Annotated in this window: 49 protein-coding genes and 6 pseudogenes (1 of these 55 running past the window's edge); 48 read left to right on the top strand and 7 right to left on the bottom strand. The window is 63.5% G+C overall.

What is annotated here, in order from left to right:
- The 4 genes from AC1Q7H_RS33310 to AC1Q7H_RS33295 all read left to right on the top strand — a co-directional run.
- Positions 1-5: the 3' end of an acyl-CoA dehydrogenase family protein gene (locus AC1Q7H_RS33310; RefSeq protein ID WP_153955164.1), read on the top strand. The gene continues 1,285 nt to the left of window position 1, outside the view; the window shows 5 of its 1,290 coding nt (coding positions 1,286-1,290); its start codon lies beyond the left edge, outside the window; the stop codon is at positions 3-5.
- A gap of 13 nt (positions 6-18) precedes the next feature.
- Positions 19-1,590: an AMP-binding protein gene (locus AC1Q7H_RS33305; RefSeq protein ID WP_492382189.1), complete on the top strand. Its 1,572-nt coding sequence runs from the start codon at positions 19-21 to the stop codon at positions 1,588-1,590.
- Positions 1,591-1,730: 140 nt separating this feature from the next.
- Positions 1,731-2,615, top strand: coding sequence for an SDR family NAD(P)-dependent oxidoreductase (locus tag AC1Q7H_RS33300; RefSeq protein ID WP_153955166.1), 885 nt, complete (start codon positions 1,731-1,733; stop codon positions 2,613-2,615).
- A gap of 244 nt (positions 2,616-2,859) precedes the next feature.
- A complete protein-coding gene (locus AC1Q7H_RS33295) occupies positions 2,860-3,597 on the top strand; it encodes an OmpW/AlkL family protein (RefSeq protein WP_492382188.1) in 738 nt (245 codons plus the stop codon).
- 85 nt (positions 3,598-3,682) lie between these two features.
- On the opposite strand, the gene AC1Q7H_RS33290 is transcribed toward AC1Q7H_RS33295, so the two are convergent.
- Positions 3,683-4,270: a TetR/AcrR family transcriptional regulator gene (locus AC1Q7H_RS33290; protein ID WP_153955168.1), complete on the bottom strand. Its 588-nt coding sequence runs from the start codon at positions 4,268-4,270 to the stop codon at positions 3,683-3,685.
- A gap of 174 nt (positions 4,271-4,444) precedes the next feature.
- Here AC1Q7H_RS33290 and AC1Q7H_RS33285 point away from each other — a divergent pair, with 174 nt between their 5' ends.
- From AC1Q7H_RS33285 to AC1Q7H_RS33215, 15 genes and pseudogenes are all read left to right on the top strand, one after another.
- Entirely contained in the window at positions 4,445-5,266 is an 822-nt protein-coding gene (locus AC1Q7H_RS33285; protein WP_492382187.1) for an alpha/beta fold hydrolase, read from the top strand.
- 4 nt (positions 5,267-5,270) lie between these two features.
- A complete protein-coding gene (locus AC1Q7H_RS33280) occupies positions 5,271-5,567 on the top strand; it encodes an extradiol ring-cleavage dioxygenase (protein WP_153955170.1) in 297 nt (98 codons plus the stop codon).
- Between the two features lie 17 nt (positions 5,568-5,584).
- The gene (locus AC1Q7H_RS33275; RefSeq protein ID WP_153955171.1) at positions 5,585-6,424 is read left to right on the top strand and encodes a DODA-type extradiol aromatic ring-opening family dioxygenase; all 840 of its coding nucleotides are present in this window, start codon (positions 5,585-5,587) and stop codon (positions 6,422-6,424) included.
- Between the two features lie 22 nt (positions 6,425-6,446).
- Positions 6,447-6,791, top strand: a complete 345-nt coding sequence (locus AC1Q7H_RS33270) for a non-heme iron oxygenase ferredoxin subunit (RefSeq protein WP_153955172.1) — start codon at positions 6,447-6,449, stop codon at positions 6,789-6,791.
- A 10-nt stretch (positions 6,792-6,801) separates the two neighbouring features.
- A complete protein-coding gene (locus AC1Q7H_RS33265; RefSeq protein ID WP_153955173.1) occupies positions 6,802-8,205 on the top strand; it encodes an aromatic ring-hydroxylating dioxygenase subunit alpha in 1,404 nt (467 codons plus the stop codon).
- Positions 8,202-8,753, top strand: a complete 552-nt coding sequence (locus tag AC1Q7H_RS33260; RefSeq protein WP_153955175.1) for a 3-phenylpropionate/cinnamic acid dioxygenase subunit beta — start codon at positions 8,202-8,204, stop codon at positions 8,751-8,753. The genes AC1Q7H_RS33265 and AC1Q7H_RS33260 overlap by 4 nt, the downstream gene beginning before the upstream one ends.
- Positions 8,754-8,755: 2 nt before the next feature.
- Positions 8,756-9,571 (top strand): 3-(cis-5,6-dihydroxycyclohexa-1,3-dien-1-yl)propanoate dehydrogenase, encoded by an 816-nt coding sequence (gene hcaB / locus AC1Q7H_RS33255; RefSeq protein ID WP_492382186.1) that lies wholly within the window; start codon positions 8,756-8,758, stop codon positions 9,569-9,571.
- A gap of 14 nt (positions 9,572-9,585) precedes the next feature.
- Positions 9,586-10,602, top strand: coding sequence for an NAD(P)H-dependent flavin oxidoreductase (locus AC1Q7H_RS33250; protein ID WP_153955177.1), 1,017 nt, complete (start codon positions 9,586-9,588; stop codon positions 10,600-10,602).
- 81 nt (positions 10,603-10,683) lie between these two features.
- Positions 10,684-11,463: a 2-keto-4-pentenoate hydratase gene (locus AC1Q7H_RS33245; RefSeq protein WP_492382185.1), complete on the top strand. Its 780-nt coding sequence runs from the start codon at positions 10,684-10,686 to the stop codon at positions 11,461-11,463.
- Between the two features lie 45 nt (positions 11,464-11,508).
- Positions 11,509-11,754, top strand: a complete 246-nt coding sequence (locus AC1Q7H_RS33240; protein WP_492382184.1) for a hypothetical protein — start codon at positions 11,509-11,511, stop codon at positions 11,752-11,754.
- On the top strand, positions 11,751-13,604 hold the full coding sequence (locus AC1Q7H_RS33235) for a feruloyl-CoA synthase (protein WP_492382183.1): 1,854 nt from the start codon (positions 11,751-11,753) through the stop codon (positions 13,602-13,604). The genes AC1Q7H_RS33240 and AC1Q7H_RS33235 overlap by 4 nt, the downstream gene beginning before the upstream one ends.
- Positions 13,605-13,637: 33 nt before the next feature.
- Positions 13,638-14,588 (top strand): acetaldehyde dehydrogenase (acetylating), encoded by a 951-nt coding sequence (locus AC1Q7H_RS33230; protein ID WP_492382182.1) that lies wholly within the window; start codon positions 13,638-13,640, stop codon positions 14,586-14,588.
- A 21-nt stretch (positions 14,589-14,609) separates the two neighbouring features.
- On the top strand, positions 14,610-15,632 hold the full coding sequence (gene dmpG / locus AC1Q7H_RS33225; protein ID WP_492382181.1) for a 4-hydroxy-2-oxovalerate aldolase: 1,023 nt from the start codon (positions 14,610-14,612) through the stop codon (positions 15,630-15,632).
- 4 nt (positions 15,633-15,636) lie between these two features.
- Positions 15,637-16,707 (top strand): FAD-binding oxidoreductase, encoded by a 1,071-nt coding sequence (locus AC1Q7H_RS33220; protein ID WP_492382180.1) that lies wholly within the window; start codon positions 15,637-15,639, stop codon positions 16,705-16,707.
- 102 nt (positions 16,708-16,809) lie between these two features.
- Positions 16,810-17,071, top strand: a pseudogene (locus AC1Q7H_RS33215) (hypothetical protein); the annotation flags it as partial.
- A 40-nt stretch (positions 17,072-17,111) separates the two neighbouring features.
- Here the strand turns inward: AC1Q7H_RS33215 and AC1Q7H_RS33210 are convergent.
- On the bottom strand, positions 17,112-18,908 hold the full coding sequence (locus tag AC1Q7H_RS33210; RefSeq protein ID WP_492382179.1) for an acyl-CoA dehydrogenase: 1,797 nt from the start codon (positions 18,906-18,908) through the stop codon (positions 17,112-17,114).
- A 320-nt stretch (positions 18,909-19,228) separates the two neighbouring features.
- Here AC1Q7H_RS33210 and AC1Q7H_RS33205 point away from each other — a divergent pair, with 320 nt between their 5' ends.
- The 4 genes from AC1Q7H_RS33205 (at position 19,229) to AC1Q7H_RS33190 (ending at position 24,276) form a co-directional block, all read left to right on the top strand.
- Positions 19,229-19,978, top strand: coding sequence for an electron transfer flavoprotein subunit beta/FixA family protein (locus tag AC1Q7H_RS33205; protein WP_492382178.1), 750 nt, complete (start codon positions 19,229-19,231; stop codon positions 19,976-19,978).
- A gap of 2 nt (positions 19,979-19,980) precedes the next feature.
- Positions 19,981-20,913, top strand: coding sequence for an electron transfer flavoprotein subunit alpha/FixB family protein (locus AC1Q7H_RS33200; protein WP_492382177.1), 933 nt, complete (start codon positions 19,981-19,983; stop codon positions 20,911-20,913).
- Positions 20,914-20,977: 64 nt separating this feature from the next.
- Positions 20,978-23,101, top strand: a complete 2,124-nt coding sequence (locus AC1Q7H_RS33195; protein WP_492382176.1) for an FAD-dependent oxidoreductase — start codon at positions 20,978-20,980, stop codon at positions 23,099-23,101.
- Complete coding sequence (locus tag AC1Q7H_RS33190; protein ID WP_492382175.1) at positions 23,098-24,276, top strand: acetyl-CoA C-acyltransferase; 1,179 nt, start codon at positions 23,098-23,100, stop codon at positions 24,274-24,276. Before AC1Q7H_RS33195 ends, AC1Q7H_RS33190 begins: the two co-directional genes overlap by 4 nt.
- Before the next feature lie 135 nt (positions 24,277-24,411).
- Here AC1Q7H_RS33190 and AC1Q7H_RS33185 read toward each other — a convergent pair whose 3' ends face one another.
- The 3 genes and pseudogenes from AC1Q7H_RS33185 to AC1Q7H_RS33175 all read right to left on the bottom strand — a co-directional run bounded on the left by AC1Q7H_RS33185 (position 24,412) and on the right by AC1Q7H_RS33175 (position 28,594).
- On the bottom strand, positions 24,412-25,023 hold the full coding sequence (locus AC1Q7H_RS33185) for a TetR/AcrR family transcriptional regulator (RefSeq protein WP_492382174.1): 612 nt from the start codon (positions 25,021-25,023) through the stop codon (positions 24,412-24,414).
- A 185-nt stretch (positions 25,024-25,208) separates the two neighbouring features.
- Positions 25,209-25,349 (bottom strand): annotated as a pseudogene (locus AC1Q7H_RS33180) (IS630 family transposase); the annotation flags it as partial.
- 599 nt (positions 25,350-25,948) lie between these two features.
- Positions 25,949-28,594, bottom strand: a complete 2,646-nt coding sequence (locus tag AC1Q7H_RS33175; RefSeq protein WP_492382173.1) for a LuxR C-terminal-related transcriptional regulator — start codon at positions 28,592-28,594, stop codon at positions 25,949-25,951.
- Positions 28,595-29,556: 962 nt separating this feature from the next.
- Here AC1Q7H_RS33175 and AC1Q7H_RS33170 point away from each other — a divergent pair.
- The 21 genes and pseudogenes from AC1Q7H_RS33170 (at position 29,557) to AC1Q7H_RS33070 (ending at position 52,642) form a co-directional block, all read left to right on the top strand.
- Complete coding sequence (locus AC1Q7H_RS33170) at positions 29,557-30,258, top strand: DUF1302 family protein (protein ID WP_492382172.1); 702 nt, start codon at positions 29,557-29,559, stop codon at positions 30,256-30,258.
- Between the two features lie 45 nt (positions 30,259-30,303).
- Positions 30,304-31,422, top strand: a complete 1,119-nt coding sequence (locus AC1Q7H_RS33165; RefSeq protein WP_492382171.1) for a saccharopine dehydrogenase family protein — start codon at positions 30,304-30,306, stop codon at positions 31,420-31,422.
- A gap of 34 nt (positions 31,423-31,456) precedes the next feature.
- On the top strand, positions 31,457-32,305 hold the full coding sequence (locus AC1Q7H_RS33160) for an enoyl-CoA hydratase/isomerase family protein (RefSeq protein WP_228772535.1): 849 nt from the start codon (positions 31,457-31,459) through the stop codon (positions 32,303-32,305).
- A gap of 151 nt (positions 32,306-32,456) precedes the next feature.
- Positions 32,457-33,740: an acyl-CoA dehydrogenase family protein gene (locus AC1Q7H_RS33155; RefSeq protein ID WP_492382170.1), complete on the top strand. Its 1,284-nt coding sequence runs from the start codon at positions 32,457-32,459 to the stop codon at positions 33,738-33,740.
- A 31-nt stretch (positions 33,741-33,771) separates the two neighbouring features.
- Positions 33,772-35,328, top strand: a complete 1,557-nt coding sequence (locus tag AC1Q7H_RS33150; protein WP_492382169.1) for an AMP-binding protein — start codon at positions 33,772-33,774, stop codon at positions 35,326-35,328.
- 19 nt (positions 35,329-35,347) lie between these two features.
- Positions 35,348-35,797: a GFA family protein gene (locus tag AC1Q7H_RS33145; protein ID WP_153955194.1), complete on the top strand. Its 450-nt coding sequence runs from the start codon at positions 35,348-35,350 to the stop codon at positions 35,795-35,797.
- Positions 35,798-35,811: 14 nt separating this feature from the next.
- Entirely contained in the window at positions 35,812-37,095 is a 1,284-nt protein-coding gene (locus AC1Q7H_RS33140) for an acyl-CoA dehydrogenase family protein (RefSeq protein WP_492382168.1), read from the top strand.
- A gap of 82 nt (positions 37,096-37,177) precedes the next feature.
- Positions 37,178-38,422, top strand: a complete 1,245-nt coding sequence (locus AC1Q7H_RS33135) for a thiolase family protein (protein WP_492382167.1) — start codon at positions 37,178-37,180, stop codon at positions 38,420-38,422.
- Between the two features lie 121 nt (positions 38,423-38,543).
- A complete protein-coding gene (locus tag AC1Q7H_RS33130; protein ID WP_249678763.1) occupies positions 38,544-39,329 on the top strand; it encodes an SDR family NAD(P)-dependent oxidoreductase in 786 nt (261 codons plus the stop codon).
- A 13-nt stretch (positions 39,330-39,342) separates the two neighbouring features.
- Positions 39,343-40,221, top strand: a complete 879-nt coding sequence (locus tag AC1Q7H_RS33125; protein ID WP_492382166.1) for an SDR family NAD(P)-dependent oxidoreductase — start codon at positions 39,343-39,345, stop codon at positions 40,219-40,221.
- A 37-nt stretch (positions 40,222-40,258) separates the two neighbouring features.
- On the top strand, positions 40,259-41,287 hold the full coding sequence (locus tag AC1Q7H_RS33120; RefSeq protein ID WP_492382165.1) for an NADP-dependent oxidoreductase: 1,029 nt from the start codon (positions 40,259-40,261) through the stop codon (positions 41,285-41,287).
- 580 nt (positions 41,288-41,867) lie between these two features.
- Positions 41,868-43,568 carry a DUF1302 domain-containing protein gene (locus tag AC1Q7H_RS33115; protein WP_492382164.1) on the top strand — a complete coding sequence of 567 codons (1,701 nt, stop codon included), beginning with the start codon at positions 41,868-41,870 and terminating at the stop codon, positions 43,566-43,568.
- Between the two features lie 35 nt (positions 43,569-43,603).
- Positions 43,604-44,971 carry a DUF1329 domain-containing protein gene (locus AC1Q7H_RS33110; protein ID WP_153955200.1) on the top strand — a complete coding sequence of 456 codons (1,368 nt, stop codon included), beginning with the start codon at positions 43,604-43,606 and terminating at the stop codon, positions 44,969-44,971.
- 149 nt (positions 44,972-45,120) lie between these two features.
- Positions 45,121-46,170, top strand: coding sequence for a WD40/YVTN/BNR-like repeat-containing protein (locus AC1Q7H_RS33105; protein WP_492382163.1), 1,050 nt, complete (start codon positions 45,121-45,123; stop codon positions 46,168-46,170).
- The gene (locus tag AC1Q7H_RS33100) at positions 46,167-48,599 is read left to right on the top strand and encodes an efflux RND transporter permease subunit (protein WP_492382162.1); all 2,433 of its coding nucleotides are present in this window, start codon (positions 46,167-46,169) and stop codon (positions 48,597-48,599) included. Before AC1Q7H_RS33105 ends, AC1Q7H_RS33100 begins: the two co-directional genes overlap by 4 nt.
- A 20-nt stretch (positions 48,600-48,619) precedes the next feature.
- Positions 48,620-48,720: pseudogene (locus AC1Q7H_RS33095) on the top strand (electron transfer flavoprotein subunit alpha/FixB family protein); the annotation flags it as partial.
- 54 nt (positions 48,721-48,774) lie between these two features.
- Positions 48,775-49,551, top strand: a complete 777-nt coding sequence (locus AC1Q7H_RS33090; RefSeq protein ID WP_492382161.1) for an SDR family NAD(P)-dependent oxidoreductase — start codon at positions 48,775-48,777, stop codon at positions 49,549-49,551.
- A gap of 219 nt (positions 49,552-49,770) precedes the next feature.
- On the top strand, positions 49,771-51,441 hold the full coding sequence (locus AC1Q7H_RS33085) for a methyl-accepting chemotaxis protein (RefSeq protein WP_492382160.1): 1,671 nt from the start codon (positions 49,771-49,773) through the stop codon (positions 51,439-51,441).
- A complete protein-coding gene (locus AC1Q7H_RS33080; RefSeq protein ID WP_492382159.1) occupies positions 51,438-51,734 on the top strand; it encodes a Clp protease/crotonase-like domain-containing protein in 297 nt (98 codons plus the stop codon). Before AC1Q7H_RS33085 ends, AC1Q7H_RS33080 begins: the two co-directional genes overlap by 4 nt.
- 7 nt (positions 51,735-51,741) lie before the next feature.
- Complete coding sequence (locus AC1Q7H_RS33075; RefSeq protein ID WP_492382158.1) at positions 51,742-52,164, top strand: PaaI family thioesterase; 423 nt, start codon at positions 51,742-51,744, stop codon at positions 52,162-52,164.
- Positions 52,165-52,201: 37 nt separating this feature from the next.
- A complete protein-coding gene (locus AC1Q7H_RS33070) occupies positions 52,202-52,642 on the top strand; it encodes a fumarylacetoacetate hydrolase family protein (RefSeq protein ID WP_492382157.1) in 441 nt (146 codons plus the stop codon).
- A 20-nt stretch (positions 52,643-52,662) separates the two neighbouring features.
- Here the strand turns inward: AC1Q7H_RS33070 and AC1Q7H_RS33065 are convergent.
- Together AC1Q7H_RS33065 and AC1Q7H_RS33060 are read right to left on the bottom strand one after the other, a co-directional pair.
- Positions 52,663-53,893, bottom strand: a pseudogene (locus tag AC1Q7H_RS33065) (aminotransferase class I/II-fold pyridoxal phosphate-dependent enzyme).
- Positions 53,890-54,006: pseudogene (locus tag AC1Q7H_RS33060) on the bottom strand (FAD-linked oxidase C-terminal domain-containing protein); the annotation flags it as partial. The pseudogenes AC1Q7H_RS33060 and AC1Q7H_RS33065, both read right to left, overlap by 4 nt.
- A 73-nt stretch (positions 54,007-54,079) precedes the next feature.
- Between AC1Q7H_RS33060 and AC1Q7H_RS33055 the strand changes: the two are divergent.
- The 4 genes and pseudogenes from AC1Q7H_RS33055 to AC1Q7H_RS33040 form a co-directional block, all read left to right on the top strand.
- Positions 54,080-54,688, top strand: coding sequence for a plasmid pRiA4b ORF-3 family protein (locus tag AC1Q7H_RS33055; RefSeq protein WP_492382156.1), 609 nt, complete (start codon positions 54,080-54,082; stop codon positions 54,686-54,688).
- Between the two features lie 36 nt (positions 54,689-54,724).
- Positions 54,725-56,122: an ISKra4 family transposase gene (locus tag AC1Q7H_RS33050; protein WP_492382155.1), complete on the top strand. Its 1,398-nt coding sequence runs from the start codon at positions 54,725-54,727 to the stop codon at positions 56,120-56,122.
- A gap of 102 nt (positions 56,123-56,224) precedes the next feature.
- Positions 56,225-56,827 carry a plasmid pRiA4b ORF-3 family protein gene (locus AC1Q7H_RS33045; RefSeq protein ID WP_153956406.1) on the top strand — a complete coding sequence of 201 codons (603 nt, stop codon included), beginning with the start codon at positions 56,225-56,227 and terminating at the stop codon, positions 56,825-56,827.
- 38 nt (positions 56,828-56,865) lie between these two features.
- Positions 56,866-57,317 (top strand): annotated as a pseudogene (locus tag AC1Q7H_RS33040) (ISKra4-like element ISBte1 family transposase); the annotation flags it as partial.

Genomic DNA, 57,317 nt, shown 5'->3' with positions numbered 1-57,317 from the left:
TGTAAGAGAGAAAGTTGTATGGCTATTACCGATTTTTTTGATCGCGGCTGGCGGGCTGCCCCTGACCGGGCAGCCTTTATCGCCGAAGAGCGGACCTTCACCTACAAGGAGATTGGCGAGCTGTCGTGCCGCGTCGGCAATGCGCTGCTGAGGCAAGGCATCGATCGCGAAGCCAAAGGCGCGGTACTCGCGAGTAACGACCCGACCGCATGGGCTTGTGTGCTCGGACTGTGGCGCGCAGGGTTGGTGTGGGTTCCGGTGAACCCTGTCAATCCGCCTGAGGAGATCAAGCGCCTATTGGACGGCTTCGACTGCGAAGTATTGTTCTGCCACGAGCACTACCTGCCGTTAGTGAAGTCGCTGCGCAGCCATCTGAAGAAGCTGCACACCTTGATTTCGCTTGGAGAGGATCGCGAAGCGGCATCGGCTGTTGGCGGGATCACGCTTGCGACGCTGTTGGATGGAGCGTCAAGCGCGGTCCCTGACCACATTCCGGAGCCGGACTCCCTGGCTGGGGTCATGCCGACCGGGGGCACGACTGGCGCACCGAAAGGTGCGATGAACACGCATCGGAGCTTGTCGGTTAGCGCGCTGCACCAGATGTTTGCCGCTCCGTACTCGTCCGACGAGCAGATCGTGAACCTGGTTGCGGCACCAATGACGCATGCCGCGGGTACCCTTACGCTACCGTGCACCGCTCGGGCAGGCACGATTGTCGTGATGAACCGGATGGATCTGAACCAACTGGTCGACCTGATCGAGAAGCATCGCGTCACCGAGTTATATCTGCCTCCCACGGTGATCTACCGACTGCTGGAGATGCCCGGCATCGAGAAGCGGGATTTCTCCTCGCTGAAGTACTTCATCTACGGTGCAGCGCCTATGTCCACAGAGAAGCTGCGGCGCGCGATTGAAGTCTTTGGGCCAGTGATGTTCCAGGGATACGGGCAGGCCGAGGCGCCTTCTGCGATCGCCTTTATGCGGCCTGAGGAGCATTTCCGCGATGGCAAGATCGCTGAGGACGCAAGGCTGTCGGCGGCGGGTCGGCCGGCGCCGCTGGTCCGCGTCGAGATCCTCGACGAGAACGGCAAGATCCTCCCTACTGGAGAAATCGGCGAAATCTGCGTGCGTGGCGACCTGTTGATGGCGGGGTATTACAAGGCTCCGGACAAGACCGCCGAGACGATCGTTGACGGATGGCTGCACACCGGCGACGTAGGCTACCTCGACGCAGAAGGCTTCCTGCACATCACCGACCGCAAGAAGGACATGATCATCACCGGCGGGTTCAACGTTTACCCGAGCGAGGTGGAGCAGGTCGTCTGGACCCATCCGGCAGTGCAGGACTGTGCCGTCATCGGTATCCCGCACGCGGACTGGGGTGAGGCGGTGACCGCGGTGATCGAGCTGAACCAGGGGGCTCAAGCGACAGAGGAGGAAATCCTTGCGTACTGTCGGCCCAAGCTCGGCGGAATCAAGACACCGAAGAAAGTCGTGTTCGTCGACGCGCTGCCTCGCAGTGCCAACGGAAAGGTATTGAAGAAAGACGTGCGCGAACCGTACTGGCGGGACCACGAGCGCAGGATTTGAATAGCAAGCGGCAGGCCACGATCCGACGTCTTCCAACGTGGATCGTGGCGCAGCGTGCCGAATTTCTGCGGAATGACCAAAGACAACAATGACTGCCGTCTCGGCCCTCTGGCTGAGTGCGGAAGGAGAGGAGGAGCAACATGACCAGACCGGTGGCAGTCATCACGGGGGCGGCCAGCGGAATCGGCCTCGCAGTGGCCGGGCGGCTTGCGAAGACGCATTGCCTCGCACTGCTGGACATCAATGGCGAAGCCGCTGAGAAGGCCGCGGCGGCTCTCGATCAACCAGCCATCGGCCTGCGCTGCGACATCACCGATTCCGCGTCGGTGGTTAACGCTGTGAACCGTGTGGTCGAGCACTTCGGGGCGATCGATGTCGCTGTATCCAACGCAGGAATAGGCACAGTCGGTGCAGCGCGGCACCTGGATCCGGACGTTCTTGCTGCAGTGCTGGATGTGAACGTGACGGGAAACTGGCGGTTCATGCACGCGTGCCTGCCACATTTGATCAGGAGTCGTGGCTACCTGCTTGGGATAGCCTCGGCTGCGGCGATTTTCGCACCGCCTGGCGAATCGATGTATGCGGCGAGCAAGGCGGGCCTGGAAGCACTGCTTAATGCAATCCGCGTGGAGGTCGCCCACCTCGGCGTTGACGTGGGTGTGGCTTATCTGATGTTCATCGACACGCCGATGGTGCGCGACGCCGATCGGGAACATGCTGAGTTCGCCCGGATGCGGGCAATGTTGCGCGGTCCGGCCGGCAAAACTTACCCGGTGTCACTGGCGGCCGACCGTCTGGTCCAAGGCATCCACAGGCGCAAGCGCCGCGTGTTCGTGCCGGCGTCGCTGCTGGTCCAGCACGTTCTGCGTGGCGCTATCTCGAGGCTTCTCGACTCTGAGTTCCGGCGCATGGCAATCGAAGTCGATCGGCTTACCGAGGATAAGGTGAATGAGCGCGGAAGGTTTGCGGCAGCACTGAGCGAGTCGGTGCTGACGGCACGCGACGGCCGATCCGGAATGGGCTGATCCCGGAACCTTCACGCCCAGCACGCGCTCACGAACGCGCGGCGCATCCCGGTGGACGGGCTTCCCGTTCAAGCGCTGCAAACTGAGCGGGCCCATGTGCCCCCTCAGGAGCGCATTGAATGCCCCTAATACCCAGCGTTTGAAATTCCTGGACGAACCCGCCGCCCGGCGGGTTCGCGCAAGCTGTTTTTTGCGTGCAGAAGACACGCGAGATCTTAATAACTAAATGGAGACGGAGACAACCATGGAGCGGTGGCGATATGCCGGGACAATGAGCCTGGTCAGCGCGGTACTTATTGCAGCAATGGGTAGCAGTGCGCACGCGCAGAGCGCAGGGGATAACGTCGTGAGTGTGGGATGGGCTCACATCGCCCCCCAGACAGGAAGCGACCCTGTCAAGGTGACCAGCATCGGAGGGGTTCCGATGAATAGCGAGGTGCCTGGCTCCTCAGTCGGTGCGCGCAGCCTCGAAACGGTGGGCATTCTCGCCGAGCATTACTTTACAGACCATATTGGTGTGGCGCTTCTTGGAGGGTTTCCAATGAGGACCCAGCTAGAGGGGCGCGGCACGTTCGGGGGGTATGGTGTGCTGGGAGATGCGCGCACGTGGTCACCTGAGCTGTTGCTCCGCTACCACTTCGGTCAGCCGGAAAGCCGTTTTCGCCCATTCGCTGGCGTTGGTGTCTCCTATACATGGTTCACCAATGCGCGGGTCACCAATGATGCGTTTATCACGCAGAAATTCGGGCCTGGCGGGTCGGCAACTGCCGAAGCCTCGAGTTCATGGAGTCCGGTCGTTCAAGTGGGACTCGACTATCGGATCAGCAAACATTGGTCGGTGGGCGCGCTGGTTGGCTACATGCCCAGCGACACTAACGTTACCCTGAAAGGACGTACAGCACAGGGCGTGGAGGTGGTCAGTCAGACGAAGGTGAGGCTGCGCCCCATCATCACGTTCCTCAGCGTCTCATACACGTTCTAGCGTGTCGTCGGAGTCTTATGCGGGCCATTTGAAGAAACGGCCTGCTCTGGCTTTCCATATCGAGAATATGGGTAGCCGGAGTTATTCAGGCTGGAGTTAACAAAAGCTTTTCCATAAAAGCCTTTCGCTCAGCCTTTTGCTCATCTGTTCCCTGATGCGACAGCAACGCCTCTGACAGTTCATAGCTGTATAGCATGAATGCTCGTGCACGCGCTTCCGAGATACCGAATCCCAGGGCGCTGAAACACTGAGCAACATAGGATAGCCGCTTGGCATCCACTTCATCCAGGATCTGGCGTGCGCGCTCGTCGCGACGTGCCCAGGCGCGTATGGCCAGTTCGGTGGACGCAGCTTCCTGTGCCGAAGCGCCGCGGAAGGGCAGCGAGAGCAGGTCCTTGATCAGTTCGCGCGGGGGAAGGTTGCGCCGCTCAAATCGATAGATGATCTGCTCGGTGGCCTCATCGCGCCATGACTCAAGCATGCGGCGCAACAGATCTTCCCGATCCTTGAAATGCCAGTAAAAACTGCCGCGCGTCACCGCCAGCTCCTTCGACAGCACCTCAACGCGCACGGCGTCCACGCTGCGGCTCACCAACAGGTCGCGGGCGGCTTTGATCCAGTCTTCCGGTGTCAGGCGCGCGGAGGCTGCTGCGCCCGGTGTGGCTTTGGTCATATGTTCTCCGTAGGCAACGGCCAAAATTTTACTACCGAGCCACAATTCACTATTGTACGGTGCGGAAATCGCTTTGTCTCGGGTAAACCCCATGGTTTTCGCGGAAATATGGCCTTGACTCGATTGGCTTCACTTCCTACCATACACATACGTATGTGTATGGAGACGAAAGCGATGAGCAAGTTTGACGGGGTCGGTTCCACCCTGGTGGCCGCCGGGCACCAGACCAACTATTTCGATGTGGGCGCCGGCAAGCCGCTCTTCCTGCTGCACGGCTCGGGGCCTGGCGTTTCGGGCTGGAGTAACTGGAAGGGCGTGATGAGCGAGCTGGCGCAGTCGTTCCGCGTGATCGTGCCGGACATTGCCGGCTTCGGTTTCACCGAGTTCAAGAACGGCACCAAGTACGACATTAAGCTGTGGGTCAGCCACCTGGTCGGGATCATGGACGCGCTGGAGATCGAGCGCGCCTCGTTCGTCGGCAATTCGTTCGGCGGAGCGCTGTCGCTGGGGCTGGCCGTGTTCGATCCCAAGCGCGTGGAGAAGCTGGTGCTGTTGGGCACGCCCGCCGGCGAGTTCGAGCAGACCCCGGGGCTGCGCTCGGCCTGGGAATATGAGCCGTCGCCGGAAAACATGGAGAAGACCATGCGTCTGTTCCCATATGACCAGTCGATCATCACGCCGGAAATGGTGCAGTCGCGTTATGAAGCCAGCGCCCGTCCCGGCGCCCAGGAGGCGCTGCGCAAGTTGATCCCGCAGCCGAACGCCGAGGGCCCGACCCTGGTCAAGGGCTTCCCGGAACATGTGGTGGCCAAAATCGAGGCCCCGACGCTGGTGCTGCATGGCCGCGAAGACCGCGTCGTGCCACCGGCCTGCGGCCAGCTGCTGGCGCGCGCCATCCCGAATGCCGACCTGCACCTGTTCGGCCGCTGCGGCCACTGGGTGCAAACCGAGCGCCGCGCCGACTTCCTCAAGCTGGTCTCCCATTTCATCGCCTGACGCCATGAGCCGTAACGTACTCGAGCGGGTGCTGCATCAGCTGACCGTGGATCGGTCCGCCAAGCAGCGCTTCCGCGATGATCCGCAGGCCTTCCTGCTGCGCTTTGCACTGAGCGAGGGCGAGCGCGCGATGCTGACTGCCTTTGATGTGCTGGGGCTGCAGCAGGCCGGCGTGAACCCGATGCTGACCATGGGGTTCTGGCAAGAGCTCTCGCCCGAGCGCGACATGCGCGCCTACATGAAGAAGCTGCGCCTGGTGGGCGCGAATGAGGCGCTGCACAGCGCTGCCCTGAAGCAATAGGTAAGCAGAGATCAGAGATGGGACAAATCGTAGGCGGCTTCCTGGTGCCGCATGACCCGGTGATGTTCGTGGCGCCGCAGGCGCCGGCAGCGACCGTGCAGGCCCGTATGTGGGGGGCGTTTGCCACCTGCGCCCGGCGCCTGGCTGATTTGGAGCCGACCAGCGTCATCGTGGTAGGCGCCGACCACTACATGCTGTTTGGCACGACCTGCCTGCCCAGCTACCTGATCGGCACCGGCGATGTCGACGGTCCGCTGGACGCCATGCCGGGCCTGAAGCGCGGGGTCATCCCGAACAGCGAAGGCCTGGCGACGCATATTGTCGCGGACGGGCAAGCACGCGGCTATGACTGGGCGGTCGCCCGTGCCCTGACGGTGGACCACGCCATCGCCATCCCGAACCAGCTGATGGTCGAGCCGATGCGCGAGGCCGGCCGCGAGGTCGGCACGGTGCCTGTGTACCTGGCCGCGGGCGTGGACCCGTACATCCGGATCGCGCGGGCCATCGAAGTGGGGCGGCAGATTCGCGAAGCGGTGGAGTCGTTCGACGCCGGCGAGCGCGTGGCCGTGATCGGCAGCGGCGGCATCAGCCACTGGGTGGGCACCGCCGAGATGGGCCGCGTCAACCCGGCGTTCGACCGCGAAATCCTAGACTACGCCGAGCGGGGCGACCTGGCCGCGCTGGCCGCGCTGAGCGACGAGTACATCCTCGCCAACGGCGGCAACGGCGGCATGGAGATCCGCAACTGGGCCTGCGCCATGGGCGCCCTCGAGGGCGCTCGCGGCGAGGTGATCGCCTATGAGGCCGTGCCGGAATGGGTGACCGGCCTTGGTTTCGTGCAGCTGCATCTGCAGTAATGCACGCAGACGGAACGCAGAGATGAGCAAGAAAGTATTCCTCCTGAAGCGCGATGCGCTCGAGCCCGGCCAGGTGTGCAAGGTCGAAACCAACGGCTGCCCGCTGGCGGTCTACAACGTCGACGGCACCTTTTATGCCACCAGCGATATCTGCACGCATGCGACCGCTTCGCTGTCCGACGGCGAGATTGTCGACGGCGACCTGATCGCTTGCCCGCTGCATGACGGGCAGTTCCATATCCCCACCGGCCAGGCCATGGCATTTCCCTGCACGGTGGACCTGCGCACCTACAAGGTGATCGAGGACGGCGACGAAATCTACGCCGACCTCGAGCGGGAGTCCGAATCCGCTACGTCGGCCATTTGAGGTAATTGACATGACACACGACTGCACAGGCAACTGCGAACGCCTGCGGAAGGATCCGGTCAGCGAACCGCTGAGCGGCCTGGATCGCCTGATCGATCTGGACGTCGGCCGGCTGTCGCGCCGGGTTTATTGGGACCGCCGCATCTACGAACAAGAGCTGGAGAAGATCTTCGCGCGCAGCTGGCTGTTCTTGGCGCATGAATCCCAGATCCCCAAGGCAGGCGACTATGTCACCACCTACATGGCGGAAGACAACGTCATCGTCGTGCGCCAGAAGGATGGGTCGGTCAAGGCATTCCTCAATACCTGCCCGCATCGCGGCAACAAGCTGAACTTCACCGACGCCGGCAATGCACGGACCTTCGTCTGCAACTATCACGGCTGGGCCTTCGGGATCGACGGCGCGCTGCGTGGCATGGCCGGACAGGAACTGTTCGAGGACAGCGGCATGAACCGCGCCGAGCACGGCCTGCACCCGGTGGCACAGGTGGCGACCTACAAGGGCCTGGTGTTCGGCAACATGGACCCGGATGCGCCTTCGCTCGAGTCTTACCTGGGCGACTTCCGCTACTACCTCGATGTGATGCTCGACATGGACGGGCAGGGCACGGAGTTCGTCGGCGGCTGCGTGAAGTCGGTGATCAACTGCAATTGGAAAGTCCCGGTCGAGAATTTCATCGGCGATATCTACCACGCGCTGTGGACGCACGACTCGGCAGCCCACGCGATGCTGGGTGGACCAGTTGCCGAGGTCTACAAGGATCCGGATTCCTATCACGTCAACTACAACGGCCACGGCTGGGAGTTCAACCTGGACGTGGTCGGCAACGCGGCGACGCTGGGCGACAAAGAAATCCGAAAGTACCTGTACAGCATCCAGCCAAAGGTGGCCGAACGCCTGGGCGAGTTCCGCTCCAAGATGATCGGTTCGATCTCCTCGGTCAGCGTGTTCCCGAACCTGTCTTTCCTGCCGGGGCAGAACACCTTCCGGGTATGGCATCCGCGCGGCCCGGGCAAGATCGAGCTGCACACCTGGACCATCGTCAACAAGAGCGCGCCGCAGGACATCAAGGACCGCTGGCTGAAGGGAACCATGATGACCTTCTCGCCGTCGGGCGTGTTCGAGATGGATGACGGCGAGAACTTCGAGTTCTCGACGCGCACCAACGCGGGCTTCGTCACGCGGCAGCAAGACCTGTACATGGGCCTGGGCCGCGGCACGCGCCTGGACGACAGCGGGCTGCCGGGCAACGTCTACCGCAACCAGGTGAACGAGGCCAACCACCGCGCGTTCTACCAGCGCTGGCTGGACCTGATGCGCGCGCGCAGCTGGAATGAAGTGCCGGCGCGCGACCAGCCCAGCCTGGAAGACAGCGCATTCACCTACCAGAACAGCGCCAAGGAGGTCGCATGAGCGCGGTGCCGCAATCCCTGCCTGAAGTGAAGGGCGAACAAAAGGTCAATCGCGAGACCGCCCACCGCATCGAGCAGTTCCTGTTCCGGGAAGCGCGCCTGCTGGACAGCGAAGCCTGGGAGCAATGGCTGGCGCTGCTGACCGACGACATCCACTACTGGATGCCGGCGATCGAGAACCGCCGCCGCGCGGACAAGCTGGGCGCCTATGCGCCGGGTCGGGGTGCCTTCTTCGACGACGACCACCTCGACCTGGAACGGCGGGTGGCGCGTTTCAAGCAGCCCTCAGCGTGGGCCGAGGATCCGCCGACCCGGCACGTGCATGTGATCAGCAACGTCGAAGCGCTGCATGGCGCAGCGCAGGACGAGTTCATCGTGCATTCGGTCTTCGTCAACTACCGCAGCCGCGGCGAAGCCGACAACGACCTGCTGCTGGGCCGCCGAGAAGACCTGCTGCGCCTGCTGGATGGCGACTTCCGGATTGCGCGTCGCAAGATCGTGATCACGCAGTCGCTGTTTATGTCCAAGAACCTCAACACCTTCCTCTGATCATGGGCTGGCTGGATAACGATGTGGCGCTGGTCACCGGTGCGAACTCCGGCATCGGGCTGGCGGTGGTGCGGCGCTTCCTGGACGAAGGCGCGAAGGGGATCGGCGCGCTGGTGCGCAGTGCGAGCGGCGCCGACAGCCTGCGCAAAGAGTTTGGCGACCGCGTGGCTGTCACGGTTGGCGACGTGCGTTCGCCGGACGCCAACGCCGAGGCGGTGGCCACCACGCTCAAGGCATTCGGCAAGCTCGATACGCTGGTCGGCAATGCGGGGGTGTGGGACTACTTCGCGCCGCTGCGCAAGTTTGCCGACGGGCAGCAAGTGGCCGATACCTTCCGCGAAGTCTTCGACATCAACGTCCTCGGCTACCTGCTGGCCGCCTATGCGGCAGCGCCGGCGCTGCGCGAAAGCCACGGCAGCATGATCTTCACGCTGTCCAACGCGGCCTTCTATGCCGGCGGCGGTGGGCCGGCGTACGTGGCCTCGAAGCACGCCGGCGTCGGGCTGATCAAACAGCTCGCATACGAGCTCGCCCCGGATGTGCGTGTCAACGGCGTGGCCCCGGGCGGCACCGTGACCCCGCTGAAGGGACCGGAATCGCTGGGCAAGCAAGGCTCGAAGCTCTCGGAGATTCCCGGCTTCGGCGATGCCGCGGCGGACGCGGTGCCGCTCGGCTTCATCGCGCAGCCGGAGGACCACGCCGGACACTACGTGCTGCTGGCTTCCCGTACCAACTCGCCGGCCACCACGGCTGCCATCCTGCAGAGCGATGGCGGTTGGGAGGTACGCGGCCGCTCGGCGCGGCGCCCGCGCGACTGATCACTGACAAAACGATGAACGCCCCCATCTCGCATTCCGCTTCCGCGCACGCCGCGCTGCGCGCGACCTTCGCCGGCGCCCGCCTGCCGGTGATGGCAGCACCGATGTTCCTGGTTTCCGGCCCGGAGCTGGTCTGCGCCAGCCTGAGCGCCGGCATCGTCGGCACCTTTGCCGCCCCCAATGCGCGCAATATCGAGGCGCTCGACCACGCGCTGGAACGGGTTGCCGACCATGCACAGGATTGCCCGACGGTGCCGTGGGCGCTCAACATGATCGTGCACAGCAGCTACGACCGCTTCGAGGCCGAGATGGCGCTGGTTGAGCGCTACCGCCCTGGCATCGTCACCACCGCGCTCGGCAGCCCGCGCCGGGTGCTGGACCGCGTGCATGCCTACGGCGGCCTGGTGATGGCCGACGTCATCTCGCCGGCGCTGGCGCGCAAGGCCATCGAAGCCGGCGTGGACGGACTGGTGCTGGTGACCAGCGGTGCCGGCGGCCATACCGGCCAGTACCACCCGTTTTCGTTCCTCGCCGAGGTGCGCGAGTTCTGGGACGGCCCGATCGGGCTGGCCGGCGCCATCTCCAGCGGCGCGCATATCCGTGCCGCCCAGTTGCTCGGCGCCGACTTCGCGGTGATCGGAACGCGGCTGATCGCCACCCCGGAAAGCATGGTGCCGCAGCAATACCGCGACCTGCTGGTGGCAAGCCGCATGGAGGATCTTGCGCTGTCCAGCGCGGTCTCGGGCGTGCCGGCCAACTGGCTGAAGCCGACGCTCGCAGCTGCCGGTTTTACGCCAAATCAGATCAAGGCGGAAGGCAAGATTGATTTCTCCGGCGACATCGTGGCCGCGCCCAAGGCCTGGAAGGACGTCTGGTCCGCCGGACATGGCGTGGGTGCGGTGCGCTCGGTGGCCACCGTGGCAGAGGTGGTGGCGGAGCTCGAGACGGACTATGTCGCCTGCCTGCGCGCCGAGCAGGCCGCCACGGCGGCGCTGATGCACCGCTATGCGCAGAACCGGGCGCCGGCCTGACTTTCCGTGAAGTGCAGAAACGGGACGGACAGACGCGAGCACGCGCGGCGTCCCTGGATTCAAACCACAAGGTAGACAAGGATGACAGCCCCTCATATCCAGCAGGCAGCCGACGCGCTGCACCAGGCCCGCCAAGACCGCGCGCCAATCCCGCGCATTTCCGAGTCGTATGGCATCACCGGTCTTGACGACGCCTATGCCGTTGCCGAGGTCAACACGCAGCGTGATCTGGCGTCTGGCCGCCTCATCAGCGGCAAGAAGATCGGCCTGACCTCGGTTGCCGTGCAGAAGCAGCTCGGCGTCGACCAGCCGGACTTCGGCGTCCTCTTCGAGGATATGGAGTACATCAGCGGCATGGGAGTGCCCGTCTCCACGCTGATCCAGCCGAAGGCTGAAGGGGAGGTGGCCTTCGTGATGGGCAAGGATCTCGAAGGCGACCTGACCTGGGGCCGCTTCCTGAACGCGATCGAATACGCACTGCCCGCCATCGAGATCGTCGACAGCGCGATCCACGACTGGCGCATCACGCTGGTCGATACCGTCGCGGACAACGCCTCTTGCGGCCTCTACGTGCTGGGGGCGGACCCGAAGCGCCTGACCGACGTGAGGCTGCCCGAGTGCAGCATGCGCTTCCTGCGCGATGGTGAGCTCAGCTCCGAGGGCAACGGTGCCGCTTGCCTTGGTCACCCCCTGAACGCGGCGTGGTGGCTGGCAAGGACCATGCTGCGGGTGGGCGCGCCTTTGCGCGCAGGCGACGTGGTGCTTTCCGGCGCCCTTGGGCCAATGTTCCCGATCAAGCCTGGAGAAGCGTTGCAACTTGACGTAGAGGGCCTCGGCCGGGTGACCTGCCAGACCGAGTAAATCGCCCATCGTTCCCGCCGAGGAAAGCGGGACGCAGGAGACAACATGAGACAGGCTTTCTTCAAGGCGGCAGCCATCGTGCTGACTACCTCGGTAGTGCTCGCCCAATTTTTTGGCGCAGGGCAGGCTCAGGCAGCTGAGATCTCCATTGGGGCGACGCTGTCCGGTTTCGGTCGAGACGAGTCACTGAGCATCTCAGAGCGCGTAAGCAAGACTGAGCACTCCATCTATGACAACGCGAGCCGCGCGCTGGTCAGGATCAAGGATGGCGGCTGGAGGACCGTCAAATGAATGCCGTAGCTTCCCGCCTGCTGGGCGACGGTCCGGCTGAAGCCACTCCGGTTGCGCTGGCCACCCCCGATATCGTGATCGACCGGCGCGACGACGGCAGCTTCGTGCTGCGATCGACCCAGCCGCTGCACCCCTACGTGCGCTGCATCGGCGACTGGCTGCAGTACTGGGCGCAGGAGGACGGCAGCCGCATCTTCCTGGCGGAGCGGCAGGGCGAAGGTTGGCGCCGCGTCAGCTACAGCGATGCCCTGGCCGCGGTGCGCCGTATCGGCCAGGCCATCCTGGACCTCGGAGTCGCGGAGGATGCGCCCGTGGTGGCACTGTCGGACAACAGCGTCAACCTGGCATTGCTGTCGCTGGGTGCCATGCACGTCGGCCGCCGCATCGCAGTGGTGTCGTCGGCCTATACCCTGGTGGCCAAGGATCACGGAAAGCTGCACGCCATCCTGGACCGGCTGCAGCCGGGCCTGCTCTATGCGGAGAATGCCACGCAGTATGGCGCAGCGATCTCGGCGTGGCGGCCGGCGTGCCCGGTGGTCTTCACCCACGGTGCGGAGGGCGATGCCCTGTCTTTCGCCAGGCTGCTCGACGCCACGCCGGGCGCGGCCGTCGATGCCGCCTTCGCAGCGGTCGGCGGGGATACCGTCGCCCGCATCCTGCTGACCTCCGGTTCGACCGGCGTGCCCAAGCTGGTGCCGAACACGCATCGCATGCTGTGTGCCAACCAGCAGATGATCGCGCAGTGCTGGCCCTTTATCGACAAGGCGCAGCCGGTGGTGCTCGATTGGCTGCCCTGGAGCCATACCTTCGGCGCCAACCACAACTTCAACCTGGTGCTGCGCAACGGCGGCACGCTGTATCTCGACAACGGACGTCCGGCACCGGGAGCGATCGAGTCTACCCTCAAGGGGATCCGTGAAGTCCGGCCCACGCTGTTCTTCAATGTCCCGCGCGGCTACGACGTGCTGCTGCCGTACCTGGAGGCCGACGAATCGCTGGCCCGCGCGCTGTTCGAGCGCCTGGACATGCTGTTCTTCGCCGCCGCCGCACTGCCGCAGCAATGCGCGGAACGCCTTCGCAAGGTCGCGGCAAGGGTCCGTGAAGTGCCGCTGTTCTTCACCACCGAGTGGGGCTCGACCGAGACTTCGCCGGTGGTCACCAGCGCCCACTTCGAGACCCGCGAGACGCGCAATATCGGCGTGCCGGTCCCTGGCGTGGAACTGAAATTCGCACCCTGCCAGGACAAGTATGAGTTGCGCGTGCGCGGCCCCTCGATCTTCCCGGGCTATATCGGCGACGACGAGAAGACGCGCGAGGCCTTCGACGAGGAGGGCTTCTACTGCATGGGCGACGCCGGCAAGCTTGCCAACGCGTCAGACCCGAACGGCGGCGTCATCTTCGACGGGCGCGTCTCCGAAGATTTCAAGCTCACCACGGGGACCTGGGTCTCGGTCGGCACGCTGCGTATCGCGGCGGTGTCGGCGATGACGCCCTATGCCCAGGATGCGGTGGTAACCGGCCATGACCGGGGAGAGGTCGGCCTGCTGATCTTCCCCACGCCTGCTCTGCATGCCCTGTCGGGAGACGCCGAAGGCGCCCGGTGCGGCAAGTCACTTGGGCAGCACCCGGCTGTGCGGCAGGCGCTAGGCGAGATGCTGGCGGAACTCGGCAAAGGGGGCGGCAGCTCGCAGCGCCCGGCCCGTGCGGTGCTGCTGTCCACTCCACCGTCGATCGAGCATGGCGAGATCACTGACAAGGGCTACATCAACCAGCGCGCCGTGCTGACGCTGCGCGCCGATGACGTCGAGCGGCTGTACTCCGGCTGCACCTCGGTCATCTATCCAATCTGAACCGTCCGGACAGGAACACATAAGGAAGCAGTCATGACTCGAAAACTGAAAGCCGCCATCATCGGCTCGGGCAACATCGGCACTGACCTGATGATCAAGATTCTGCGCCATGGGCGCCATATTGAGATGGGAGTCATGGTCGGCATCGATCCCGCTTCAGATGGCCTGGCGCGCGCCGCGCGCATGGGCGTGGCCACGTGTGCCACGGGCGCCGCAGGGCTGAAGGCGATCCCAGAGTTCGCCGATATCGACATCGTGTTCGATGCCACCTCGGCCGGCGCGCATGTGCAGAACGACAAGCTGCTGCGCGAGGCCAAGCCTGGCATCCGCATGATCGACCTGACGCCGGCCGCCATCGGCCCGTACTGCGTGCCGGTGGTCAACCTGGAGACCCATCTGGACGCGACCAACGTCAATATGGTCACCTGCGGCGGCCAGGCCACCATTCCCATGGTGGCGGCCATCGCTGCCGTCACCAAGGTGCACTACGCCGAGATCGTGGCCTCGATTTCGAGCAAGTCGGCCGGCCCGGGAACGCGCGCCAACATTGACGAGTTCACCGAGACGACCTCGCGTGCGCTCGAGGTGGTCGGTGGCGCGACCAAGGGCAAGGCCATCATCGTGCTGAATCCCGCCGAGCCCCCGCTGCTGATGCGCGATACGGTCTATACGCTGTCGGATTCCGCCGATACCGACAAGGTTGAACTCGCCGTGGAGGCAATGGTGGCCGCGGTCAACCGTTACGTGCCCGGCTACCGCCTGAAGCAGCGCGTGCAGTTCGAGACCTACGACACCGGCCGACCGCTGAATATCCCTGGCGTCGGCAAGATGCCGGGCCTCAAGACCTCCGTCTTCCTGGAGGTAGAAGGCGCCGCGCACTACCTGCCGGCCTACGCGGGCAACCTTGACATCATGACGTCCGCCGCGCTTGCCACCGCCGAAAAGCTGGCCGAGCGCCAGATCGCTGCCCCCGCCGGGGCTTGACCTTCCAGAGAGGAAACCAAGATGGCAACCAAGCTTTATATCTCCGACGTGACGCTGCGCGACGGCTCGCACGCAATTCGTCACCAGTACAGCGTTCCGCAGGTTCGCGCGATCGCGAAGGCCCTGGACGACGCCCGCGTCGATTCGATCGAGGTGGCGCACGGCGATGGCCTGCAGGGTTCGTCGTTCAACTACGGCTTCGGCGCGCATACCGACCTGGAATGGATCGCCGCCGCGGCGGAGACCGTCACCCACGCCAAGGTGGCCACGCTGCTGCTGCCCGGTATCGGCACCATCCACGACCTGCGGGCCGCGTATGACGCCGGCGCCCGCATCGTGCGCGTCGCCACGCATTGCACCGAGGCCGATATCTCGCGCCAGCATATCGAGTACGCACGCGAGCTCGGCATGGACACGGTCGGCTTCCTGATGATGAGCCACATGACCACGCCGCAGGTGCTGGCGCAGCAGGCCAAGCTGATGGAGAGCTACGGCGCCACCTGCATCTACGTCGTCGACTCCGGTGGCGCTTTGACCATGGACGGCGTGCGCGACCGCTTCCGGGCTTTCAAGGACGTGCTCGATCCCGCCACGCACACGGGCATGCACGCCCACCACAACCTGAGCCTGGGCGTGGCCAACTCCATGGTAGCCGTGGAGGAGGGCTGCAACCGCATCGATGCCAGCCTGGCTGGCATGGGCGCCGGGGCCGGCAACGCGCCGCTGGAAGTCTTTGTCGCCGCGGCCGAACGCATGGGCTGGAACCACGGCACCGACCTGTACAAGCTGATGGACGCCGCCGACGGCCTGGTGCGCCCGCTGCAGGACCGTCCGGTGCGCGTGGACCGCGAGACGCTGGCGCTCGGTTACGCCGGGGTGTACTCGAGCTTCCTGCGCCATTCAGAAGTAGCCGCGGAGCGCTACGGGCTGAAAACCGTCGACATCCTGGTCGAGCTTGGCCGACGCCGCATGGTCGGCGGCCAGGAAGACATGATCGTGGACGTGGCCCTCGACCTGAAGTCGCAACAGAACGCAGCTGGATAATCCTATGTCGCAGGAACAGACCCTTGAGCGTTCCGGCGTGGCGGCCGCAGAAACGGCTCCCACCGAACACCGCATCACGTTTGCACCGGCCGGGGTCACGCTCGACTGCGCGCCAGGCCAGTCCGTGCTGGAAACGGCCCTGGGCGCGGGCTTCTTCCCGAAGCACAGCTGCCGGCGTGGCGAATGCCATGCTTGCTGCGCGCCGATCCGGAGCGGGTCCGTGTCCTATCCCGAAGGCTTCGAGCCTGAAGGCGTGCCGGAAGGGCACTGCCTGACGTGCATGGCGCGGCCCGAGGGCGACGTGGTGATCGAGGCGGCGGAAGTGTCGGCGGTGCCCGGGCGGCGCGTGGTGCTGGCCGGTGCCCGCGTGCTGTCGGCGGACCGGATCAGCCATGACGTGACCGTGGTGCGGTTGCAGGTGCCGCCTAATGCGGGTTTCGATTTCAAAGCGGGGCAGTACTGCGACGTGCTGCTGCGCGACGGCACCCGCCGCAGCTACTCCATGGCCAACGCGCCGGACGGCAGCGGGATGATGGAATGGCATGTCAGGGCGCTGCCCAACGGGCGGTTCTCGACCCATGTCTACCAGGCGCTGAAGCCCCGCGACACGCTGCGGGTGGAGGGGCCGTTCGGCTCCTTCGTGCTGTCTGAAACCGACAAGCCCGTCATCCTGCTGGCGTCCGGCACCGGCTACGCGCCGATCGCTTCCCTGATGAAGACCCACGCCCAGGCGCTGCAGGCACGTGGCGCCGTGTTGTATTGGGGCGGCCGCAGACGCGAGGATTTGTATGCGATCGACGAGGCGCAGGAGTGGGAGGCGCTAGCGGCGCGGCTCCGCTTTGTTCCGGTGTTGTCCGAGCCGGATGCCGACTGGCAAGGGCGTAGCGGGTTCGTGCATGAAGCGGTCGCGCATGACTTCCCGGACATGACCGGCATGGAGGTCTATGCCTGCGGCAACCCGCTGATGGTGGACGCCGCCCGTGCAACCTTCACGCGGGAGCATGCGTTGCCGGACGGGGCCTTCATCAGCGATGCCTTTATAACCGCAGTGACCGACCCCAGGCCCGCCACATAACCCCCGACGCGGAGGGCACCCAAGAAGTACCAGCAGAAGTCCAGGCGCCCGGACGGCGCCGAAGGACTCAGATTTCGATTGCAGCGCGCCTGTGCGGAGCGCCTGACCGAGGTACGAGGAGACAACACGGATATCACAACAGCCGCACTGCTGGCGCAGGACGGCATCACTTCAGGCACGGTGTACGGCCTCCTCGCGGTGGCACTGGTGCGGGTGTTTTCCGTTACGCGGGTCCTTCCTGCCGCAGGGCGAGTTCGTCGCCTATGGCGGCCTGACGCTGGGCGCGATGCAGACGGGACACGCACCGCAGCCCAGTCTGCTGCTGGTCGGCATGGGCGTGCTGACCTTTATCATCGATGTCGTGGCCGGCGCTACAGTCGAGCACGATATGGATCCTGCTGCGCTCAGAATGCCTCGTCACCCATCGTCATTGCGCATTCACTGTGCATGGCGATCGACGACAGCCCCTCTGCTTGGGGCAGCACGTGGGCCGCGTAGAAGCGCGCGCTCAAGAGCTTACGACGAAGGAAGGCGGCATGACCGTGGCCCTGTTCGAGATGGCGTTGCGCCGCCAGCGCCGCACGTGCCATCTGCCAGCCGCCGGCGACGATACCGCAGAGCCGCAGGAGCGGCACCGAGCCGGCAAGGACTTCGAGCGGCCTTTCCGGGTAGTTCGCGATTGCCCAATTGGAGGCCTCCTGTAGTGCCGCTACTGCCTCGCGCAAGTTGAACCCGATATCCCGGAGCTCGCCATTCGCAGCGTCGTCCAATCGGTGTAGGACGAGGTGAATCTGCGACAGCCATGCCCGCAGCGCCGCACCCCCATCGCGCGCGAGCTTGCGTTCAACCAGGTCGTGCGCCTGGACCGAAGTGGTACCTTCATAGATCGCCGCCACCCGCACATCGCGTAGCGGCTGCGAAGCGCCACTCTCTTCAATGTAGCCGAGGCCACCGTGCACCTGGATCGAGGTCGAGGTCACCTCGATTGCGGTCTCCGACGCCCAACCCTTGAAGACCGGAATCATGAGGTCGACGAAGGCCTGGCGCTCGAGACGCACCTCCGGGTCGGAATGACGCTCGGCGAGATCCCGGGCACCAGCAAGCGCGTAGGCCACCGCACGCATGGCTTCAGTTTGGCTGCGCATCATCAGCAACATTCGGCGTACATCGGGATGGCGGATGATGGGGACAGATTCCGTCCCGCCGCCGGCCAGCTTGCCTTGCACACGCTCACGAGCATAGGCGAGGGCTTGCTGGTAGGCACGTTCGCTCATCGCTGTGCTTTCCTGGCCCACCGTGAAGCGGGCCGAATTCACCATGAAGAACATGGTTTGCAGACCCTTGTTCTCGGCGCCGAGGAGCCAGCCTACCGCGCCTTCGCCGCTACCCCCGTAGACCATCGTGCAAGTCGGGCTGGCGTGATTCCCCAACTTGTGCTCAATGCCTGTGCATTTGACGTCGTTGTGCCGGCCCAGTCGGCCGTCCGCCTCCGGCAAGAATTTTGGGACCAGGAACAGCGAGATTCCTTTGGACCCCTCCGGCGCCCCAGGGATTCTGGCAAGGACCAAGTGGATGATGTTCTCGGTCAGATCATGCTCACCGTAGCTGATGAAGATCTTTTGTCCGAACAGCCTGTAAGTGCCGTCCGCCTGGGGCTCCGCGCGGGTTCGTAATGCGCCGACGTCGGAGCCGGATTGCGGCTCCGTAAGGTTCATCGTGGCGGCCCACTGTCCAGTGACGAGCCTAGGGATGTACAGCGACTTCAGTGATTCGCTCGCGCCGGCGATCAAAGCCTTGACGGCGAATTCCGTGAGGTCTGGGCAATAGGAGAAGGCCTTGTTGGACGAGGTGAACATCTCGTGCACCGCCGTACAAAGCAAGGTTGGCAGGCCCTGACCGCCATACTCGGAAGGCATCGAGACGTTGTTCCAGCCTGCCTCCACGAATTGCTGGTATGCCGCGGCGAAGCCAGGGGCGGTGGTGACACCTTGCTCGCTCCAGCGCACGCCCTCGCGGTCGCCGACCGCGTCCAGCGGAGCCAAGACTTCCTTCGCGAAGCGGGCGGCCTGGTCGAGGATGGCGTCCGTCAATTCTGGATCGGAAAGCGCTTCGGCGTCACTCAACTGGGCGACGCGTTCGATATCAGCTAACTCCCGCAGCACGAAACGCATCTCCTCCAAAGGCGCGATGTACGGGTTCACGAATTTCTCCTCAAGCGGTGATCACTGCGGTTATTTGCGAGTGAGTCGCCCGGCCCGCAGGTCGAAGACTTCCTCGCGATGATGCTGAGCGGAGCGCGACGGGTTAGTACCTCGGTTCGTTGACCTCGGCGCAAATTTAGGGACTTCCGCGCTCGAGCGCTTTCGCGTGCTTGAACTATCGCCGATCCCAGGCCGGGTGCGGGCCACCCTTGAAGGGGGGTTCGATTCCGGCCGGCGGTTCGTAGACTGCGCCGGATCGCCTTTGCACCCGTGCGAAGCGGGTGGAAAAAGTCTTGGGATTGTGGAGAGTAGGAGGCCTTATGAAGGCATTAGTCGCCGCAAAACGGGTCGTGGATTTCAACATCAAGGTCCGGGTCAAGTCGGATGGCACCGGCGTCGACCTTGCCACGGTGAAGATGAGTATGAACCCCTTCGACGAGATAGCCGTCGAAGAGGCTGTGCGGATGAAGGAAAAAGGTGTAGTGAGCGAGATCGTCGCCGTGTCTTGCGGCGTGGCGCAATGTCAGGAGACGCTGCGTACCGCGCTGGCGATGGGGGCCGACCGCGCCGTCCACGTCCAAACCGACGTCGAACTGCAGCCGCTCGCGGTGGCCAAGCTCCTGAAGGCGCTGGTGGACCGTGAACAGCCGCGATTACTGATCCTCGGCAAGCAGGCGATCGACGACGATTGCAACCAGGTGGGTCAGATGTTGGCCTCGCTGGCAGACTTCCCGCAGGCGACCTTCGCCTCGAAGGTCGACATTGCTGACGGCCACGCCGTGGTGAACCGCGAGGTGGACGGCGGCCTTGAGACTGTAAAGCTCTCGCTGCCCGCCGTAATCACCACGGATCTACGGCTGAACGAGCCGCGCTACGTCACGCTGCCTAACATCATGAAGGCGAAGAAGAAGCCACTCGATACGGTGACGCCTTCTGACTTGGGAGTAGATGTGACGCCACGAGTGAAAACGCTGAAGGTGGCTGAGCCGCCAATGCGCAAGGCCGGTGTCAGGGTGCCCGATGTGGCCACCCTGGTGGAGAAACTGAAGAACGAAGCGAAGGTGATCTGACCATGCCCATTCTCGTCATTGCCGAGCACGACAACGCCTCGATCCAAGGGCCGACGTTGAATACGGTTACTGCCGGCGGCCGGATTGACAGCGATGTGCACGTGCTGGTCGTCGGTCAGAGTGCCGGCCAGGCAGCCCGGGCCGCGGCGCAGATTACAGGCGTCGCCAAGGTGCTCCATGCCGACGCAGCCGGCCTCGGTGTGAGCCTGGCCGAGAACGTTGCCGCGCAGGTGCTAGCGGTCGCTGCCGGCTACAGCCATATTCTGTTCCCGGCGACGGCCTACGGCAAGAACGTCGCGCCGCGGGTGGCCGCGAAGCTCGATGTTGCACAGATCAGCGACATCACCAAGGTGATCGACGTGGAGACATTCGAGCGCCCAATCTACGCCGGCAATGCGATTGCGACGGTGCAGACCAGCGATTCAGTGAAGGTACTTACGGTGCGTACCACCGCCTTCGACGCTGCGCCGGAGACTGGCGGTGGCGCAGTGGTGGAAATGGTGGCCGCCGTGGCACCGAGCCCAAGGTGTAGCTTCGTCAGTTGCGAGATGACCAAGAGCGATCGCCCGGAGCTTACGGCAGCGAAGATCGTTGTTTCGGGCGGTCGGGCGTTGAGTTCGAAGGAGAAGTTCGACGCAGTGCTGACCCCGCTCGCAGACATTCTTGGCGCTGCAATGGGAGCTAGCCGCGCGGCCGTCGATGCCGGCTATGCACCGAACGACTGGCAGGTGGGGCAGACGGGCAAGATCGTCGCTCCACAGCTGTACATCGCGGTGGGAATTAGCGGTGCAATTCAGCATCTGGCGGGGATGAAGGATGCGAGAGTCATCGTGGCGATCAACAAGGACCCGGAGGCGCCGATCTTCCAGATCGCCGACTACAGCCTCCAAGCGGACTTGTTCGCCGCGGTTCCCGAACTGGTGAATGCACTGTGAAGGCCCCGATCTCCTCCCAAGCGAGGAAGAGCGCGCTCCTGGGGACTTTACATATGAGGTTGCCGTGTCACATTACCAAGTAAACGACGGTGTGGCGGTGATCACACTGGACAATCCGCCGATCAACGCTATGGCGCTCGCGCTGCGCCGTCGGCTGGCCGATGCAATTCATGCGGTGCAGGCGGACCCCGCAGTGCGGGCCATCGTCATCACTGGCGCTGGCCGCGGCTTCAGCGGTGGCGGCGACATTACGGAGTTCGATCTTCCGGCGATTTCCCAAGTGCCGCTGCCGGCGGAGCTTCTCACCTTGATCGAGAGCGGATCAAAGCCTGTTGTGGCGGCCTCGCACGGGATGGCCTTGGGCGGCGGCCTCGAGCTCGCGCTGGCATGCCATGCGCGTGTCGCCCACGCCCAGACAAAAGTGGGATTGCCCGAAGTACAGCTTGGGCTCGTGCCTGGGGCCGGCGGCACGCAGCGCCTGCCGCGTCTGGTAGGCCCTGAGCTGGCGCTGAACATGATCGCCTATGGCAAGACACGGGAAGCGCATTCGTTGCGCGACAGCGGTTTGTTCGACTTGCTGACCGATGAACCGCCGTTGGGGGCAGCAGTGACGCTGGCGCGTGATCTCGCCGCGCGGTGTGCAGAAGGAGGAGCGCTTCGGCGAACGAGTAAATTGTTGCTGCAGATGCCAAATGCACAAGCCTTCTTCGCCTTTGCGCGAGCCACCGTGAAGGCACAGTCTCAAGGAATGCCGGCTCCGTCTGCCTGCGTCGATGCTGTCGAGAATTCCGTTACGCAACCCTTCAAGGAAGGCCTGCGACGCGAGATGGAGTCCTTCACGCGGCTGCGAGTGACGCCGGAATTCGCTGGCCTGCGCCACGCCTTCCTGGCTGAGCGAAAGGCAGCGGAGATTCGCGGCCTCCCGAGTGACGTGATGCCTCGCACGGTTGAACGGGTGGTAGTCATCGGTGCCGGCACGATGGGTACAGGCATTGCAATGAGCCTGGCGAATGCGGGCCTTCCGGTGACCTTGCTCGAACGCGAGCAGCCCGCACTTGCCCGTGGCCTCGCGACAGTACGTGAACATTACGAAGCGGACCTGAAAAAGGGCCGGCTCACAAGGCAGCAGTTCGAACAGCGGCTCGGACTGATCCATGGCGCGCTCGGTTTCGATGCGGTGCGCGACGCCGATCTGGTGATCGAGGCCGTGTTTGAAGACCTGGAGGTCAAGCGCCAAGTCTTCGAGCAGATCGACGCCATTGCGCGACCGGGAACGGTGCTCGCTACCAACACCTCGATGCTTGACGTTGACCGCATCGCCGCCTTCACGCGACGCCCCCAGGATGTCCTGGGATTGCATTTTTTCAGTCCGGCGCACGTCATGAAGCTGCTCGAGATCGTGCGTGGAGCGTGCACCTCGGCCGACGTCCTCGCAACCGCGATGGCGCTCGCGTGGCGAATCGGGAAGATCGCCGTGGTGTCCGGCGTTTGCGAGGGCTTTATCGGCAACCGGATGTTCGAGTCCTATTTGATGCAGGCTGGGCTGCTGCTTGACGAAGGCGCGTTGCCGCAGCAGGTGGACCGCGCAATCGAGAAGTGGGGCATGTCCATGGGCCCGTTCCGCGTGTGCGACCTGGCTGGCAATGATCTGAGCGCTAAGATTCGCCAACAGCGCCTCGCGCGTACCCCGGAACTCGTCTACTCGCGTACCTTCGATGCAGTGGTGGAATTGGGGCGTTACGGACAGAAAGTCGGGCGCGGATGGTACGACTACATGCCGGGCCAACGGCCCCCCCTGCCCAGTGACGAGGTGAATGCCGCCATCGTCGCCGAATCGCAGCGCCTGGGGCTGCAGCGTCGAGCGATCAGTGACGAGGAGATCGCCGACCGACTGGTGCTGGCCCTCGTGAACGAGGGGGCGAAAATTCTTGAGGAAGGCATCGCTCATCAAGCCTCCGACATTGACGTGGTATACACCGCCGGCTACGGATTTCCTCGCTGGCGCGGCGGCCCGATGTTCGCAGCCGACCGACGGGGCCTGGCTGACGTGATCACAACGATGCGACGCGTCTCGCGCCGGCCCGACTACCAGCGCGGCGCGGACTTCTGGCAACCTGCTGAGTTGCTTTGCCGCTTGGCCGAGCGCGGCGATTCCTTCGGCACCCTCAACCATTCGGAGCATCTATGACCGACGCCGTCATCGTCTCAACCGCCCGTACCGGCCTGGCCAAGTCCTACAAGGGCGGATTTAACATGACTCATCCCGTGACCATGGGCGGTCACGTAGTCGAGCACGCGATTGCACGGGCTGGCATCGAGGCGGCCGAAGTGGAGGATGTCATTCTCGGCAGCTCCTTCCTGGAAGGGGCTGCCGGCGTGAACATGGCCCGCGTTGTCGCAGTGCGGGCTGGATGCCCGGTGACTACCGGCGGACTTACGATTAATCGCTTCTGCTCCACGGGCCTGCAGACGATCGTGCTCGCCGCGCAGCGCGTCATCTCTGGCGAGGGAGACATTTACGTAGCCGGCGGCATTGAGTCGATCACCATGGTGCAGACACATGCCAATACCTTCAATCAGCGGGAGGCTTGGATCGATGAACACAAGCCGGAGCTCTACTGGGGCATGCTGGATACCGCCGAGGTCGTAGCCAAGCGCTATGGGATTTCGCGCGAGAAGCAGGATGAATACGGAGTTCGAAGCCAGCAACGCGCGGCGCAGGCGCAGGCGGCGGGTCGCTTCGACGCGGAGATCGTACCGCTGGACACCACGATGGCCGTGGTCCACAAGGATGGCCGCATTGCCACTCAAGCCGTGACAGTCGCACGGGACGAAGGCATCCGTGCGGATACCACGCTTGAAGCAGTCGCAAAGATTCGTCCGGCTGTGCCCGGTGGTGTGATCACGGCGGGCAATGCCAGCCAGCTTTCCGATGGAGCCTCGGCCTGCGTTGTGATGAGCGCGCGCGTGGCCGAGCAGCGTGGGATCGAGCCTCTGGGCGTGTTCCGCGGGTTCCAGGTGGCCGGATGCGAGCCGGATGAAATGGGTATCGGACCGGTATTTGCGGTGCCGAAGCTCTTGGCCAAGGCCGGACTTGATGTCGGTGACATCGGATTGTGGGAACTCAATGAGGCCTTCGCTGTGCAGGTCCTGTACTGCCGAGATCGCCTCGGGATCCCCGATGAACGTCTGAACGTGAACGGCGGGGCCATTGCCGTGGGGCATCCCTATGGGCTCACCGGATCGCGTCTGGTTGGCCACGCATTGATCGAGGGGAGGCGACGTGGCGTGCGCTACGTCGTCGTCACGATGTGCATCGGCGGCGGCATGGGCGCGGCTGGCTTGTTCGAAGTGGTGCCCTGAGATTTGCATGGCAGCGAGCGTATCGGCGCGACCTGCCCCTGCCATGCACTGTGCAAATGATGCCGCTAAGGCCGTTTCAGGCCGAAGGTCCTGCCCTGCTCGATTGCCAAAACGCGAATTCGGTAGATCTGCAGGTCAGGAATGAAGTTCCGAGGGCGACGCAACAGCGGTCTTGCAAGACGTCAAGCCGTGGAGCACGAGATCGACGTGCTGCTGAAAAAAATCCGGTGGATCAAGCAGAGGATCGACCGTGATACATGCTCCGATGGTATGGCGGTGCACGCACACCATGATCATGGGCAGCACCAGTGACTGCACGACGACGTCTGGATCCACACGGCGGAACTCACCGCAACCCATTCCTTTCCGCACAACCTCACCGATCAACCGACGACTTGGCTCAACAATCTCGTTAAGCCAAAAATCTACAAGGTCTGGGAAATTTCGAACTTCGGAGATCACAAGCTTGATGATGCCGCCGATCTGGTCGTCGGCGATACGTGACCACCATGTGGCCAGCAACTGCCGAAGCAGGTCGGCATGAGTGCCCCCATATGCGGCGGCCCTTTGGGCGGCCGCGGCAATCTCCGTTGAAAGCCGCCGTGCAATCAGGGTCTTAAGAAGCTCTTCCTTGCTGGCGAAATACAAGTACAGCGTTCCCTTGGACATGCCTGCGCGTTCGGCGATCTCTTCCACACGAGCGGCTGCGAAGCCCTTCTCCACGAACAATGCGAGCGCCGCGTCCAAGATTTCCTTGGGACGGGCTTGCTTTCGTCTGCGGTGAGTCTGTGTCACGTAAGGCCTTTCCCTGAGCGGTTCATTTGTGCCTGGAGTCGAGCGACCCATGCCTGGCATCTACCCGAATTTCGGCGAGCCGAGGTATAGCCCTCGCACGATGCCAGGGGATGCTAGTGTCCTGTCCAATTGATACGTTAGCAAAGTCGATGCAACTTCCCGAGAATCGATTCGGTGGTGGCGGTCCAGCGAAACGGCTGGCAGTTCGCGTTGTACGAGGCTACGAAGTGGTCGATGCGCTGGACCAACTGCTTGACGCTGTTGAACGAGCCATGAGCCCGAGCCATTTCTGGGCCACATCGCTCAGGGACACTCTGCTGCTCATCTCATGCTGCCTTTCGAGGAGTGCTTCCTCTCCTGAGCCTCGTGTTGGCCTCGCCGTGCCCCGGGCTCTTGCTTTAGCCTGGGCTCCATCTCGTAAAGCGATTCTCGAACGCCAGGGAACCGTTCAAGCAGCCGCGCCAGTTTTTCGCGAGCCTCAATGAGTTGCCTATTGAGATACCAACTGCGAGCAAGCGAAAAGACGGCTGCCGCACCAAGAATGACTCGCCCAAGATCGCTTTCAAACAATCGCCACTCCCAATGAGGTTTCAGACCAGGCGATACGCGACTTTGCTCACGTATCAGCGGGACAGAACACTAGCAAGGGGGCTTGCTGGTGGCCCCACCCTGTAGGGGTAGTGAGTAGACAGGGCGGAGGAGGTGCCAGCTTCAATGGCGTGGCTAAGCTCGCGCGCTGGCATCCAATCTGCCGCGCTGCTGTCGGCATCAATGCGAACTTGTTGCAAGCCGTTAGGGGCTTTCACTTCTGGCTTCAGATCATAGTGGCGCGGCGTGGTTGGCTGGCGCCAGCGGCTCAGAACATTGAAAATCGTTGTCAATCTTCGAACAGCCCAAGCTGTCGCGCGCGCGCAAGTGCATGTTTGCGGCTACCGGCGTTGAGCTTGCTGAGCAAGTTCTTCATGTGCCACTTGATCGTGTCTTCGCTCAAATCCATCGCTAGTGCGATTTCCTTATTGCTCAGGTTGCCGCTGAGCAACGACAGAATTTCCCTTTCCTTGGCCGTCAACAAGGCTGTAGCGCGGACCTGCTGCTGTTTCGCAGTGAGCGCAGGGGACGGTTCACTTCGGTCCGGTGCTACTGACGAGCGCACACCGACGACTTCAGCTCGTTCCCCCGCTTCACGCAGTAGCTGTAACATGCCGCCAGCCAGGGCCAGACTCATCCCTTCGGCCCGCACAGCAGATGCGTCTCCAGAGCCTTGGCGCCGTAGCGCTTCAGCGCGAAGGAGGCGAGACTCTACGGCATCCCGCCCGCGCTTCATGCTTGCCGCCAGTGCTGCTGCAGATTCGGCGGCCTCGAGCGCTCCGGCGATGGATGGAGTATTGTCCTTGGCCAGCAAGGCATATGCACGGCCGAGATCGGCGAGCAGGTCTGCCCAGGGTATGAGCGACGTCTCACGGATTTGAGCGCAGTGGTCGCGAAGCAAGGTATCAAGTTGCGCGTTCAGTTCCAATACGGTCTCGGTTCGGCCGCGTCTTGCGTGCAGACGCACCAGCTCAAGCTGCGCAGTCGCTTGAAGACGTGGCATAGCCTGCGCTTGGCCGATGGCGTAAAGCGATTCGAGGAAATCCAGCGCTTGGTCTTGGCGGCCCTCCTGGTCAGCGATGCGTGCCAGTACCGTATAGGCCGAAATCACTGCATCGGGCAGGCCATGCCTTTTCAGCACGGCCAACCGCCCCGCCAACAGCCCAGCGATATCAGCGCTCCGTCCACATTCCCAATTGGCGTGCGCCAGGAGCGCCGCCAATAGGCACGTTACCGGATGGCAACGGCCCAAGCGCTCCTCCGCCCGGATCAGCGCGGGTCGGAGCTCTTGGTGGGCTAAAGCGCATCGGCCTTCCCACAAGTAGCTCAAACCTGTGATGTAGTCGGCGAATGCATAGGATACTGGCGAATACGCCTGCGTCCGATCCAGATTGGCAATGCGGCTCGATTCCAGTCGCGCCTGGTCTGGTTGTCCGCGATACAAAGCGAGAAAGGCCTTGAGGTTGCAATGGACCGGCGTCTCGTCGGGCCGCGCTTCCGGCGGCGGTTCTGGCCACTTCTCAAGAATTGCCGCCAGACGGTCGGTGCGATCCGCAAATATCGCGGCAACGCCAGCGATCAGATTTGCTTCGAACCGCGCCCCGATCGCAAGTTCAGGTTGCGCAAGGATGAGATCGATAAGCGGTTGCGCCTCGGCATGTCGATCGCTCATGGCCAAGGCCCAGGCAACTGGAGCCCAGAATCCGGGGCGTTGCTGGAGTTCATCCGGGCGCAGGCGCTGATACCACGCCAGCACTGCGGCGCTCCTTCCCTGTGCGGTCATTTGATGACTGCTACGTTCGACGAGGGAAATGGCGGTCTCGACATCCCCGGCAATAAAGGCGTGATGCGCTGCTTCCTCGTATAGTCCGTGACCGACATACCAGGCACACGCTCGTTGCGACATCGCAAGTCGCTCCTCCTTAGGCAAATGGTTCAGGCGCTCGCGGAGGATCTCGCGGGCGAGCGGATGCATGCGCATCCAGTCGCTGTCTTCGGCTTGCAGCAATAGCGGCGTCTCGTCTCGTAGTCGTAGCAGTTCCTGCGCAAGGTCGCTGCGCTCGAGCACTGCCGGACACAGGTCGACATGAATCACATCGAAATCCGCCAGCCGTATCAACATATTGATGGCATCGGCTGGTTGTCGGTCGATCACGGCATCTACGAAATAGCGGCGGATGTCGGCCGTCGCAGCCCCGAGCAGTCCTTCAAGATCGCCACCGCGCTTGAGTGCAGCGACCGCCAACTGGACGCCCAAGGGCCAACCTTCAATCAACTCGTGAAGATGCACTCCAGCTTCCACGTCGCCCCCGCTCCCCATCGCGGCAGAAAGCACCGTCAGAGTTTCGTCTGGCCGGAAGCGCAAATCAGAGGCAGTCACATGTGTGACCTTGGCCGTGCTCAGCGTGCCGCTGGCCACCAGTGCGCCCGTTGGCCGCGCGGCCAGTGCAATGTGCAAGTTAGCTGGTGCATTGCCCAGCAGATAGCTCAGGACTTCCCGGCGGGCGGGTGTGGGCAGGAGGTGGGTATCGTCCAGCAGCAATAGCACCTCGACCGATAGTTCCGCTATTTCGGCCAGCCATCCGGTCATGGCTTCCTGAGCGTCATCGCGCGCTTCGATCCACTCCACGACTGGATCTGCAAAACCTAGCTTTCCGCATGTTGACTGGGCCGAACGCGTAAGCCCGCTTACCAGGCGCAGGGGGTCATCGCGACTGTCGAGCGTATACCAGAAGGCGAGGCCTCCCCGTGCCAGCACTTCGCGACGCCATTGATTGAGTTGCGAGGTCTTGCCGAACCCTGCGGGTGCAAGCAGGACCGTCACGTGGGCCCCATCGACTTCGAGGCGACTGAGTTGCAGACGCTCTCGATCCAAAAAGCCACGAACCACGCGCGGCGCAGTGGCCTTGAGCAACAGTGCGGGATCTCGGCTCAACGTGCGGATCGCAGTCTCCTCCAAATCAGATCTTGGTTACCCCGAGACGCGCGCACGCCAAAGTTGCGCGGGGGGGCAGCGAGTGCGCCGCTCTGCAATGGGTCGTCGGGGGGCTCGCAGACCATTAATTGTTTTTTCCGTCCGGCCGGTTGCGACACCGGACATCCCGTTTCCGGCCGGGAGCGACCGAGGGCCTTTATCAGATCTGCGTTAAGAAAAGTATATCTTAGGGCGCGGAAACATAGAAGGGTTGGCCGCCTCCATTCCCACGTGGTCCGGACGCCACTCACTCTTCAAGTTCTTCAACGGGTGATGTCTCAACTCTGGATTGAAGCCACGTACCGCATTCCCTAAGCCGGGATTCCACCATCTGCCGGTCGGCACGCGCGCCAGGCTCGCTGGCAGAAGTGCAGCCCCGCAGTACCTTGTTCCATGGGCGTCCATGCAGCCCCGCGCCGCAGCGCGGACTCGCCCATAGGCTGTCCAAGCCGGTCTGCATAAATGACGTGTTCCGCTCGACGCAAGCAGCCCCGTCGCGCCCCACGCACGCTTTGGAGGAAATTTGGTGCCTCCGTCCGGAACATTGCTGGGGCATTAATCCTCATCCGCCATTGCCGCACCTTCTGCCGCCCACCGAGGACTCTGCCCGCTTTGTGTGCGTGCCAAAGAAGTGTGCCGCTCCCCGCGATTGAAACGTGCCGAACGCGCCAGAGCGCGCTGGTCGCCCCCTTACCACTCTTCTGGGGTGGGGTGTGACAGCCGCGTAAATCGTACCTTTTACTCAGCGTGCCGGATCGGGGCGTCACGGGCTGCGAGCCCTGCCGACTTCTGGAACTCGTCGCCTTGCAGAAAGACGACACCGGTGCGCGAAGGATCGCGCACGGCGTTCGACGGTGAGGTTCTCCTCATAGCCAATCCGTTGACTACGTGACGAAAGCGCGACCAAAAAAAATTGGAGACATATGACCATGCGCCATGAAGTGCCGCTGCCTAAGGTCGGGCTTTCTCGATTCACTTCGACGAAGCCTGTGGCCGCAGTGCAGGCCATCGGCACGGCCAGCCTCCTGGCCACTTTTCCCGCAGTGCACGCTGCGGACGTGTCACCGCCGGAAGAGGCGTCGGACACGCGCGTGACGTGGAACAACACTGCGCGCTATAGCGCCGCGTTTCGAACGCACTCGCAGAATCCAGCGCTCCTGGGAAATGTGAACGCAGATGACGGCGATCGCAACTTCAATCGTGGTCTGATCCCGAACTGCGTCGATTTGCTGAGCGAACTGGATGTGGTCACGTCCAGCGTAGGCTTCCGCCTGAGAGCGCTGGGCCGGTATGACAGTGTCTACAACGAGCGCAACGACAACCCCGGGTTCGTCGGCGGCGCCGTGCCCAACCGGGTGTCCGTCGCGCCCGTTCGGTTCACGGTCACGGCGAAGCGGCTGGACAGATCCGGGCGCTCAGCGCCGAAACCACGGCCAGCGTCGACCAGGGGGCGCTCAGCATCGCCGCGGCGGGAGCATGACCTTGCCGCGCTATCACGGCTGGTCAACCAGTCTCGCGATCGCCTCTTTTCGGCCCAGGGGCTCGCGCACGACCCCTTCCGCACCGACATGCCGCTACATGGCCGCTTCAACCCCCTGGACGCTTTTCCGCGTGTCGATCTGTGACCCGCCGCATGCGGCCTTCAACACCCGTTTCATGGAGAACAAAGCATGAGCAGCAACTACCCTGTGGTCATCTACGGTGCCAGCGGCTACACCGGCCGCCAGGTGGCCGAGTACCTGCGCGACTACCGCGTTCCCTTCATCGCGGCCGGGCGTAACCGCGCCAGGATCGAGGAAGCGATGCGGTTGGTGCCCGGCATCGAGGATTGCAAGTACGAGATCGCCGAGGTCGACCATGATGTGGAGTCGCTGGCCAAGCTGTTCCGCGGCCACCGCGTGGTCTGCAACACGGTGGGGCCGTTCGCACGCCGCGCCAACACCGTCATCGAGGCGGCCCTGAAGGCCGGCATCCACTACCTCGACACGGCGGGCGAGCAGACCCACGTGGCGAAGGTGCGCGAGCGCTGGGACGCCGACTTCCGCAAGGCCGGCCTGCTGGTCGTGCCGTCGATGGCGTACATGTACTCCGTCAGCGAGATCTCGGCGCGCTTCGTCTTGGAGACCGAGGGGATCGACTCGCTCGACATGTTCGAGTATGGCGTGGCGGTGCCGACGCAGAATTCTGCCGAGAGCATCTTCGATTCGCTGATGCGAGACAAGGTGCGCTACCTCGCCGACAACGAGCTGGTCGAGTACGAGGACCTGGACGTGCAGAACGTTCTGCTGCCCTCCGGCGCAGTGGTGACGGGCACCCATTGGGGCGGCACGTCGAACCCGATCTGGTTCCATGGGGATCCGAGGGTGCGCAACTGCAAGATGACCGTCGCGATGTCCAACCCGCAGCTGTACAAGCGGCTCCAGGAGCTGGAGCGAGGCTACAAGGTGCAGCTGCAATGGATTCCGGAAGAACAGCTCGTGCCCTTGATGGACAAGCTGGCCGCGAACATGACGCCCGCGATGCCGCCGCGCGAGTCGCGCCATGTGCATCGGACGCTGGACTGGACGCATGGCCGCGGCACCAACGTGGCCGCCAAGTGCACGATCTACGGGGTCGGGGGCTACTTGCAGACGGCCTGCCTGCAGGCCTATGCCGCGACGCGGCTGGCGCGCGGCCAGAACGACATCGTCGGATTCCGCTCGCCCTGCCAGGCGTTCGGCCATCGCGAGCTGCACGCTGCGTTGCGCACCCACGGACTCTCGAACCTGAAGGTCGAGCGCATCGTCTGAACGCCGCAGCCATCCGAAACACAAGGAGATGAACATGAGTGACCCATTGCTTGCCACCCGTGTCGATGGCGCGGTGATGCGCGTGTCGATCAAGAACCCCCCGGTGAACCTGCTGAACGTCAGCATGGTCAAGGAACTGTTTGGCCTGGTCGGCCGCCTGACGGTCGACCCGTCGATCAAGGTGGTGGTGTTCGATAGCGCGGTGGCCGATTTCTTTATCGCGCACTTCGATGCCGTCGAGTTCGCGACCGCATCGACCGACCCGGCGGCGAAGGGCCGCTACGACGAGATCAACATCCTGCAGTCGCTGACCACCTGCATTGGCAACCTGCCGCAGATCACCATCGCCGAGGTCAACGGAGTGTGCCGCGGCGGCGGTCTCGAGATGATCCTGGGCATGACGATGCGCTTCGCCAGCCAGTCGGCGCGCTTCTGCATTCCCGAGACCAGCCTGGGGTTCCTGCCCTGCGGCGGCGGCATGACGCGGTTGGCGATGATGTGCGGTCCAGCGCGCGCGCTGGAGGTGACACTGAGCGGCCGCGACTTCAGCGGCGAAGAGGCGCAGCAGTACGGCATCGTCAACCGCGCGCTGGCGGACGACGAGCTGCGCGGCTATGTCGACACACTCGCGCGCCGCATCGCGCTGCGCCCGGCGCACGCGATCGCGTTCAACCGCGACGTCATCAAGCGCACGTTCGCGTCAATGGCCGATTCGCTGTTCGAAGGCTTCGCGGCCGAGAACGACGCGATGCGCGCCGCAAGCCAGCAGGATTACCTGCACCGCGCCAATGAAGCCTTGATCAAGCAAGGCCAGACGCGCGAGAGCGAGATCGACTTGCCCGCCACGATCGACCGCATTCTCGCCTCGATGCAGACCCAGTGAACTCGTACCTCGTACCCCTTGAGGAATCGCGCTTCGTGCTGCGCGAACTGGCGGACCTCTTCACTAGCCGGGACGTGCTGGATCGCCGCCTCACTCGGTTCGACCAGGGCATCCCCGCTGGTGCACCGAACACCAGAACGAAGGAACCATCATGCTGATCCTGAAGAAAGACGTGACGCTCCCGGCTGTCAGCCTCACCGGCTTCGAGACCCCGCTGTCCGAAGAGGAGAGCGCCATCCAGCAGACGATGCATCGTTTCGCGAAGGACGTCTTGCGTCCGCTGGGCACCGAGCTCGACAAGATGACGGCCGAACCGGTGGTGGCGCCCGGCTCGCCGTATTACTCGCTGTGGCCGGAGTTCGCCAAGCTGGGCCTCGATCCGGCCGCGATGGCGTCGCTGCCGGCGGAGATGGCGTTGCGCATCGAGTCGATGATCAGCGAGGAGCTCGGCTGGGGCGACAGCGGCCTGGCCGTCTCGATCGGGGCCGGGAGCATGGCCCTTGAGGTGGCGTCCGCCTTGGGCAACCAGGAGTTGCTCGATCTGACCATCGGTCGCATCGGGTGCTGGATCGGCACCAAGCCCGACTTCGGCAGCGACTTCCAGATCTTCGACATGCAGCGTGACTGGCCGGCAGGCGTGCCGGGCAACACGGGCAATCTGTGGGGCCAGGTCGGCAAGGACGAGATCGTCATCAACGGCCAAAGCTCCGCCTGGGTGTCCAACGGCGCGGTGGCGCAGGTGGCCGTCGCCTACATGAGCGCTGACTATGGCGACGGGCGGCATGACAAGCAAGGCCGGCCGTACGGCGTGGCAGCGATCGTTCCGCTCGACCTGCCCGGCGTGTCGCGCGGCAAGCCCCTGGAGAAGATCGGCCAGCGCGCGCTGCCGCAGGGCGAGATCTACTTCGACAACGTGCGCATCCCCAAGCGCTTCGCGATCGCGCTGAAGGACGACTACGACGGCAACTTTGCGTCGGCCTGGTCGAATGCCGGCACGCACATGGCGCACATCTTCACCGGCGTCGCGCGCGCGGCGTTCGAGCATGCGCTGCAGTACTGCCACGAACGCCGGCAAGGGGGGCGGCTGCTGATCGACCACCAGCTGACCCGCTATCGCCTGGGCGACATGCTGCGCCGCATCGAGATGGCGCGCGCCACGGCGCGACGGGTGCAGGCGTTCGCGCGGCTGTCGCCGCAGACTCATCCCTACATCACGGCCTCCGGCAAGGTGACGGCCACCGAAGAAGCGATGAAGGTGGTGCACGAGGCCTTCCAGCTTTTCGGCGGCGTCGGCACCACGCGCGAGTACCCGATCGAGAAGCTGTTCCGCGACGCGCGATCGGCGCTCATCGAGGACGGCGAGAACTACACCTTGACCATGCGCCTGGGCCTGCTGGCCCAGCAGCTGTACGCCGAGGGCTGGTCCAACCCCTGACCCCCGATTTCCGAACTCGCACGACAACATCATGGCAATCATCGACTTCTTCGACCGTGGCTGGCGCTTGAACCCGGCCGGCGCCGCCTACATCCAGGACGAGCGGGCCTACACGTACAACGAGGTGGGCGCGCTGTCCTGCCGCATCGCCAACAAGCTCCTGGCACTCGGCCTGCCGAAGCAAGCCAAGGGCGCGGTCTGGTCGGGCAACGACGTCACCGCGTGGACTTGCACGCTGGGCCTGTGGCGCGCCAACAAGGTGTGGATCCCGGTGAATCCCCGCAGCTCGGCGGAGGACAACCGCTACATCATCGACACCTTCGACTGCGAGATCCTGTTCTTTCAGAACGCCTATGCGCCCGTGGTGGACTCGTTGCGCGGCACCCTGACGAAGGTCAAGCACTGGGTTTGCATCGACGCCGATCTCCCTTGGGCGCCGTCATTGGATTCCTGGCTCGCGGACGCCTCGGCGGCCATGCCGCTCGTCCCCTACGAGATGGACGACGTGGTCATGCTGACGCCGACGGGCGGCACGACCGGCACGCCCAAGGGCGTGATGAACACGCACCGCAGTCTGCAGACCTTCGTCGGCTTCTCGCTGATGATGTGCCCCTACCGGGACGGCGCGCGGCCGGTGAACCTGACGATGGCGCCGATGACGCATGCGGCCGGCATGTTGTCGGTGCCCTGCACTGCGCAAGGCGGCACGGTGGTGGTGCTCACCAAGCCCGATCCCGCCGCGCTGATCGAGAACGTGGCCCGGCACCGGGTGACAGAGTTCTTCCTGCCACCCACGGTGATCTACCGGCTGCTGGAGATGCCCGGCATCGCCGAAGCCGACTTCTCGTCGATGAAGTACCTGATGTATGGCGCGGCGCCGATGTCGGTGGAGAAACTCAAGAAGGCCATCGAGATCTTCGGGCCGATCATGATGGGCGGCTACGGCCAGACCGAAGCGCCGGCTGGCATCTCCATCCTGCGGCCAGACGATCACGTGGTGGGCGGGGAGTTGGCGTCCGACGAGCGCCTGTCGTCGGTGGGGCACACCAACCCCCTGGTGCGGGTCGAGATCATGGACGACGACGGGCGGATCCTGCCTGACGGCGAGACCGGCGAGATCTGCGTGCGCGGCGACATCGTGATGAAGGGTTATTACAAGGATCCCGAGAAGACCGCCGAGACCATCGTCGACGGCTGGTTGCACACCGGCGACATCGGCCACTTCGATGGCGAGCACCGGCTGCACATCACCGACCGCAAGAAGGACATGATCATCACGGGCGGCTTCAACGTCTACCCGAGCCAGGTCGAGCAGGTGCTGTGGTCGCACCCCGCGGTGCAGGACTGCGCCGTGATCGGCGTGCCCGACGAGAAGTGGGGCGAGGCCGTCAAGGCGGTCGTCGAGCTGAACCCCGGCCAGAGCGTCGGTGCCGACGAACTGATCGCGCTCTGCAAAGAGCGCCTGGGCAGCGTGATGGCGCCGAAGTCGGTGGACTTCATCGCATCGTTGCCCCGCAGTCTTGCCGGCAAGGTGCTCAAGAAGAACCTGCGCCAGCAGTTCTGGCAGCAGGCCCAACGCAAGATCTGAATCCAAAGGAACTCTCGACATGAGTGACATCCACATTGCCGGTATTTCGTATAGCGGAGGGTGCGCCTGCGAGGCGATTCGCTACGAGTGCTCGGCCGAGCCGTTTTTCTCGTTGAACTGCCATTGCAGCGTCTGTCAGCGCTACACCGGCACCGCGTATTCGTCGGTGCGCATCGTGCCCGCCGCGGCGTTCCGCTTGGTGCGTGGCGAGCTGCGCTATCACACCTCCACCAGCAACGCCGGCCATGCCGTGTCGCGCGGCTTCTGCACTAACTGCGGCTCGCAGGTGCTCGGCAGGATCGCCGAGAAGCCCGAGGTCGTGCTGATCTCGGCCGGCACGCTGGATGACGCCAGCCTGTATCCGCCCACCATGGACCTCTTCACCAGCCGTGCCCAGCCGTGGGACGTGATGGACCCCCGTCTTGCGAAGTTCGAACAAGGCATCCCCGCTGGTGCACCGAACACCTGAACGAAGGAACCATCATGCTGATCCTGAAGAAAGACCTGACGCTCCCGGCTGTCAGTCTCACCGGCTTCGAGACCCCGCTGTCCGAAGAGGAGAGCGCCATCCAGAAGACGATGCATCGTTTCGCGAAGGACGTCTTGCGTCCGCTGGGCACCGAGCTCGACAAGATGACGGCCGAACAGGTCGTCGCCCCTGGATCACCCTTTTACTCCATGTTTTCGGAGTTCGCGAAGCTCGGCGTGGATCCCGCGCTGTTCGCGTCGCTGCCCCCGGAGACGGGCTTGCGCATGGAGTCAATGATCGCCGAGGAGCTTGGATGGGGCGACAGCGGACTGGCTCTGTCGCTGGGCATCGCCAGTTTTCCCATGCAAGTGGCACTTGCGGTGGGAAAGCAGGAACTCGCCGAACTGTGCGCCGGTCGCATCGGCTGCTGGATCGGAACGCAGCCCGACCGTGGCAGTGACTTCCAGGTCTTCGACATGGAGCGGGACTGGCCACAAGGAATGCCGGGCAATCAGGGCAGCCTGTGGGCCAAGGTAGGCGACGACGAAATCGTAATCAACGGGCAAAGCTCGGCGTGGGTGTCCAACGGCGCTGTTGCGCAAGTGGCGATCGCCTATATGGGCGCGGACTATGGCGATGGACGGCTCGATGAGAACGGCCGGCCGCACGGTGTCGGGGTCATCATCCCTCTCGACCTTCCCGGGGTCTCGCGCGGCAAGCCGCTCGAAAAAATCGGCCTGCGCGCGCTTCCTCAAGGGGAAATCTACTTTGACAACGTTCGTGTGCCGAAACGCTTCGCCGTCGCGTTGAAAGACGAGTACTACGGCAACTTTGCTTCGGTGTGGACTTACGCCGGAGCGCACACGTCGCCGATATTCGTAGGCCTCGCCCGCGCGGCCTTCGAGATGGCGCTGCAGTACTGCCATGAACGTAAACAGGGCGGAAGGCTGCTGATCGATCATCAGCTGACCCGTTATCGTCTCGGCGACATGCTGCGCCGGATTGAACTGGCCCGCGCGACGTCTCGGCGCTCCCTCGCGTTTGCACGCCTTTCGGAGCGGGCCCACCCCTATGTCACCGCATCCAACAAAGTGACGGTGACCGAAGAAGCGATGAAAGTGGCGCATGAGGCGTTCCAGCTTTTCGGGGGGGTAGGGACTACACGCGAATATCCGATAGAGAAGCTGTTCCGCGACGCCCGCCCCTCGCTTATCGGCGATGGCGAAAGCTACACGGTGATCATGCGGCTTGGGCTTCTTTGTCAGCAGCTCTATGCGGAGGGTTGGTCCAATCCCTGATCCGGGGTGCTCAAGAAGGACCTGCGCCAGCAGTTCTGGCAGCAGGCCTAACGCAAGATCTGAATCCAAAGGAACTCTCGACATGAGTGACATCTACGTTGCCGGCATTGCGATGACCGTCTTCGGGCGACACTTGGAGCGCTCGCTGGACAACCTAGCCAAGGAGGCGCTGGATAGCGCCCTGAAGGACGCGGGCTGCCAGGCCAGCGACATCGGCACCGCCTTCTACGCGGGTGCGACCAACGGTTATCTGCAGGGTCAGATCCTGGTGCCCGGGCAGGTCGTGTTCGGCAAGATCGGCATCACGGGGATCCCGACCTTCAACGTCGAGGCTGCCTGTGCTTCCGGCAGCATGGCCTTCCACTTGGCGATCCAATCGCTGCGCGCCGGCAGCACCGACGTGGCGCTGGCGCTCGGCGTCGAGAAGCTGAACATCCCTGACAAGGCCAAGATGTTCACCGTCTTCCAGGGCGGCTGGGACGTGAGCCGCGCCGAGCAGAACCTGGCCGACATGCTGTCGCTGGGCGCCGGCGTAGAAGTGCCGCCGGGCTCCGAGTCGGACAAGCCGTACAGCGAAGTGATGCAGGTCTATGCATCGATGTGCCGCTACTACATGAAGACCTACGGCATCACGCAGCGCCAGGTGGCCGCCGTCTGCGCGAAGAACCACAACCACTCGGTACACAACCCGTTCTCGCAGATCCGCAAGCCCTACACGATCGACGAGGTGCTGGCCGCGCCGCCGATCACCTACCCGCTGACGCTGCCGATGTGCGCGCCAGTGTCCGATGGCGCTGCGGCGGCCATCCTCTGCACGGAGGAGGGCCTCAAGCGCATCGGAGCAGACCCCCGCCGCTGCATCAAGGTGGCCGCCAGCGTGATGCGCAGCTTCACGCACCGCCGCATTGACCAGATCGAACTGGCCGCGGGCCGCCTGGCAGCGCAGCAGGCCTATGAGATCGCCGGCGTCGGCCCTGACGATATCGACGTGGCCGAAGTGCACGACGCCTCGGCGATGGGCGAAATCATCCAGGTCGAAAACCTGCAGTTCGTGGCCCCCGGTGAAGGCGGCCCGGCGGCCGAGCGCGGCGAGTTCACGCTCGGCGGCCGACTGCCGGTCAACCCGTCGGGCGGCCTCGAGTCCAAGGGCCACCCGCTCAGCGCCACCGGCATCGGCCAGCTCTTTGAACTGGTGACGCAGCTGCGCGGCGAGGCCGGCGCACGCCAGGTGGAAGGCGCCCGCATCGCGCTGCAGGAAAACGGCGGCGGCCTGGCGGGGGTGGAAGAAGCCGTCGTGGCCGTCAACATCCTGAGCAAGGCGTCATGAGCTCCGCCTCCATTTCACGCCGATCGCTGCAGGGCTGTTCGAAGTCTGCTGATCAGGCAGATCGACGTCCTCTCAGGAACGTGTGAAGGCGATGTCAATGACAGACAGAAAGGAGACAAGCGTGAAGTTGAATAACAAGGTAGCTCTGGTCACCGGAGCCGGCTCGGGCATCGGCCGCGCCACGGCATTGCGTTTGGCGGCCGAAGGCGCAAGCGTCGTCGTCGCCGACGTGCAACGCGCCAGCGCCGAGCAGACCGCGGCGCTGCTGCGCGAGCAGGGCGGGCGCGCCAGCGTCGAGGCGTTCGACGTGGCCGACGACGCCGGCTGGGCCGCCGCGATCGCGCGTTCGGAGCAGGCCTTCGGTGCTATCCACATCGTCTGCAACATCGCCGGCATCACGACGCCGGTCGACTTCGAGGAGCTGTCGCTGGAGAAGTGGAACCGCGAGATGTCGGTGAACCTCACCGGCGTGTTCCTCGGCTGCCAGCACGGCGTGCGTGCCATCCGACGCAGTGGGCAGGCGGGCGCCATCGTCAACCTGGGCTCGGTGGCGGGGCTGCGCGGCGTGCCGAGCACGGTGGGCTACTGCGCAAGCAAGGGCGGCGTCAGGACACTGACGCAGGCCGTGGCCATGCACTGCGCCGAGAAGGGCTACCCGATCCGCTGCAACGCCGTCCATCCGTCGTATGTCGACACCGCGATGTTCGACCCGCACATGCCGCTGTTCGGCGATCGCGAGACCATGCTCAACGCGTTCGCGCAGCAGATCCCGCTGGGACGCGTGGCGACGCCCGATGACATCGCTCGCGCCGTCGTGTTCCTCGCGAGCGACGACAGCGCAATGGTCACCGGCACCGAGCTGATCGTCGATGGCGGGCACACCGCCCGACTTCCCACTCACTTTTGATCACGGTATGAGCATGGGCACGACCGCAGAAGATACAGGCCGCGTGGCCGGCAAGACGGTACTCATCACGGGCGTTTCCACCGGCATCGGCTTTGCCATCGCCGAAGACCTGATGCAGCGCGGCTACCTCGTCTGCGGGGCCGTGCGCCGGCTCGCCGATGCCGACGGGCTGGTGACGCGCTGGGGCCAGGCCTTCGTGCCGCTGGTGTTCGACGTGACCGACCGGACTGCGCTGAACCAGGCGGTGACTCAGGTCGACGAGGTGCTGGGCGGCCGCTACCTGGCGGCGCTAATCAACAACGCCGGCATCGGCCCGTCCGCCCCGTTGCTGATGCAGCAGGAGGAAGAGATTCGCAAGATCTTCGACGTCAACGTCTTCGGGCTGCTGGCGGTGACCCGCGCCTTCCTGCCAGTACTGGGCGCGCGTGGCGGCGGCACCGGGCCGAAGGGGCGAGTCATCAACATGGGGTCGGTGTCCGGCGTGATGACGCTGCCGTTCATGGGGGCGTACTCGTCCTCCAAGCATGCGGTCGAGGCGGTGGGCCAGGCCTTGCGGCGGGAGCTCAAGTTCATGGGCATCGACGTCACCACCATCGAGCCCGGCTTCATCCGCACCGCGATGTTCGAGAAGACCCGCACCGAGCTGAAGAACGACCGTTATGCGAACAGCGACTACGGGCCGATGTGGCAGCGCTTCACCGCGATGCTGATGCAGCAGGAGAGTAAGGCTGCGCCGATGTCCGTCGTTCTGGAGGCCGTGCGGCACGCCCTTGAGTCGACACGGCCGCGCATCCGCTATCCGCTCGACAAGGCGTGGCACATCGGGCGCTGGATGCCCGATCGCGCCTTCGACAAGGCCCTTTTCAGGATGCTCGGCGTGAACGCCAAGTGACGGCGAGCAGATACTGACAACTACAAAGGAGATAGACATGACCCAGCCCATCAACCGCCAATGGCTCATGGGCCGACGCCCCGTCGGTGACCTGACCCCGAAGGACTTTCAGTACAACGAAGGCCCGGTGCCCGAACCGGGCGACGGCGAAGTGCTGCTGCGCACGCTGTACTTCGGCTTCGACTCGACCCAGCGGCTCTGGATGACCGAGGACGGCGGCTACCTGCCGCCGCAGGCCCCCGGCACGCCGGTGCGCACGATGGGCATCGGCCAGGTCGTCAATTCGCGCCACCCCGACTACAAGGCCGGCGACCTGGTCGACGGCTTCATGAGCTGGGAGGACTACGTGGTGGTGCGGCCGGGCGGCCCGATGCCGCTGCGAGTGCTGCCCAAGGCGAACTATCCGTTGTCGTGGAACCTGGGCATGTTTGGCGTGGGTGGCCTGACGGCCTACTTCGGCACGGTGGATCAGCTGCGCGTGCAGCCGGGTGACACGGTGGTGGTCTCGGCCGCCACCGGGGCCACCGGCCACGTGGTCGGCGGCATTGCCAAGGCCCTGGGCGCGAAGAAGGTGATCGGCTTTGCCGGTGACGACGATAAGTGCCGCTGGATCGTCGAGAGCGGTCACTACGACGCGGCGATCAACTACAAGACGGACGACATCCCCGCGCGGCTGCGCGAACTGTGCCCGGACGGCGTCGATGCGTACTACGACAATGCCGGTGGCGACATCCTCGACGAGATGTTCCTGCACATGAAGCAGCGCGGGCGCATAGTCATCTGCGGCGCGATGTCGCAGGGCTACGCGGACCTGAATTTCCAGGGGCCGAAGAACTACGGCAAGATCGTCACGCAGCTGCTGCGTGTCGAAGGCGTGCACCTGTTCTACTTCGCTGACCGGCTGGACCAGGGCGCAAAGCAGCTCGCCGAGTGGGTGCAGCAGGGCAAGCTGCGCGTCGAGGAGGACGTGCACGAAGGCTTCGAGAAAGCCCCTGCCCTCCTGATGTCGGTCTTCACGGGCAAGGAGCCGGGCAAGCTCATCCTGAAGGTGGGCGACCCGGTATGAAGCACGAGGGCGTCGGGGAGCGAGTCTGTATGGTGCTGCTGATCCTGGTTATCTCAGCCGGAGTGTTCGTTTTCGCCTCCATCGTCGGCCGCATGCCTTGGTCGCTTCTCGGCCGCACGATGTGAATCAGCAATGAAAGAAGTCATTCACACGATAAAGGTGGAGTTCGCAGACTGCGACCGGAGCGGACGACAGGTGTCATCGGCACCCCTCTGGTCGACACCCGCGCCAGGTTCTTGAATGCCGCCCTGAATTACGCACGCGATATTCAGCCTGCCTCGTGCTGGGCTGTTCCGCCCCTAGCGAATGTATGCCGCTGTCCCTGCGAGATTGCCGAAGTCGACGGCTCGGCCTGATTTGAACGGCTAGCCCCAGAAATGGAAACGACCCTGCTTTGATCATGAAGCATCAAAAAACAACTACTACATGGAGACAGGAGACAACGATGGAGCGGTGGAGACATGTCCAGGCAGCGAGCCTGGGCAATTCGATTTTGATTACGACAGCCGGAATCGTGCACATGAACCTGCGACCGCAGGCCGCCACGAAGAAGGCTAATCAGAATAGGAAGAGACGCGCGATGGAAGTACCGCTGAAGAACGGCAAGTCAGGGCGTCGGAGCAGCCCGGCCAGCAATGTGCGGCTGATGGCCGGCGCGCTTGGGATGGTGGGGACGCTTTCGGCCGCCCACGCGTTCGAGATCGACACCAGCAACCCGGAGCTCAAGCTGCGTTGGGATAACACGGTGAAGTACAGCACCGCCTTCCGCGTGAACGGCCTGGATACGGAAGTGTCCGGCCCCAGCGTTTCCAACCCAAATCCGAACCTGGACGATGGGGACCGGAATTTCCATCGAGGCATGATCTCCAACCGCCTTGACCTGCTCTCTGAGTTCGACCTCAAGTATCAAGACTTCGGTGCCCGTGTCAGCGCGGCGGCGTGGTACGACTCGATCTACAACCGTTCCAACGCCAACAACTCTCCGGCGACGGCGAATTCATTCTCGGTGCCGAACGACCACTTCACCAGCGGCACTGAAAAACTGCACGGGCGCAAGGCCGAGCTTCTCGACAGCTTCGTGTTCGGCAAGTTCACGCCGGGCGACACGGCGCTCAATCTGCGCGCCGGACGTTTCACGCAACTGTACGGCGAGAGCGTGTTTTTCGGCGGCAACGGGATCGCGGCGGCGCAGGCCTCGCCGGACATCGTCAAGCTGCTGTCCGTGCCGAATTCGCAGTTCAAGGAAATCCTCCTGCCGACGGGGCAGGTCTCGGCGAATTGGCAGTTCACGCCCCAGCTCTCCGCTGGTGCCTATTACCAATATCAGTGGCGCAAGGCCCGCCTGCCGGGCGCCGGCAGTTACTTCAGTTTCGCGGACTTCGCCGATGCCGGCGGCGAGCGCGTCCTAGCGGGCCCGCCTCTGATGCCGGGCGGTGGCCCGGCGGCGTTTTTCCGAGGCGATGATCTGAGCGCGCGCAATTCCGGCCAGGGTGGAGGAGAAGTCAAGTTCAAGGTGGGTGACACGGAATACGGGGTGTACGCTGCGCGCTTTCACGACCGGTTCCCGCAGTTCTACCTCCGGCCTGGCGTGGGCGGCTTCAATCCCGTGACAGGGCGCATCGGCGACTACGCGCTCGTCTACGGGCAGGATATCAAGACCTATGGCGCGAGCTTCAGCACCGTCGTCGGCGATACCAATGTGGCGGGTGAAGTCTCGATTCGGCGCAATATGCCGTTGGCGGCCACCGGCAACGTGGTCATCGACCCGACCGGCACCGGAGACGGGCGGAGCAACCCGCTGTACCCGGTCGGCAACACGTTGCACGCCCAGTTGTCAGCCATTGCCTTGTTTCCAGCCAGCCCTCTGTGGCAAACCGCCTCGCTCGTGAGCGAACTCGCCTTCAACCGGCGGCTGAGCATCACCAAGAACGCGACGCAGCTCGACCCCAATGTCACGCGCGACGCCAGCGCATTGCGTTTCATCCTCGAGCCCGAGTACTTCCAGGTATTGCCGGGGCTCGACCTCAAAGTGCCGGTCGGCGTCGGCTACGGCCTCTCCGGCATCTCCTCGGTCAATGGCGCCGGATTGCCTGCTCGCCGCACAGGCGACATCAACATCGGGCTCAAAGGCGAGTATCAGCACGTCTGGAATGCGTCGCTCACCTACACGCACTTCTACGGCAAGGGCGGAGGGGTGATCAATGGATTGGGGCAGCTCTCGGGAAACCAGGTCTACAAGGACCGCGACTTCGTAGCCCTTTCGGTGCAACGCACTTTCTGATCGGCGGATTCCAGATTCGAATCAAGGAGACACACATGGCTGTGAACCATCTTAACTATCGGGCGTTGTTGTGCACGGCGATTGCCGTGGCAGTGGTGGGAACTCGCTTGGCCAGCGCGGCTGTGAGCGCTGACGAAGCCGGCAACCTCAAGACGACGCTGACCCCGCTCGGCGCGGAAAAGGCGGGCAACAAAGACGGCACGATTCCAGCGTGGGATGGCGGCATCACCAGCGCGGTTTCGGGGCCCAAAGTCGGCGACGTTCCGGCGGCTCTGTTCGCCAACGAAAAGCCAGTGCTGCAGATCTCGGCGAAAAACATGGCCCAATATGCCGACAAACTTAGCGACGGCACGCAGGCATTGATGAAGAAGTACCCGGACACGTTCCGCATTGATGTGTATCCGACGCATCGCACTGCTGCCGCGCCTGCCTGGGTCTACGAGAACACGCTCAAGAACGCAAGTCGCTGTGAATTGACCGCCAACGGCAATGCCATCAAGAACTGCTATGGCGGCGTCCCGTTCCCGATCCCGAAAGACGGCGCAGAGCTGATCTGGAATCATCTGTTGCGTGTAGCGCCGGAGGCGGCCGAGTACGGCCTCAAGTGCATCGTCGGCGCGTCGGACGGCTCGCGCACCTTGGCATGCCGCGGTGTCAACAATTGGAATTACCCCTATTACTACAAGAATGGCACCGCGGAAAAATGGACGGGCCAATATTACCTGCAGCGGTACACGAATACCGAACCGCCCTACAAGTCGGGCGAGACGCTGGTGAGCCATCACCGGATCGATCCGAGCGAACCGACGCAGAGCTGGCAGTACCTGGTCGGGCAGCGGCGCGTGCGGCGCGCGCCGACCGTGGGTTATGACACGCCTAACTTCATCTCATCGGGGGTCGATTATTTCGACGAAACCGACGGCTTCATGGGCGGTACCGACCGCTATCAGTGGAAGCTCATTGGCAAAAAGGAGATGTACATCCCCTATAACGACAACGGATTCGTGACGGCCAGCGTGGACGATGCGTTTGCCAAGCATCACCTAAATCCCGACAAGTTGCGTTGGGAGCTGCACCGGGTATGGGTGGTCGAGGCCACGGTCGCTCCCGGCAAGCGCCACGCCGTGCCTAAACGCCTGTTCTACTTCGACGAGGACTCCTGGGCCGCCGTGCTGATCGACGGGTACGACTCCCAGGGCAAGCTGTGGCGCACATTGCAGGTCGCCCCGTTCGTGGTGCCGACGGTTCCAGCGGTGGTCACTGTACCCGCGGCCGTCTTTAACCTTCAGGCCGGGACCCTGGTTGGTGTGCAGTTCCTGAACGGCGAGACGTACAGGGTCGTAGCGCGCAAGCCGGACAATTTCTACACCGGCGAGGCTGCGGCGGCCGACGCCGCTCGTTAAAGGTCGCAACAACGAAGGGCGGCGCGCCACCGTGCGGTGGCGGACCGCCTGGCCGCCAGGCGGCATGTCGCGCTTTACCTCAACGATTTCCAGAGTTCTTTATGTCAAAAGCAGTAAGCACCCCCTTGCGGACGTGGGGAGCACGCGTCATGGCGGCGTCGGCTGTCGCAGCAACGCTTGCCTTCACTCCCGCTGCCTGGGCGCGGCTGGACTTGCTGGACCAGCCCGCCCGGCTTACCCCCCGGGCCAGTCAGTCCGTTCTTCTCGCAGTGACGCATGCTGGTCCGCGTTTAGTGGCCGTCGGCGAGGCCGGCATCGTGCTGCTCTCGGATGACAATGGCCGCACTTGGCGGCAAACGGGCGTGCCGGTCAGCGTGACGCTCACCCACGTCTTTTTCATCTCGGCCAAGGACGGCTGGGCTGTCGGCCACAGCGGCGTCGTGCTGCACACGAGCGACGGCGGCCAGACCTGGGTCAAGCAACTCGACGGCCGGCAAGCCGCGCAACTGGAACTGGCCTCGGCCCAGGCTGAGGGCGACCCTAGGCGTGTAGTCAACGCGCAGCGGCTGGTGGCTGATGGCCCCGACAAGCCCTTTTTTGACGTGTACTTTTCCGATGAGAACAATGGGTTTGCCGTCGGTGCCTACGGTTTCATTGTTGGCACCCGCGACGGCGGCAAGACCTGGCTGTCGCTCATGGGTCGCCTCGACAACCCGAAGGGCAAGCATCTTTACAAGATTTTTGCGACCGCAAGCGGGCTCTACCTCGCAGGCGAGCAGGGTGCGCTGTATCGCTCTGGCGACGCCGGTCAACACTTCGTGGAAGTCACGACGCCGTACGCGGGCACCTATTTCGATCTTGTCGTCTCCCCGAAAGAGGAGCTCGTCGCGTTGGGGCTGCGTGGCAATGCATATCGGACCGGCGATGGCGGCGCGACTTGGAGCAAGGTCGACACGGGCACAAGTGCCACGCTGACTGCGGGCGCACGCTTGTCGGACGGATCGCTCGTGATGGTTGATGAGACCGGCCGCCTCTTGCGCAGCGTCGACGGCGGGCGTGCCTTCACGCCGGTCGCCATTCCACGGCCGTCGTCGTTTACGGGCATCGCGCAGGCCGCTGACGGCGCGGTCATTCTGTCTGGGGCCGGTGGCATCACCCGGGTGCCTGCACACGCCATTGGCGCGGAGTCAAACAAATGAGTCACCTCAACGCTTTCACGGAGCATCCCGTCGTTCGCGATCTGAAGGATTTCGATCAAAGCTCCGGATCGACGACCGAGCGGATCTTCTTCAACCACCGGATGTGGGTGGTTGTGTTGTGCGTCATCGCCACACTCGTTCTGGGTTACCAGGCGCTTGGGCTGCGGCCTAATGCGGCCTTCGAGAAGATGATCCCAACACGGCATCCATTCATCGTCAACTATCATGAGAACAAGGGCCAACTGGCAGGGTTGGGCAACACATTGCGCATTGCAGTGGAAACCCGGCGCGGCACCATCTTTGACGGCGCCTACCTGGACACGGTGCGCAAGATCAATGATGAGCTGTTTCTCTTTCCGGGCGTCGACCGGCCCTACATGAAGTCGCTGTGGACGCCGGCCACGCGCTGGATCGCCGTGACCGAGGACGGGCTGGACGGTGGTCCGGTGATTCCCGACGACTATGACGGCTCTGCGAAGAGCATCGGTCAGGTGCGGCTCAACGTCGAGCGCTCCGGCGAGCTCGGACGTCTGGTGGCGGGTGACTATAAGTCGAGCATCGTCCTGCTGCCGCTGCAGGATACGGTGGCAGAAACCGGCCAGCGCACCGATTACCGCGACCTATCGCAGCGGCTCGAGCAACTTCGGCATAAGTACGAATCCGATTCGATCAAGATCCATATCACGGGCTTCGCCAAGGTGGCGGGTGACCTGATCGACGGCCTGCAAGAAGTGCTGCTGTTTTTTGTCGCGGCCATCGCGATCTGCACCACGGTGCTGTATTGGTACACCCGCTGCGTCAGGAGCACGTTGCTGGTAGTGCTGTGTTCGCTCATCGCGGTGATTTGGCTGCTTGGGTTGCTGCGCACGCTCGGCTTCGAACTGGACCCATATTCCGTGCTGGTGCCGTTCCTCGTGTTTGCGATCGGCATGAGCCACGGCGCGCAGAAGATGAACGGCATCATGCAGGACATCGGCCGCGGCACGCATAAGCTGGTGGCTGCGCGCTACACGTTCCGGCGTCTCTTCCTCGCGGGGCTTACCGCGCTGCTTGCCGATGCGGTCGGTTTTGCGGTGCTGATGGTCATCAACATCAAAGTGATCCAAGATCTGGCCATCACGGCGAGCCTCGGCGTGGCAGTGTTGATCTTCACCAACCTGGTGCTGCTGCCGGTCCTCTTGTCATACACCGGGGTGAGCGCAGCCGCTGCGGCGCGTAGTCTGAAGGCCCATCCGCAAGCAGACGCTGCACCGCATACCAAGCATCCGTTCTGGGCGTTCCTCGACCTGTTTACGACACGCAAGTGGGCGAGCGGGGCACTGCTCGTAGCGGTCGCGCTCGGCGCGGCAGGCTTTGCCGTCAGCACGCACCTGAAGATTGGTGACATCGACCCAGGCGCGCCGGAGCTGCGACCCGATTCCCGCTATAACCGCGACAATGCTTTCATGGTGAGCCACTACGGGGCGAGCAGCGACACCTATGTGGTGATGGTGAAAACGCCGCGCTATGAATGCGCGCATTACGACACGTTGTCGGATGTCGACGCCCTGGAAGGAGAACTTCAGCGCCTGCCCGGGGTGGTGTCGACCAACTCGCTCGCGTCCCTCGCCAAGCAGGCCGCGGCGGGCATGAACGAGGGCAGTCTGAAGTGGTACGGCATTCCGCGCAATCAGGACTTGCTGAACACCATCGTCACGCACGCGCCGCGGGAGATGTTCAATCAGAACTGCGACCTCTTGACGATCTATGCCTACCTGAGGGATCACAAGGCAGACACCCTCACGAGCGTGGTGGGCACCATCGAGAACTTCGCGGCGACTCACAACAGCAACGAAATCCGGTTCCTGTCCGCTGCGGGCAACGCTGGAATCGAGGCGGCTACCAACATCGTCGTGACGCGGGCCAATCTGCAAATGCTGCTGCTTGTCTACACGGCGGTGATCGTGCTCGCCTTCATCACCTTCCGCTCCTGGCGCGCCGTGCTTTGCGCGGTGCTGCCGCTCATGCTCACCTCCGTCCTGTGCGAAGCGCTCATGGTGTTCCTGGGGATAGGCGTAAAGGTGGCCACCCTGCCCGTAATTGCGCTGGGCGTCGGCATCGGCGTGGATTATGCGCTCTATGTGCTCACGGTGACCCTGACTCATCTGCGCCAGGGGCAAAGCCTGTCCCAGGCGTATTACAAGGCGCTGCTCTTTACCGGCCGGGTTGTGGTCCTTACCGGCATCACGCTGGGGGTTGCGGTGGCGACGTGGACGTTCTCTCCGATCAAGTTTCAGGCCGATATGGGCGTGCTGCTCACCTTCATGTTCGTGTGGAACATGGTTGGGGCGCTGATCTTATTGCCGACGCTGGGGCATTTTCTGCTGTCGCCAGCGAAGCCGGCTAGCGCACCCACGGCGCGAATAGACGCTGACCAATGTTCATGTTGACGGTTGGTTGGGCCAGCTTCTCGATCAATAAGGATCCTGAAGCACCAATTTTTGGTATTGCCGACTACGGCCTTGTCGGGACTTGTTTGAGCTTGTGCCTGAACTGACTGTCGCCCTGTAAGCAGGGTAGATCGGTTTGAGCGGGGGCCAGAACTTCAACTTACCAGAGGAAACGATGGAAAAAGCAATGGAAAGTTTGTCGGGGAAGGCGGCATTGGTGACAGGTGCTGCTGGCGGGATCGGTGCGGCAATTGCTTCGACGCTTGCCGACTATGGAGTGAAAGTGTTGCTCACCGACGTGCAGGAGGAGAAGGTCGCTGCAACAGCAAGCAGCATTAAAGGAGCAGCCTTTTCCCGGCAGGATGTTACAAGCGAGGCGGACTGGGAGCGGGTGATGGCACATGCAGCGAACGTGCTCGGCGGCCTCGATATTGTCGTGAACAATGCCGGAATCGTTGTCTTTTCGCTGCTTGAGAACTTGACGTTAGAGCAGTTTCAGAAGGTCCAGCGCGTTTGTCTGGAGGGTGCTTTCCTTGGGACAAAATGGGGAATTCGTGCGATGCGCAACCGGGGTGGGAGCATCGTTAATATCTCGTCGCTGTCGGGTATCGTCGGCAGCGTGGGCATGAGTGCGTACTGCGCTGCGAAAGGAGGGGTCCGGCTCTTGACGAAAGCGGCTGCGCTTGAATGTGCTTACCTTCGTAACGGCATTCGCGTGAACTCGATTCACCCTGCAGTTGTGAAGGGAGGTTTTGGGGATACGGTGCTGAGCGACCTGGTGTCGGCGGGACTTGCGCCAGACGAGAATGCCGCCCACCACGCCTTGGCGGGTCTTCATCCCATGGGTTTTGGAGATCCTCAAGACGTCGCCGATGCCGTGTGTTACGTAGCGTCGACAAAGTGGATGAACGGCGCCGAATTGGTTTTGGATGGTGGGGCCTCAGCTCAATAGGAGCGAATCCAGACGGAGGGAGTTGGGGGCGGCCATGCGCAATGTGGAAGTGCTTCGCATGGTCGATAGTAGTTCTCGTACCAATGGGGCAGCGCTCGATAACGCTCCAATGGTGGGTTGTCTCCTGATTCATGGATGCCGCTGCATGAAGGCAAACGGTCTCGGCGATCAGCGGCGGGCTGGTCGCGGTGCGGTGAATTTCGGGTCACATGGCAGAACATGAAGAAGATAAACATCAAGTTAAAGATCATCCTCGTCTCGGTCGCATTCCTAGTTTTTTTGACTGTAATGGGGCTTCTGGGAATATTCGGTCTTTCAAAGCTGAATGCGTGTGCCCAAGCCCTCTATTCCGGTAGTACGATACCCATTGCAGAGCTATCGGATATCCGAGTCGGTGAGGCCAGAATCCGCCTGCAATTGCGGCGAGCCCAAGTCTTTCGCGATCCCGCTGAAACGAAGGCGGCGATCGCAATGATTCGTGACGATCAGGTGCGTATCAGCAAAGCCTGGGATCAATACTACCGGATCGAGGTCTTCTCCGATAAGGAGCGCGAAGTCGCGCAGCGGATCAAGAATCTCTTGCCACAGTTCAAGTCCATCACGGACGAGGTGATTGCAGTTCTGGAGACTGGTGACTACGAAAAGGCCGTCGTCATTATCAGGAAGCTGGGAGTTTTAGCGACGCAGCTAGACGACGCGCTTGAACAGGACGCAGCCTTAAATGCCGCTCAGGCCAGCCGGTTCGCCGATGCCAGCGAGGCTTCCTTCCAGGCCAATCTTCGGATCATCATTGCTCTGATCGGTGGAGGGGTCGTGATCGCGATCAGCATGGTGATTTACTTTTTGCGCATCATCCTGCATCCGCTCAGCAAGGCTGTGGATGTGGCAAATGCAATCGCCCACGGTAAGCTGGAAAATCATTTCGCCGTGGATTCGCGCGACGAATTCGGCCAGTTGCTGGAGGCGCTCAAGAAGATGGACCAGCAACTCAGCAATACGGTGCGCGGCATCAGGGTAAGTGCGGAATCGGTCGAAGTGGCTTCGCAGGAGATCGCCACTGGCAATACCGATCTGTCGGCGCGCACGGAAGAACAGGCTGCGTCTCTTGAGGAAACCGCCTCCAGCATGACGCAGTTGACCGAGACCGTCAGGCAAAACGCGGACAACGCGCAGCAGGCAAACGCACTGGCCGCGCGTGCGACCGATATGGCGGATGCGGGCAACGATGCGATGCAAAGCATGGTCGGCACGATCGAAAAGATCAGCGGCAGTTCGACCCAGATCTCCGAGATCACGGGCGTCATCGAGGGCATCGCGTTCCAGACGAACATTCTAGCGCTGAACGCCGCTGTCGAAGCAGCTCGTGCTGGCGAGCAGGGTCGCGGATTTGCCGTGGTGGCGAGCGAGGTTCGCAGTCTCGCGCAACGCTCAGCCGCCGCTGCGAAGGAAATCAAAGAACTGATCGGCTCGTCGGTGGCGACGATTCAGGATGGGGCCACACAGGCTGCGGAGGTTGGCACGACCATCGGCCAAGTGAAGGAGGCGATCAAACGAGTTTCCGATATCGTCGGCGAAATCGCGGCGGCCTCCGAAGAGCAACGTCGTGGCATCGAGCAGGTCAATCAGGCGGTGGTTCAGATGGATGCGGTCACACAGCAGAACGCGGCGCTGGTCGAGGAGGCAGCTGCTGCAGCGCAGTCCCTCGAAGAGCAGGCGCAGAACCTGACCGCGGCTGTATCCGTGTTCAAGCTGACCGATGCCAGCCCTTCAGCGCGCACGGTCGTTGCAGAAAGCAGGCCGCACGTTCCCGTTCGGAAGGTATCGGTCACTCCCTTGGTCCGGAAAGCGGCCGGTGCCACGGCAGGTGCCGCGGCTTGGCCAGGCGCGTGATGCTGCTGGCGGAGCGCCTCGACGCCGACGCCATGCGCATTGGCTATCTCGATGGCCTCGAAGCGAGCGTCGACATGCTACGCTCGCGTGTGCGGGAAGTCAGCAACATGTTGGCCGGCATGGCACCGCTGGCACTGCTCGGCATGAAGAAGCACATGAACCGCATCGGGCGCGGCATGCTCGATGTTGACGAGTTGGCGAGCGACATCGCCCGCGCGGACGCCTCGGACGACCTGCGCGATGGCGCCTTGGCATGGCGCGAGAAGCGGGCGCCGCGCTTTACCGGACACTGAAACCGATATGACCCCCGACAACTACTTCACCCGCATGCGCTGCGGCGAGGCGCCCCCACCGGCCGTCTGTGGCCTGCTTGGCGGCGAGGTACGCTCCGTCGACACGGAAGCGGGCACGCTGGAAGCAGCCTACGTGGCGAAGGACACCTTCCTGAACCCTGCCGGACAGGTGCAGGGCGGCATGCTCGGCGCGATGCTCGACGATGTGACCGCCATGCTTGTCACCGCCACGCTGGCCGACGGTGAGTTCTGTTCTACGCTGAGCCTCAATCTGTCCTTCCTCCGGCCGGGCAAGCCGGGGCCGCTGCAAGGGCACGCGCGGCTGGAGCGGCGCGGCCGCAACGTCTGCAACGTGGTCGGACAGCTTTGGCAGGACGGTCAGTTGCTAGCGACCGCCACGGCCACCTGCTTGGTGGTGCGGCGCGCCTGAGCGCCAATCCCAAACCGAACACCGAACAGGAATACCCATGAAAGTGGTCAGCTTCGTCCATCAGGGACGGCAGAGCTTTGGCGCCACGACGGCCGGCGGAGTGATCGACCTCGGCGCGCGCCTGCGCACCGCCGACATCGGTGCGGCGCTGCGCAGGCAGCACGTGGAGGTGTTGATGGACATGGCCACCCGCCACACGGCCGACCTGCCCGAAGCCGACAAACTCGACGCCTACCGCCCGGTGGTGGCCGATCCGCGCAAGATCCTCTGCGCCGGCCTGAACTACGCCGGGCACGTCCGCGAAACGCGCAGGGAGGTGACCGTGCGGCCGACCATCTTTTTTCGCGTCGCCGCCTCGCAGGTCGCCCACGGGCAGCCGATCCCGCTGCCGCCGGAATCTACGCGGCTCGACTATGAGCGAATTCCTCTTCGAGCGGTGTTAGCCTTTCCCGCTGTGAGCATATCCGGCAGCGCCTGACTACGGGGCCAGGAGATCGCTCATGCCACCACCTCCAGCTTTGCCGGTTTCAGCGCGGCAACCGCACGCGCGATGCGGTGCAGCGCGTCCTCCAGCACCGTGTCGGCCACAGCAAAGGAGAGCCTGAAGTAGGGCGACAGGCCATAGGCAGCACCGTCGACGACAGCCACGCCTTCGGCCTCCAGCAGCCAGTCGACCACATCGGCGTCGCTCTCAACGGGGCCGCCCATCGGGCCGCAGGCGTCCGATCAGGCCGCCGCAGTTGACGTATGCAAAAAACGCGCCCTGCGGCAGCAGCAGTTGCAGGCCCGGAATAGACGGAATGGTCTTGGTCACGAGTTCGGCGCGGCGCGCGTAGGGCTCCCGCGCGTGTTGCACGAACGTCTGGTCGGCTGCATCGAGCGCCGCCGCCACGGCGGCCTGGCCGATCGCGCTGGCGCCCGAAGATACCTGCGACTGGATTGCCGTCATTGCGTGCACCAGTTCCACGGGGGCGATGCCCCAGCCGGTGCGCCAGCCGGTCATGGCATAGGTCTTCGATGCGCCATTGACCAGCAGTGTGCGCCCGCGCATGTCCGGCGCCACGTTCATCCAGTGCGGTGGTGCCGCGCCAAAGCGAATCTGCTCGTAGATCTCATCGACGAGCACGAGAACGTGCGGGTGGCGGCGCAGCACCTCGGCGAGGGCCGCAAGGTCGTCTGCACTGTAGACCGCGCCGGTCGGGTTGGCCGGGGTGTTCAGCACCAGCCAGCGCGAGCGCGGTGTAATTGCGGCTTCCAGTCGGGCGGCGTCAAGCTTGAAGCCGCTGCGCTCGTCGCAGGGCAGAAACACCGGGGTGCCGTCATTGACGCGCACGATGTCCGGAAAGGAAGGCCAATATGGCGCCGGCAGCAGGACCTCGTCGCCGCTGTCGAATGTGGCCGAGAAAGTCTCGAAGATGACCTGCTTGCCGACATTGGCGACAAAGACGTCAGCAGGGGTGACCGGGAACCCGTGGTCGCGTTGGTACCGGGCGGCAATTGCCTGGCGCAGCGCGACCGTGCCCGCGGTGGGCGTGTACTTCGTTTCGCCGCGCGCGAGCGCGGCTATGGCGGCCCGCTCGATGGCCTCGGGGGTATCGAACTCAGGCTCGCCGGCCGTCAGAGCCAGGATGTCACGCCCCTGGCGGGCCAGCGCGGTGGCGCGCTGGCCCGCAGCGGCGATTGGCGAGAGGCGCACCCGGCGGGCGCGCTGGGACAGGAAAATGCTCATGGAGAAATCTCGGTAGAGGTGTCGGGCAGGACCTTGCCGGGGTCGAGCAGGCCAAGTGGATCGAAGGCCCGTTTCAGGCGCCGCATCAACGCGAGTTCGACCGCGCTCTTGTAGGAGACCGCGCCAAAGCGGGGGCAGACGACCGAGCCGCTGCCGAGCGGCCAATGAGGCACCTACAATGCGCGCATGGCTTCCAATCCTGGGCCGGCGATCTCGGTTCTTCAACTTCGAATTGCTCTGCGTGGCCTGAGCCCGCCGGTCTGGCGGCGCGTCCTCGTTCCCGAGCACTTGACGCTCGGACAGTTGCACCATGTCATCCAGGTCGTCATGGGCTGGGCCGACAAACATCTGCACACGTTCAGCATTCGGGGCAGGCGTTACGGCGAAGCTCATGAAGGCGTCTTGCAGTTCTGCACCGTGGCGAATGAACTGCCGCTGACCGCGTTTCATCTCCGCGAACACGAAGGCTTTGTCTACGTGTATGACTTCAACGCGTGGTGGCGCCACGAGATACGCATGGAGCGGCGTATGCTGCGGCAACGGCCTGGCCAGTTGCCCCGTTGCGTGGCGGGTTGCGGGCCTTGCCCGCCCGAGGACATTGGCGGGATCGAGCGGTATCTGGAGGCCAGGGACGAACACAGTGAATATGAGTTCCTCGATTGGATCGAGTCGCTGCGCGAGCGGCCTGTCGTGCTGGAAGACCTAAGCGACGAGGTCGACGGGTGGCTGAACTGGCTGGATCGTCGATTTGATCGCCAGATCGTCAACGATCGGTTGCGAGAGCTCGAGGGGTAGACTGGTCGCCGCAGCTTCCACGGGAGGAGGGCGGCCATGCGTATCAGCTTGCAACTCGTAGTGCAGGACGGGGGAGGGGCGCCAGCCACCGTCACCGAAATCGCCCAGTTCCAGAGAGAGGGCCTTGATGTGGGCTCGCTGGGGCTGCATCTGGAGGAGGCGAAATCATTGCTGGGTCGGCTGCAGCGCACGATGGTCGCGGCACAGGTTGCCGAGGCAGTTGCCCGGACCAGCATGTGTCCCACGTGCGGAGCGCAATTGGCTTGCAAGGGCCACCATCACTTGGTCTTCCGTAGCGCGTTCGGGCGATTGTCGATTGACAGTCCCAGGCTGTACCGCTGTCGGCGGTGCCAAGGCGACGCCCCCACCTTCAGTCCGATCGCCAACTGCTTGCCTGAGCGGGTCAGCCCAGAACTGCAGTATCTCGAGGTCAAATTCGCAGCGTTGATGTCGTATGGTCTGACCGTCAACGTTCTGCAAGAGGTATTGCCGCTCGATCATGTGCTGGCAGCGAGCTCGATCCGGCGCCAGGTCACCACGCTCGGTCGCCGATTGGAAGCGGAACAGGCCACCGACGCCCGGCAGCAGGCGGAGGTGGCCGCGAGCATCCGCTCGCCTGAGATCCCCGAGCCCAGTCCAGTCCGCGCGGTCGGCATTGACGGCGGCTACCTTCGGCGGGCCGGCCACCGGCGCCGCCAGGATGGCTGGTTTGAAGTGATCGTCGGGAAGTCCCTGCGGGATCAGGATGGCGGCCATAGCTTTGCCTACGTGCACAAACTGGAGCGCCGACCGGCCGATCGTATGTGGAACTTCCTGCTACGAGAAGGTGTGCAACCCAGTCAGCCGGTCACCTTCTTGTCGGACGGCGGGGATACCGTACGGTTTGCCCAGCTCGGCTTTGGTGACCGCGGTGAGTACGTTCTCGATTGGTTCCACATCGCCATGCGGGTACAGAATCTCGAACAGATGATCAAGGGCCGGCCGGCACACAGCGATGGCCCCAGCAATACCGCATTGATCAAGACGCTGCATGGCGCCAAGTGGCACGTGTGGCACGGCTGCCCCTTTCCAGCGTTGCGCTGCCTGGAAAGCCTGAGCTGGGATCTGGACCCTGAGGCCAGCCCCGAGGAGGGCAAACTTCTCGGCAAGCTCGAGGAGTTCATTGTCTACCTGGACAACAACCGGCACTTCATCGTGAACTACGGTGATCGCTATCGGCATGGGGAGCCCATTGCATCAGGTTTTGTCGAGTCAGCCGTCAACCAGGTGGTCAGCAAGCGGTTCGTCAAACGGCAGCAGATGGCCTGGCGACCGCGACACGCGCACAACTTGCTGCAAATCCGAACCGCCGTGCTCAATAACCAGTTCCGGTCGTACGTTGAGCGGTGGTATCCCTCCATTGCCGGAGAAGACGATCGCCGCCGTGCCGCATAGTCAGCCCCCGATTTGGCGCGGTCTCGGCACGAGACCGCGCCAAATCGGGGGCGACTTCCCTAACTCCTGCCGTGAGGTCAATGAGCCACCTAGAATGGGCGGATGGCTTCCGATCCTGAGATATCAGTCCTTCAACTCCGAATCACGCTGCGCGGCTTGAGCCCGCCGGTCTGGCGACGTGTGTTCATCCCTGAGCAAATCACGCTGGGCCAGCTTCACGAGGTCATCCAGGCGGCGATGGGTTGGACCGACGATCATCTGCACCAGTTCATGATTCGTGGCCAGCGCTACGGCGAATCCCGTGAGGGCGCTCTGCAATTTTCCACCGCGGCAACCGCGTTTACGCTGAGCGCATTCGCGTTGCGCGAGCACGAAGCTTTCTTTTACGTGTACGACTTCAATGCGTGGTGGCGCCACGATATCCGCGTCGAGCGACGCGCGCTGAGGCAGAATGCAGAGCTGATGCCACGTTGTGTGGCTGGGAGCGGGGCTTGTCCGCCGGAGGACATCGGCGGGGTGGAAAGATACCTGGAGGTCAGGGAAACTTGGAGCGAATGGGAATTCATTGAATGGCTCGAATCCCTACGCGAGCGCCCCATCGAACGGGACGAGCTACGTGATGAGGTCGACCAGTGGCTGACTTGGCTGGACCGTCGCTTCGACCGCCAAATTGTCAATGATCGGTTGCGGCAGCTCCAGGCGTAGACTGGTCGCCGCAGTTTGTCCAAGCGAGGAGGGCGGCCATGCGTATCAGCTTGCAAGTCGTAGTGCAGGACGAAGGGCCCGCGCCGGCCACCGTCACGGAGATCGCTCAGTTCGAACGAACAGCCTTTGATGCTGGCTCGTTGGGGCTGCATCTGGCGGAAGCGAAAGCACTGTTAGGCGGGCTGCAGCGCACGATGGTTGCGGCGCAGGTTGCCGAGGCCGTTGCCAAGACGAGCGTTTGCCCCACGTGCGGAGCGCCGCTAGTCTGCAAGGGGCACCATCGGCTGGTCTTCCGCTCGCCATTTGGACGGATGTCGATTAACAGTCCCAGGCTGTATCCTTGCCGGCAATGCGCGGGTACCGCCCCCACTTTCAGTCCGGTCGCCCGGTGTCTGCCGGAGCGGATCAGTCCGGAACTGCAGTATCTCGAGGTCAAGTTTGCTGCGCTGATGTCGTATGGTCTGACCGTCAACGTTCTGCAAGAGGTATT

The sequence above is a fragment of the Cupriavidus sp. GW823-FHT06D04 genome, from assembly GCF_058795055.1.
This window is presented reverse-complemented; position numbering and strand designations above follow the sequence as displayed.

Excerpts from the sequence above, each read along its gene's own strand:
- AC1Q7H_RS33305 (WP_492382189.1), top strand. The coding sequence starts at position 19 with ATGGCTATTACCGATTTTTTTGATCGCGGCTGGCGGGCTGCCCCTGAC.
- AC1Q7H_RS33300 (WP_153955166.1), top strand. The coding sequence starts at position 1,731 with ATGACCAGACCGGTGGCAGTCATCACGGGGGCGGCCAGCGGAATCGGC.
- AC1Q7H_RS33295 (WP_492382188.1), top strand. The coding sequence starts at position 2,860 with ATGGAGCGGTGGCGATATGCCGGGACAATGAGCCTGGTCAGCGCGGTA.
- AC1Q7H_RS33290 (WP_153955168.1), bottom strand. The coding sequence starts at position 4,270 with ATGACCAAAGCCACACCGGGCGCAGCAGCCTCCGCGCGCCTGACACCG.
- AC1Q7H_RS33285 (WP_492382187.1), top strand. The coding sequence starts at position 4,445 with ATGAGCAAGTTTGACGGGGTCGGTTCCACCCTGGTGGCCGCCGGGCAC.
- AC1Q7H_RS33280 (WP_153955170.1), top strand. The coding sequence starts at position 5,271 with ATGAGCCGTAACGTACTCGAGCGGGTGCTGCATCAGCTGACCGTGGAT.
- AC1Q7H_RS33275 (WP_153955171.1), top strand. The coding sequence starts at position 5,585 with ATGGGACAAATCGTAGGCGGCTTCCTGGTGCCGCATGACCCGGTGATG.
- AC1Q7H_RS33270 (WP_153955172.1), top strand. The coding sequence starts at position 6,447 with ATGAGCAAGAAAGTATTCCTCCTGAAGCGCGATGCGCTCGAGCCCGGC.
- AC1Q7H_RS33265 (WP_153955173.1), top strand. The coding sequence starts at position 6,802 with ATGACACACGACTGCACAGGCAACTGCGAACGCCTGCGGAAGGATCCG.
- AC1Q7H_RS33260 (WP_153955175.1), top strand. The coding sequence starts at position 8,202 with ATGAGCGCGGTGCCGCAATCCCTGCCTGAAGTGAAGGGCGAACAAAAG.
- hcaB (WP_492382186.1), top strand. The coding sequence starts at position 8,756 with ATGGGCTGGCTGGATAACGATGTGGCGCTGGTCACCGGTGCGAACTCC.
- AC1Q7H_RS33250 (WP_153955177.1), top strand. The coding sequence starts at position 9,586 with ATGAACGCCCCCATCTCGCATTCCGCTTCCGCGCACGCCGCGCTGCGC.
- AC1Q7H_RS33245 (WP_492382185.1), top strand. The coding sequence starts at position 10,684 with ATGACAGCCCCTCATATCCAGCAGGCAGCCGACGCGCTGCACCAGGCC.
- AC1Q7H_RS33240 (WP_492382184.1), top strand. The coding sequence starts at position 11,509 with ATGAGACAGGCTTTCTTCAAGGCGGCAGCCATCGTGCTGACTACCTCG.
- AC1Q7H_RS33235 (WP_492382183.1), top strand. The coding sequence starts at position 11,751 with ATGAATGCCGTAGCTTCCCGCCTGCTGGGCGACGGTCCGGCTGAAGCC.
- AC1Q7H_RS33230 (WP_492382182.1), top strand. The coding sequence starts at position 13,638 with ATGACTCGAAAACTGAAAGCCGCCATCATCGGCTCGGGCAACATCGGC.
- dmpG (WP_492382181.1), top strand. The coding sequence starts at position 14,610 with ATGGCAACCAAGCTTTATATCTCCGACGTGACGCTGCGCGACGGCTCG.
- AC1Q7H_RS33220 (WP_492382180.1), top strand. The coding sequence starts at position 15,637 with ATGTCGCAGGAACAGACCCTTGAGCGTTCCGGCGTGGCGGCCGCAGAA.
- AC1Q7H_RS33205 (WP_492382178.1), top strand. The coding sequence starts at position 19,229 with ATGAAGGCATTAGTCGCCGCAAAACGGGTCGTGGATTTCAACATCAAG.
- AC1Q7H_RS33200 (WP_492382177.1), top strand. The coding sequence starts at position 19,981 with ATGCCCATTCTCGTCATTGCCGAGCACGACAACGCCTCGATCCAAGGG.
- AC1Q7H_RS33190 (WP_492382175.1), top strand. The coding sequence starts at position 23,098 with ATGACCGACGCCGTCATCGTCTCAACCGCCCGTACCGGCCTGGCCAAG.
- AC1Q7H_RS33170 (WP_492382172.1), top strand. The coding sequence starts at position 29,557 with ATGACCATGCGCCATGAAGTGCCGCTGCCTAAGGTCGGGCTTTCTCGA.
- AC1Q7H_RS33165 (WP_492382171.1), top strand. The coding sequence starts at position 30,304 with ATGAGCAGCAACTACCCTGTGGTCATCTACGGTGCCAGCGGCTACACC.
- AC1Q7H_RS33160 (WP_228772535.1), top strand. The coding sequence starts at position 31,457 with ATGAGTGACCCATTGCTTGCCACCCGTGTCGATGGCGCGGTGATGCGC.
- AC1Q7H_RS33155 (WP_492382170.1), top strand. The coding sequence starts at position 32,457 with ATGCTGATCCTGAAGAAAGACGTGACGCTCCCGGCTGTCAGCCTCACC.
- AC1Q7H_RS33150 (WP_492382169.1), top strand. The coding sequence starts at position 33,772 with ATGGCAATCATCGACTTCTTCGACCGTGGCTGGCGCTTGAACCCGGCC.
- AC1Q7H_RS33145 (WP_153955194.1), top strand. The coding sequence starts at position 35,348 with ATGAGTGACATCCACATTGCCGGTATTTCGTATAGCGGAGGGTGCGCC.
- AC1Q7H_RS33140 (WP_492382168.1), top strand. The coding sequence starts at position 35,812 with ATGCTGATCCTGAAGAAAGACCTGACGCTCCCGGCTGTCAGTCTCACC.
- AC1Q7H_RS33135 (WP_492382167.1), top strand. The coding sequence starts at position 37,178 with ATGAGTGACATCTACGTTGCCGGCATTGCGATGACCGTCTTCGGGCGA.
- AC1Q7H_RS33125 (WP_492382166.1), top strand. The coding sequence starts at position 39,343 with ATGGGCACGACCGCAGAAGATACAGGCCGCGTGGCCGGCAAGACGGTA.
- AC1Q7H_RS33120 (WP_492382165.1), top strand. The coding sequence starts at position 40,259 with ATGACCCAGCCCATCAACCGCCAATGGCTCATGGGCCGACGCCCCGTC.
- AC1Q7H_RS33115 (WP_492382164.1), top strand. The coding sequence starts at position 41,868 with ATGGAAGTACCGCTGAAGAACGGCAAGTCAGGGCGTCGGAGCAGCCCG.
- AC1Q7H_RS33110 (WP_153955200.1), top strand. The coding sequence starts at position 43,604 with ATGGCTGTGAACCATCTTAACTATCGGGCGTTGTTGTGCACGGCGATT.
- AC1Q7H_RS33105 (WP_492382163.1), top strand. The coding sequence starts at position 45,121 with ATGGCGGCGTCGGCTGTCGCAGCAACGCTTGCCTTCACTCCCGCTGCC.
- AC1Q7H_RS33100 (WP_492382162.1), top strand. The coding sequence starts at position 46,167 with ATGAGTCACCTCAACGCTTTCACGGAGCATCCCGTCGTTCGCGATCTG.
- AC1Q7H_RS33090 (WP_492382161.1), top strand. The coding sequence starts at position 48,775 with ATGGAAAAAGCAATGGAAAGTTTGTCGGGGAAGGCGGCATTGGTGACA.
- AC1Q7H_RS33085 (WP_492382160.1), top strand. The coding sequence starts at position 49,771 with ATGAAGAAGATAAACATCAAGTTAAAGATCATCCTCGTCTCGGTCGCA.
- AC1Q7H_RS33075 (WP_492382158.1), top strand. The coding sequence starts at position 51,742 with ATGACCCCCGACAACTACTTCACCCGCATGCGCTGCGGCGAGGCGCCC.
- AC1Q7H_RS33070 (WP_492382157.1), top strand. The coding sequence starts at position 52,202 with ATGAAAGTGGTCAGCTTCGTCCATCAGGGACGGCAGAGCTTTGGCGCC.
- AC1Q7H_RS33055 (WP_492382156.1), top strand. The coding sequence starts at position 54,080 with ATGGCTTCCAATCCTGGGCCGGCGATCTCGGTTCTTCAACTTCGAATT.
- AC1Q7H_RS33050 (WP_492382155.1), top strand. The coding sequence starts at position 54,725 with ATGCGTATCAGCTTGCAACTCGTAGTGCAGGACGGGGGAGGGGCGCCA.
- AC1Q7H_RS33045 (WP_153956406.1), top strand. The coding sequence starts at position 56,225 with ATGGCTTCCGATCCTGAGATATCAGTCCTTCAACTCCGAATCACGCTG.